Origin of the sequence: Janthinobacterium tructae (genome assembly GCF_006517255.1) — a bacterium.
Lineage (GTDB): Bacteria > Pseudomonadota > Gammaproteobacteria > Burkholderiales > Burkholderiaceae_D > Janthinobacterium > Janthinobacterium tructae.
Window position 1 is genome coordinate 1,882,082 of record NZ_CP041185.1, and the last position, 57,671, is coordinate 1,939,752.

The 57,671-nt window shown below is 63.3% G+C and carries 47 protein-coding genes (2 of these 47 running past the window's edge); 24 read left to right on the forward strand and 23 right to left on the reverse strand.

From position 1 onward, the window contains the following. From FJQ89_RS08255 to FJQ89_RS08295, 9 genes are all read right to left on the reverse strand, one after another. A protein-coding gene (locus tag FJQ89_RS08255; RefSeq protein WP_141169826.1) for a LamG domain-containing protein crosses the window boundary here: on the reverse strand, nt 1-3,446 show its 5' portion. 274 nt of this gene lie to the left of the window's left edge; the window shows 3,446 of its 3,720 coding nt (coding positions 1-3,446); it begins with the start codon at nt 3,444-3,446; the stop codon falls past the left edge of the window. A gap of 23 nt (nt 3,447-3,469) precedes the next feature. Next, complete coding sequence (locus FJQ89_RS08260) at nt 3,470-3,919, reverse strand: agglutinin biogenesis protein MshP (protein ID WP_141169827.1); 450 nt, start codon at nt 3,917-3,919, stop codon at nt 3,470-3,472. Continuing rightward, nucleotides 3,916-4,803: a prepilin-type N-terminal cleavage/methylation domain-containing protein gene (locus FJQ89_RS08265; protein ID WP_141169828.1), complete on the reverse strand. Its 888-nt coding sequence runs from the start codon at nt 4,801-4,803 to the stop codon at nt 3,916-3,918. The genes FJQ89_RS08260 and FJQ89_RS08265 overlap by 4 nt, the downstream gene beginning before the upstream one ends. Beyond that, entirely contained in the window at nt 4,800-5,429 is a 630-nt protein-coding gene (locus FJQ89_RS08270) for a prepilin-type N-terminal cleavage/methylation domain-containing protein (protein ID WP_243136472.1), read from the reverse strand. The genes FJQ89_RS08265 and FJQ89_RS08270 overlap by 4 nt, the downstream gene beginning before the upstream one ends. Then, nucleotides 5,416-5,973 carry a pilus assembly FimT family protein gene (locus FJQ89_RS08275; RefSeq protein WP_243136473.1) on the reverse strand — a complete coding sequence of 186 codons (558 nt, stop codon included), beginning with the start codon at nt 5,971-5,973 and terminating at the stop codon, nt 5,416-5,418. The genes FJQ89_RS08270 and FJQ89_RS08275 overlap by 14 nt, the downstream gene beginning before the upstream one ends. A 144-nt stretch (nt 5,974-6,117) precedes the next feature. Further along, on the reverse strand, nt 6,118-6,597 hold the full coding sequence (locus FJQ89_RS28590) for a type II secretion system protein (protein ID WP_141169830.1): 480 nt from the start codon (nt 6,595-6,597) through the stop codon (nt 6,118-6,120). 58 nt (nt 6,598-6,655) lie between these two features. Then, nucleotides 6,656-7,207 (reverse strand): type II secretion system protein, encoded by a 552-nt coding sequence (locus FJQ89_RS08285; protein WP_141169831.1) that lies wholly within the window; start codon nt 7,205-7,207, stop codon nt 6,656-6,658. Further along, complete coding sequence (locus FJQ89_RS08290) at nt 7,204-8,439, reverse strand: type II secretion system F family protein (protein ID WP_141169832.1); 1,236 nt, start codon at nt 8,437-8,439, stop codon at nt 7,204-7,206. Before FJQ89_RS08290 ends, FJQ89_RS08285 begins: the two co-directional genes overlap by 4 nt. A gap of 1 nt (nt 8,440) precedes the next feature. Continuing rightward, nucleotides 8,441-10,144 (reverse strand): GspE/PulE family protein, encoded by a 1,704-nt coding sequence (locus FJQ89_RS08295; protein ID WP_141169833.1) that lies wholly within the window; start codon nt 10,142-10,144, stop codon nt 8,441-8,443. 208 nt (nt 10,145-10,352) lie between these two features. Between FJQ89_RS08295 and FJQ89_RS08300 the strand changes: the two genes are divergently transcribed. The 17 genes from FJQ89_RS08300 to FJQ89_RS08380 all read left to right on the forward strand — a co-directional run bounded on the left by FJQ89_RS08300 (nt 10,353) and on the right by FJQ89_RS08380 (nt 31,188). Continuing rightward, nucleotides 10,353-11,081, forward strand: a complete 729-nt coding sequence (locus FJQ89_RS08300) for an ABC transporter ATP-binding protein (protein ID WP_141169834.1) — start codon at nt 10,353-10,355, stop codon at nt 11,079-11,081. Beyond that, nucleotides 11,078-12,511, forward strand: a complete 1,434-nt coding sequence (locus FJQ89_RS08305; protein WP_243136474.1) for an ExeA family protein — start codon at nt 11,078-11,080, stop codon at nt 12,509-12,511. Before FJQ89_RS08300 ends, FJQ89_RS08305 begins: the two co-directional genes overlap by 4 nt. Before the next feature lie 107 nt (nt 12,512-12,618). Next, nucleotides 12,619-14,568 (forward strand): secretin N-terminal domain-containing protein, encoded by a 1,950-nt coding sequence (locus FJQ89_RS08310; protein WP_243136475.1) that lies wholly within the window; start codon nt 12,619-12,621, stop codon nt 14,566-14,568. Next, a complete protein-coding gene (locus FJQ89_RS08315; RefSeq protein ID WP_141169835.1) occupies nt 14,565-15,950 on the forward strand; it encodes a tetratricopeptide repeat protein in 1,386 nt (461 codons plus the stop codon). The genes FJQ89_RS08310 and FJQ89_RS08315 overlap by 4 nt, the downstream gene beginning before the upstream one ends. 7 nt (nt 15,951-15,957) lie before the next feature. Further along, a complete protein-coding gene (locus FJQ89_RS08320) occupies nt 15,958-17,661 on the forward strand; it encodes a GspE/PulE family protein (RefSeq protein ID WP_141169836.1) in 1,704 nt (567 codons plus the stop codon). After that, nucleotides 17,661-18,866, forward strand: coding sequence for a type II secretion system F family protein (locus FJQ89_RS08325; protein ID WP_141169837.1), 1,206 nt, complete (start codon nt 17,661-17,663; stop codon nt 18,864-18,866). The genes FJQ89_RS08320 and FJQ89_RS08325 overlap by 1 nt, the downstream gene beginning before the upstream one ends. Nucleotides 18,867-18,873: 7 nt before the next feature. Beyond that, nucleotides 18,874-20,436 (forward strand): hypothetical protein, encoded by a 1,563-nt coding sequence (locus FJQ89_RS08330; RefSeq protein WP_141169838.1) that lies wholly within the window; start codon nt 18,874-18,876, stop codon nt 20,434-20,436. Further along, nucleotides 20,433-21,131 (forward strand): hypothetical protein, encoded by a 699-nt coding sequence (locus FJQ89_RS08335; protein WP_243136476.1) that lies wholly within the window; start codon nt 20,433-20,435, stop codon nt 21,129-21,131. Before FJQ89_RS08330 ends, FJQ89_RS08335 begins: the two co-directional genes overlap by 4 nt. After that, a complete protein-coding gene (locus tag FJQ89_RS08340) occupies nt 21,128-21,538 on the forward strand; it encodes a hypothetical protein (protein WP_141169839.1) in 411 nt (136 codons plus the stop codon). The genes FJQ89_RS08335 and FJQ89_RS08340 overlap by 4 nt, the downstream gene beginning before the upstream one ends. Continuing rightward, nucleotides 21,535-22,281, forward strand: a complete 747-nt coding sequence (locus FJQ89_RS08345) for a hypothetical protein (RefSeq protein ID WP_141169840.1) — start codon at nt 21,535-21,537, stop codon at nt 22,279-22,281. Before FJQ89_RS08340 ends, FJQ89_RS08345 begins: the two co-directional genes overlap by 4 nt. A gap of 5 nt (nt 22,282-22,286) precedes the next feature. Next, nucleotides 22,287-22,994, forward strand: a complete 708-nt coding sequence (locus tag FJQ89_RS08350) for a type II secretion system protein (protein WP_168208404.1) — start codon at nt 22,287-22,289, stop codon at nt 22,992-22,994. Beyond that, nucleotides 22,994-23,767 carry an ABC transporter permease subunit gene (locus FJQ89_RS08355; RefSeq protein ID WP_168208405.1) on the forward strand — a complete coding sequence of 258 codons (774 nt, stop codon included), beginning with the start codon at nt 22,994-22,996 and terminating at the stop codon, nt 23,765-23,767. Before FJQ89_RS08350 ends, FJQ89_RS08355 begins: the two co-directional genes overlap by 1 nt. After that, nucleotides 23,767-24,489: a hypothetical protein gene (locus FJQ89_RS08360; protein ID WP_141169843.1), complete on the forward strand. Its 723-nt coding sequence runs from the start codon at nt 23,767-23,769 to the stop codon at nt 24,487-24,489. The genes FJQ89_RS08355 and FJQ89_RS08360 overlap by 1 nt, the downstream gene beginning before the upstream one ends. A gap of 86 nt (nt 24,490-24,575) precedes the next feature. After that, entirely contained in the window at nt 24,576-25,148 is a 573-nt protein-coding gene (locus tag FJQ89_RS08365; RefSeq protein ID WP_141169844.1) for a prepilin-type N-terminal cleavage/methylation domain-containing protein, read from the forward strand. Between the two features lie 27 nt (nt 25,149-25,175). Further along, the gene (locus FJQ89_RS08370; protein WP_141169845.1) at nt 25,176-25,541 is read left to right on the forward strand and encodes a YgiW/YdeI family stress tolerance OB fold protein; all 366 of its coding nucleotides are present in this window, start codon (nt 25,176-25,178) and stop codon (nt 25,539-25,541) included. A 236-nt stretch (nt 25,542-25,777) separates the two neighbouring features. Beyond that, nucleotides 25,778-30,268: a PAS domain-containing protein gene (locus FJQ89_RS08375; RefSeq protein ID WP_141169846.1), complete on the forward strand. Its 4,491-nt coding sequence runs from the start codon at nt 25,778-25,780 to the stop codon at nt 30,266-30,268. After that, entirely contained in the window at nt 30,265-31,188 is a 924-nt protein-coding gene (locus tag FJQ89_RS08380) for a diguanylate cyclase domain-containing protein (protein ID WP_141169847.1), read from the forward strand. Before FJQ89_RS08375 ends, FJQ89_RS08380 begins: the two co-directional genes overlap by 4 nt. Before the next feature lie 115 nt (nt 31,189-31,303). Here the strand turns inward: FJQ89_RS08380 and FJQ89_RS08385 are convergent, their stop codons facing one another. The 5 genes from FJQ89_RS08385 to FJQ89_RS08405 all read right to left on the reverse strand — a co-directional run bounded on the left by FJQ89_RS08385 (nt 31,304) and on the right by FJQ89_RS08405 (nt 35,422). Next, nucleotides 31,304-31,759, reverse strand: a complete 456-nt coding sequence (locus FJQ89_RS08385) for a MaoC family dehydratase (RefSeq protein WP_141169848.1) — start codon at nt 31,757-31,759, stop codon at nt 31,304-31,306. Beyond that, nucleotides 31,752-32,240 carry a MaoC family dehydratase gene (locus FJQ89_RS08390; RefSeq protein ID WP_141169849.1) on the reverse strand — a complete coding sequence of 163 codons (489 nt, stop codon included), beginning with the start codon at nt 32,238-32,240 and terminating at the stop codon, nt 31,752-31,754. The genes FJQ89_RS08385 and FJQ89_RS08390 overlap by 8 nt, the downstream gene beginning before the upstream one ends. After that, a complete protein-coding gene (locus FJQ89_RS08395) occupies nt 32,237-33,382 on the reverse strand; it encodes an acyl-CoA dehydrogenase family protein (protein WP_141169850.1) in 1,146 nt (381 codons plus the stop codon). The genes FJQ89_RS08390 and FJQ89_RS08395 overlap by 4 nt, the downstream gene beginning before the upstream one ends. A 16-nt stretch (nt 33,383-33,398) precedes the next feature. After that, complete coding sequence (locus FJQ89_RS08400; RefSeq protein ID WP_141169851.1) at nt 33,399-34,589, reverse strand: acyl-CoA dehydrogenase family protein; 1,191 nt, start codon at nt 34,587-34,589, stop codon at nt 33,399-33,401. A gap of 215 nt (nt 34,590-34,804) precedes the next feature. Beyond that, complete coding sequence (locus FJQ89_RS08405) at nt 34,805-35,422, reverse strand: FMN-dependent NADH-azoreductase (RefSeq protein ID WP_141169852.1); 618 nt, start codon at nt 35,420-35,422, stop codon at nt 34,805-34,807. A gap of 117 nt (nt 35,423-35,539) precedes the next feature. Between FJQ89_RS08405 and FJQ89_RS08410 the strand changes: the two genes are divergently transcribed. Continuing rightward, nucleotides 35,540-36,481, forward strand: a complete 942-nt coding sequence (locus FJQ89_RS08410) for a LysR family transcriptional regulator (RefSeq protein WP_243136477.1) — start codon at nt 35,540-35,542, stop codon at nt 36,479-36,481. Between the two features lie 17 nt (nt 36,482-36,498). On the opposite strand, the gene FJQ89_RS08415 is transcribed toward FJQ89_RS08410, so the two are convergent. From FJQ89_RS08415 to alaC, 5 genes are all read right to left on the reverse strand, one after another. Next, nucleotides 36,499-38,088, reverse strand: a complete 1,590-nt coding sequence (locus FJQ89_RS08415; protein ID WP_141169853.1) for an aspartate:alanine exchanger family transporter — start codon at nt 38,086-38,088, stop codon at nt 36,499-36,501. Between the two features lie 245 nt (nt 38,089-38,333). Then, nucleotides 38,334-38,828 (reverse strand): hypothetical protein, encoded by a 495-nt coding sequence (locus tag FJQ89_RS08420; protein ID WP_141169854.1) that lies wholly within the window; start codon nt 38,826-38,828, stop codon nt 38,334-38,336. A 214-nt stretch (nt 38,829-39,042) separates the two neighbouring features. Further along, a complete protein-coding gene (gene metE, locus FJQ89_RS08425) occupies nt 39,043-41,331 on the reverse strand; it encodes a 5-methyltetrahydropteroyltriglutamate--homocysteine S-methyltransferase (protein ID WP_141169855.1) in 2,289 nt (762 codons plus the stop codon). A gap of 386 nt (nt 41,332-41,717) precedes the next feature. Further along, a complete protein-coding gene (locus FJQ89_RS08430; RefSeq protein ID WP_141169856.1) occupies nt 41,718-42,620 on the reverse strand; it encodes an HNH endonuclease in 903 nt (300 codons plus the stop codon). Between the two features lie 264 nt (nt 42,621-42,884). Further along, complete coding sequence (gene alaC / locus FJQ89_RS08435) at nt 42,885-44,102, reverse strand: alanine transaminase (protein ID WP_141169857.1); 1,218 nt, start codon at nt 44,100-44,102, stop codon at nt 42,885-42,887. Between the two features lie 309 nt (nt 44,103-44,411). Between alaC and FJQ89_RS08440 the strand changes: the two genes are divergently transcribed. After that, a complete protein-coding gene (locus FJQ89_RS08440) occupies nt 44,412-45,095 on the forward strand; it encodes a pentapeptide repeat-containing protein (RefSeq protein WP_243136478.1) in 684 nt (227 codons plus the stop codon). 178 nt (nt 45,096-45,273) lie between these two features. Here FJQ89_RS08440 and FJQ89_RS08445 read toward each other — a convergent pair whose 3' ends face one another. Then, entirely contained in the window at nt 45,274-46,488 is a 1,215-nt protein-coding gene (locus tag FJQ89_RS08445; protein ID WP_141169858.1) for an MFS transporter, read from the reverse strand. 114 nt (nt 46,489-46,602) lie between these two features. On the opposite strand from FJQ89_RS08445, the gene FJQ89_RS08450 reads away from it, so the two are divergent. Continuing rightward, on the forward strand, nt 46,603-47,529 hold the full coding sequence (locus tag FJQ89_RS08450; RefSeq protein WP_141169859.1) for a LysR family transcriptional regulator: 927 nt from the start codon (nt 46,603-46,605) through the stop codon (nt 47,527-47,529). Nucleotides 47,530-47,728: 199 nt separating this feature from the next. Here FJQ89_RS08450 and FJQ89_RS08455 read toward each other — a convergent pair whose 3' ends face one another. Continuing rightward, complete coding sequence (locus tag FJQ89_RS08455; RefSeq protein ID WP_141169860.1) at nt 47,729-49,996, reverse strand: carboxy terminal-processing peptidase; 2,268 nt, start codon at nt 49,994-49,996, stop codon at nt 47,729-47,731. Nucleotides 49,997-50,516: 520 nt separating this feature from the next. Here FJQ89_RS08455 and FJQ89_RS08460 point away from each other — a divergent pair. Further along, nucleotides 50,517-52,487, forward strand: coding sequence for a methyl-accepting chemotaxis protein (locus tag FJQ89_RS08460; protein WP_168208406.1), 1,971 nt, complete (start codon nt 50,517-50,519; stop codon nt 52,485-52,487). Nucleotides 52,488-52,538: 51 nt separating this feature from the next. After that, nucleotides 52,539-52,811, forward strand: coding sequence for a putative signal transducing protein (locus tag FJQ89_RS08465; RefSeq protein ID WP_141169861.1), 273 nt, complete (start codon nt 52,539-52,541; stop codon nt 52,809-52,811). 3 nt (nt 52,812-52,814) lie between these two features. On the opposite strand, the gene FJQ89_RS08470 is transcribed toward FJQ89_RS08465, so the two are convergent. Beyond that, nucleotides 52,815-53,333 carry a thymidine kinase gene (locus tag FJQ89_RS08470; protein WP_096238536.1) on the reverse strand — a complete coding sequence of 173 codons (519 nt, stop codon included), beginning with the start codon at nt 53,331-53,333 and terminating at the stop codon, nt 52,815-52,817. Nucleotides 53,334-53,654: 321 nt separating this feature from the next. Between FJQ89_RS08470 and FJQ89_RS08475 the strand changes: the two genes are divergently transcribed. Together FJQ89_RS08475 and FJQ89_RS08480 are read left to right on the forward strand one after the other, a co-directional pair. Continuing rightward, nucleotides 53,655-55,046 (forward strand): pyridoxal-phosphate dependent enzyme, encoded by a 1,392-nt coding sequence (locus FJQ89_RS08475; protein ID WP_423245193.1) that lies wholly within the window; start codon nt 53,655-53,657, stop codon nt 55,044-55,046. Next, on the forward strand, nt 55,043-56,224 hold the full coding sequence (locus tag FJQ89_RS08480) for a trans-sulfuration enzyme family protein (RefSeq protein ID WP_141169862.1): 1,182 nt from the start codon (nt 55,043-55,045) through the stop codon (nt 56,222-56,224). Before FJQ89_RS08475 ends, FJQ89_RS08480 begins: the two co-directional genes overlap by 4 nt. Nucleotides 56,225-56,357: 133 nt before the next feature. On the opposite strand, the gene FJQ89_RS08485 is transcribed toward FJQ89_RS08480, so the two are convergent. Next, nucleotides 56,358-57,671, reverse strand: partial view of an acylase gene (locus FJQ89_RS08485; RefSeq protein WP_141169863.1) — the 3' portion only. The gene runs 906 nt beyond the window's last position; 1,314 of the gene's 2,220 nt are visible here — the last part of the coding sequence; the start codon falls outside the window, past its right edge; its stop codon occupies nt 56,358-56,360.

A 57,671-nucleotide genomic window follows, 5' to 3' on the forward strand; every position in this document is an offset into this window, starting at 1 on the left:
TCCAGCGTATTGGCGGCATACGCGCTGCCGTTCCAGTATTGCGCGACCAGGGGCACCAGCAGCGCACGCTGTTCCGAACCATACATATTGTTGATGCGCAGGCGGCCATGACGCAGCCGTGTATCGCCGATGGCGACGCTGGCGGCGGGTGCGACCGCCAGGCCATTCACGCTGGAAATGAGCGCGCCGTCGCTATCGCTGATGCCCACCACCAGCGAGAAATCGTCGTACGGGCCATCCTGGCCGCTGGCCAGCCGGTCAAAGCTGTGCAGTACCGTAATGCCGGTAGCGCCGCTGGGAATCGCCTGCTGCAGACCAGGCGCGGCGAGCGTGATGCTACCCGCGCCGGCAGTGCCCGCCTGCACCGTGTAGATGGCGGCGTCGCCAGCAAACTTGATCAGTTCGCCCGCCGACAGGCCGCCGCTGCCGGCCACCACGACTTGCGTGCTGCCGGCGGCATACGCGCCACCATCGGTCGTGTAGGAACGCCCGCTGCGCCCCTGGTTCCAGGCAAAGGTGGGCAAGGCTGGCGCCAGGCGGCCGATGGACAGTGCCGCGCCGGCATTGCCCGCGCCCACGCTGACGCTGGCGCGTCCGGGATAGGCGCTGCCATAGCGCGACAGGATCTGGTTGCCCTTGCTCAATGCCGTCGCGCCCAGCACGACGCCCAGTTCGCGCTGCCCCAGGTAGGTGAAGTCGCCGCAGGCCGCCGTCAGCGCACCCGTGAGCGCGTAGTGGTCAGGGAAAAAGCGGCCGAAGACGGGTTCCGGACTTTGCGCCTGATTGGCGATATTGCAGCCAAACTTGCCATTCACGGCCGTATTGCTGCTGCTGCCGATCACGCAGTCGCCAGGCTGGTCGACGCTGGTGTAGGCATTGTCGAGCACCGCCTCTGGCAGCATGCGGAAGGTGCCGACATCGCCGTACGTCACGCCGCTGTTACTGGTCAGGCCGTTGGCCAGTACCGCCTGCCCCAGCGGAAACGGGCTGGCATTCGAGGTCGAGGCCAGGCGGTCGGTGTAGTCGGTGACACCGAGGAAGCCGGTGATTTTCTGGCCGGCCACGGAATTATCGACCAGCGGCGTGCCGTTGTAACCGGCGACGGCCGTCGCGCCCAAGGTGAACTGGGCGCCCGCCGCCAGGCTGGGCGTGCCGCTCAGGCCGCTATTGCTCATGTTGGAACTGAGCGTGAACTGCTGCGGCCGCACCGCGAAATTATCGGTCGAACAACCTACATTGGCCGTGCCGCACACGGCCGCGGTGCAAGTGACGCGCACGCGCACATCACGGTAGGCGCTGTACCTGGGCGCCACGGCGCTGAGGGCGCTGGCCGGGATGCTCACATTCGCGCTCGAATAGCCGCCCGTGAACGCCACCAGGCCCAGCGGAATGACCGCCGTCTGGGTGAGCGGGCAATTATTCGCCCCCAACGTGACGCCGGTGGCGGTATTGACCAGCAAATCCACCGTCGCCGCGCCAGCGAAAGTCGTTTCCAGGCTGGCATCGGTCTTCAGCTTGACCAGGTCGAGCCTGAAGGCCGTGTCGGCCAGCTTGGTATTGAGGCGCGCATAGGTCAGGCTGCTGGTGCTGGGCACGCAACGCGGCGACGTCGCCTCGCAGGCGTTGAAGCGCGCCACGGCGCAGGCCTTGATCACCAGCGACTGGTCTTCCTGCTCCGTGAACTGCCCATCCGTCACATTCACGCTGACGGTGGCTGCCGTGCCGCTGCTCAGGCCAAACACGGCCTGGTACTCGCCGTTGAACAGATAGGTCGCCACGCCGTCGTTCAGCGTGCCATTCGACAGCACGCCATAGCCCGCGATCAGGGCCCAGTCGCCGATGCCGTTCGAGGTAGTCAGCAGGATTTGCGTGGTGTTGTTCGGCATCACGATATTATTGTGATTGACGTCATGCGCCGTGACCGTGACCGTGCTTTGCTGGCACGTCAGGCCCGACCCCGTATTCGTCACCGCGTAATGGCTCAGGCAGCCGGCCTGGCTGAGATTCTGGTCGCGCTGCACCAGCGCCAGGCCGCCCTCGTAATTATAGGCACGCAATTCGTCGATGGCGCCATCGGTGGAATTGCCGCTGCCGCTCTGTCCCGTCACCGCGCTGCGGTTGTCGCCGATGAACAGGCTGCCGATGCGCGGCGACACCACCGCGGCCGTGGTAAACGCCGACTCCTTTTGCAGCACGCCATCGACGTAAATGCGCAGGCGGTCGCTATTGGACGCGGCCAGCGCATTGAAGCTCCAGCTCACGGCAATATGCTTCCAGGTGCCGGCGGGCACGCTATTGGCAGCCGTTTCCACCACGCGCACATTGCCCAGGCTGTCCGTGACGACGAAGCGCAGAGCGCCCGTGCTGCGCCGCACGAGAAAAAACCATTCGTTGTTCATCTGCGTGGCGTCGAGCAGTTGCGCATCGCGCGCGCCGCTGCCGGACCAGGCCGTGTTGGCCTTGTACCAGAACGTGATGGTGCCGGCGCCGCCCATGCTGCCGGGCACCGACAGCCCGCTGTCAACCGCGGCGATGGCGGCGGTGCTGGTATTGAGGGGGAAGCTGGCGGCGCGGCAGACGCGGCCGGCAGCGATCGTCTGCGCGCCCCCAAGCACCGTGCCGTCGCGCCCGTTGCCGCTGGTATCTGACACCTGCCCGGGTGTATTGTTCCAGCTGGGCTGCTCCATGCGGTACTCGAGCATGGGGCGGGGAATGTAAAACTTGATCGCCGAATTGGTGACCGGAAAACCGGTTTGCGGCGTGTCGTAATCGTTACTGTCCGCCTGCCAGCCGATCTGCCCCAGCTTGGCAGAAGGTCCCGCCACTGCCGTGCCGTACTGGTAGATGAATTCGCCGTTTTCCTGCAAGATCAATTGCAGGCTGTAAGAGCCAGTAGTACTCGTGCCCGTGGTCCACTCCGGCACATTATTCCAGGTCACCACGAAGCTGCGATACGGCGCCGTGCCGATGGTGGCGTAGCTGACGTAACAAGTCAGGCGGCTGGCGCACGCGGTATTGTAGGTGGGCACTTCCAGTTTCGAGGTGGGATCGAGGTCGTTGCCATAAATGCGCATGGTGTAGTTCAGGCTGCTGTCCGGATACGGCAGCGTCTGCACCGGGCTGCCGTAGCCGCAGGTGACATTGTTATTGAACTGCACCCGGCCATTCGTCATCACGCGCAAGGTGGTGAAGGCCACGCCCGAATACATGAAACTGAAACCGATGGGCAAGGCATCGCTGAGCGTGTCGTCGAGGACGGGCGGCGAGGTACCGCAGCCGGCGGAACCGTTGAATCGGTAGGGCGTGGTGTTATAGCCGAGCTTGGCATGATTGCTGGCGTCGATCCAGCTGTAGGCAAAACTGGTGTTGGCGTAGGTTGCCGCCTGGACCGGTGCATAAGCAAGCAGGGCCACAACGGCTATCCATACGGCGATGAGTGCCTGCATATTGTTCCTTGAGAGTAGCGTGTTTAAAACTCGGCCTGCACGACGCGCTGTACATAATCGGGATGGTTGGTGGCGTTGGCAGTGGCGCAAACGCCACCCACAGGCTGGTTGCAGGCGGTGGCGATCACCTGGAAACGGGGCAGCGCCCCCGCCGCCTGCGTACAGCGCACGGTGACCCTGAAACCGTTCAGGGCGCCATTCGCGGGCAAGGCAAAATCGCGGCTGGCTTCGCAACTGTTGTTGACGCGCTGCCGGTACACGCCCCACTCCATGCCGGCGCGGGCCGCCTGGTAGGCGCGCGCGCCCTGCACGTCCAGCGCCGACTCGGCATGCTGCATGGTGGAAATGGAGAGCAGCGCCACGCCCAGCGCGGACAGCACCACCAGCAGGAAGATGGCGGTGACGATGCTGAAACCGCGCGCCAGACGGCATGGGCGCCGTCCACGCGGCATGGGGAAAATCGATAGTCTCATGGCGAATTATTCACCTGTGCCTGTTGCAGCAGCGTGATCTGGCCCGCGTTGCCGCCGGGCGCGCCCAGGGTCAGGCTGACACTGACCAGGCCGCGCTGCAGGTTGGGCAGGGTATCGAAAGAAAAGTCGCAAGCGGCCACCTGATTGGCCATCAGCGCCGCGGACGGCGCGCCGGTCAGCGCCGCTGTGCTCACCGGCTGGTCCGCCTCGATCACATAACCGGCATAGCGCGTCAGCGTGCCCGTGCCATTCGCATTCGGCGCGCAATGATAGGTCACGACCGTACTGACCACCTGGAAACGATAGCTGAGGGAAGGCATGGATGGAGTTTGCTCGACAAAGCGGTTCTTGACCAGCGTGACATTGGTGCCGCTGATGGAAGCGACCTGGGCGCGGTTGCACTGCCCGCTGCAATTATAGGCGTCCACAGGAGGCTGAGCGCCCAGATTGTTGACGACGATAAAGTCGCCGGGAACGATGGTCTGCACGCCGGACGGCGCAGCGCCGACGATGGTAAATACATTCGGGTTGCCCGGAGTGAGGGGATCGAAGGCCAGCACATTGCCCGGTATCGTGTTCGGGTCGTCTTCCGACAGATAGCGCCCGCCCGTCTTGGTCAGCAACAGCTCCAGAAAACTGCCGCTGCTATTGTTCGTCACGCGCACGCTGTTGGGCAAGGCCAGGCGCACGTCGCGCGTGATGCGCCGCGATGCCAAATCGGCCGCGTCCGCCAGTTCGGCGCGGGCGCTGACATCGAGGTAACTTTGTATGGGGGCACGGATGAACACCGTCACCATGCCGGCGACGATGGCCGTGATGATGATCACCACGATCAGTTCGATCAAGGTGAAACCGCGCTGCCGGGGGCGTAAAAAAGTCATCATGGCACGGCATTGCCTGCGTAGCGCGTGCGGTAGCCGGCCAGCACGAGCTGTTGATTCGCGCCATAAGTCACCGTGACCGTGATGCGCAAGACATTCATGTTGACGGGCGTGGCGTCCGAAGGCAGCATGGCGCCGGCCGGCCCCAGTCCCGCGTCGGGGCTGATGGCCACGCTCACCACATAGCCGGCAGGAAAGCTGTTTCCAGCCGCGTCGGCAGCATAGACAACGGGAGCATTGAAGGACCGCACATAGTCGCTGACGTTGTAATACGGCCGCCCCGAGGCGGGTACCGTCGCGCTGACATTTTGCGGCGTGGTGCAGCCGGTGGGATTGGTGGCACTGTTGAACGGTGCGGCATTCAGCGCAGTATCGGCTGCCGGATCGTTAATCGGATCGCAAAACGTAAACCGTGCCCCTTCGATCTCGTCGAGCATGGCTTCCGCGATGGCCAGCGCCTGCTTGCGCAATTGCGGATCGGCGCTGCTGGCCGTGGCGCGCGTAAAAATTTGCAGCAGGCCCACCACGGCGATGCTGACCACCACGATGAAAATGACCAACTCGATCAGGGTCACGCCGCGCTGCCCCGGCCCGCGCGCCGCCATGGCGACGCCCTTAGTAATGGACATAGCCCGTTTCCCCTTCGACGATGATGTTGCGCGTCATGACGCCGTCATTGATGCCGATGCTGACGCGCGCGGGAAAGGTCGAAACAGGTTCGACGTCGGCCGCCCTGAACGGGCGGCCCAGGGCATTGAAATAAAAAGCGGCGATGTCCAACGGCGCGCTGTAGCTGATCTTGCCGGGTGCCGCCTCGCACAGCCAGGCCGTGGCATTCGCGCAAGCGGCCAGGGTGGCTTTGCGCCCGCTGTTGCCGCCCGCAGGCGGCAAGACGCGGTTGGCCGCGTCGCAGGCAGTATTGAAACACAGAGCCATGCGGGTGCCGTTGAGCTGTACGAAGACGGGACGATTTTGCGCGATCGCCAGTTTTTGCGCATAACGCAGCATGCTCACGTTTTGATCGGCAAAGCTGCGCGCGTCAAAACTGTCTTGCCGGAAGAAGCGCGGCATGGCGACGGCTGCCAGCAGCCCCCCCACCACCAGCACGGCAATCAGCTCGACCAGGGTGAAGCCGCGTTGCCGCCGCCCACGGCTGGCAGACCCGGCAAACATCAAACCTGCTGGAGACAGCATCGTGGATACCTGTGGCAATAAGCGGCATGCCGGAAGAAACATGCCAGGAAGAATAAAAAACGCCTGGCAAGCCAGGCGGATCGCCTGCGGCGCGCATGGCCGCAGCAGGCGGGGCTTACGTCATCAGCAATCTGTCTTGGCAGTGGCAGCGGTCGGCGCGGCGCCCACCACCGCGGCCGCAGTGGCCGAGGCGAGCGTATAGGTAAACGCGCATTTGAGATGGTCGGCATCGGCGGCGATCGAGACGGGGCCCGCTCCCGAGACATCGTAGTCACCCAGACCACCAGCGGCCACTACGATGCCGGCGGCGTCCGGATAGCCGTTCGTCATGGTGATGTCCTGGCCTTCCATCTTCACCTTGACGGGCGCGGTGGTGGGTGAGCCATCGACCAGCCATTGCGCGTGGGCCAGGGAAGAGGCCGCCTGCACCGAGGCGCGGGCGCCGTTGACTTTCGCCAGGCGGGCGTCGGACGACAAACTGCTAAAACGGGGAATCGCGGTGGCCGCCAGTATGCCCAGGATAACGATAACGACGACTAACTCGATCAGCGTAAAGCCCGCTTGAGCACCTTGTTGAAAACGACGAATTGACTGCAGTTTCATGCTGATCTCCAAAAAATCAAAAAAACAATGCTGGCAAAATTTGCCCGCAGAATAAAAACTATCTCAGCCCGCCCGCCTCACCCAACTGTATCAGCGCCACCTCGGGCGCATCAACCGGGCTTGAGGACTGGACTTGGGTAGCGGATGCTTGCAGCAAGCTTACCTTGAATCGAAGCAACTCGGAATGCCTGGCACCGAAACTGTTGCCTCGATTTAACATATATACCAATTCTGCATTACTTCTATCAAAAAACCAATGACCTAGGGGAAGTTTTTCCATCTCCGGCGCGCTATAGGCGCCCAAATAATTGGCCGGTTTTTCAGCCAGCCAATCGATGGGGTTTTGCCCTGCCAGCGCCGGCAACTGGTTTTGCCGGTCGGACGCATACAGCTCCAGCACTTGCATGCGCAGCCCCGCGCGCAGCGCCAGCAGCGTTTGCTGCACGGCGACCCGCTCCGCTTCCTGCTGGACCACCTCCAGCCGGCCCAGCAGCACGACCGCCAGCACGGCGATGACGGACACGGCGACGGCCAGTTCAAACAAGGTAAAGCCGCGCTGCCTGGCCTTGCCAGCCAACATGTTGTTTTTTGACGCAATGCGCGGCTTCATTTATGCAGGGCCACCTTGCCCAGGTCCCATACGGGCAGGAAGATGCCCAGCGCCAGCACCAGCACCATGGCGCCAAGAAAGGTGATCAGGATGGGTTCGATCTGCGCGGACAAGGTCTTCAATTCGTAATCGACTTCGCGCTCGTACATCTGGGCGATTTCATCCATCAGATCATCGAGCGAACCGGACTCTTCACCGACGGCGATCATTTGCAGCACCACCGGCGTGAAGACGCCCGCCGCCACCGAAGTGCGCAGGATGCTGTCGCCGCGCTCGACGCCGTCGCGCATCTGCTCGACGCGGGCGCACAGATAGGCGTTATCCACCGTCTGCGACACCACCGTCAGCGCCTGCACGATGGGCACGCCGCTGGTGCTGGACAGGGCGAAGCTGCGCGCGAAGCGCGCCATGGTGCCTTTCAGAATGATCTTGCCGGCGATGGGGAAGCGCAACTTGTAGCGATCCCATGTATAGCGGCCAGGCACGGTGCGCAGCCAGGCCCGGAAGGCGGCTATCGCGGCTATCGTCAGTACCAGCAGCAAAGGCCAATACGCCACCATGAAAGCCGACGTGCCGATCAGGATGCGCGTCATCAAGGGCAGTTCGGCATTGAAGCTGGCAAACACTTTCACGAACTGGGGAATCACGAACATATTGACGATGACCATGGCGATGATCATCGCCGCGATCACGAAGGTGGGATAGCGCGTCGCCGACTTCACGCGCGCGCGCATGTCGCGGTCGAACTCCAAGTGGTCGAACAGGCGCAGGAAGACTTCATCGAGGCGCCCCGTCATTTCGCCCACGCGCACCATCGACAGGTAAAACGGCGTAAACACGGTGGGGTGGCGCGCCATGGCGGCCGACAGTTCGCGGCCCGCGTCGAGCGATTCGCGCACATCCTTGATGATGCGCCCGAACGCGGGGCTGATGGCGGACTCCTGCAGGCCGGCCAGGCCGCGCATGATGGGCACGCCCGCCTTGAGCAGGGTGTACAGCTGGCGGCTGAACAGCTGCACGTCCATCGAACTGACTTTTTTCTCCGTCAGTTTTTGCCACCAGCCGATATCGGCGCTGGTGGTGGCGGCATTTTTTTTGGTCACCAGGATTTCCACCGGCGTCGCACCGGTGGAAAACAACTGGTCGGCCACGGCGCCGCTGTCGGCGCCTTCCATCACGCCGGTCAGCAGCTCGCCGCTGGCGTTGCGTGCCTTGTAGGAGAAAAATGGCACCTCAATCCTCGCTCTGGTTGCTGATGCGCATCGCTTCCATCACCGTCGTGCGGCCCTGTACCACCAGCTGCACGGCGTGGCGGCGCAGGGTGTCGCCCGCCATCTGCGCCGTCGCCACCTTCATGAAGTGGGACGGATCGGCATGGTTGGCGGCATCGGCCACGGCGCGCGTGATTTCCAGCAATTCGTACACGCCCGTACGGCCCCGGTAACCCATGCCATTGCAATGCGAACAGCCCTTGCCATGGAAATACTGGTTGCGCTCGACCAGCTCGCCCAGTTCCAGGCGCAGCCATTCGTACTCGTTCGGCGTGGGCACGTAGGGCGTGCTGCAGCTTTCACAGATCACGCGCACCAGGCGCTGCGCCAGCACGGCTTGCAGCGAGCTGCCCACCATGTAGCGCGGCACGCCCATGTCCATCAGGCGCAGCGGCGTGCTGATGGCGTCGTTGGTATGCAGCGTCGACAGCACCAAGTGACCCGTCATGGCGGCGCGCAGGCCGATTTGCGCCGTTTCCTGGTCGCGCATCTCGCCGACGAGCACGATATCGGGATCTTGCCGCAGGGCCGAGCGCAGCACGCGGGCAAAGCTCAGCTCGATCTTCTCGTTCACTTGCACCTGGTTGATGCCGGACAAGCGGTACTCGACCGGGTCTTCCACCGTGATGAGCTTTTTTTCCACGGAATTGAGTTCGGCCAGGGCGCAGTACAAGGTCGTCGTCTTGCCGCTACCGGTCGGCCCCGTCACCAGCACCAGGCCGTTCGGGCGGTTGACGATGGCGCGGAAGCGTTCCACCAGCTTGGGCGGCATGCCGATGGCGTCCAGGCGCAAGGTCGTGCCGCCCTGGTTCAACAGCCGCATCACCACCGATTCGCCGTATTGCGTCGGCATGGTGGAGATACGCACGTCGATGCGCTGGTTTTTCACGCGGATGGCGAAGCGGCCATCCTGCGGCAAGCGTTTTTCGGAAATATCGAGGTCCGACATCAGTTTTAGCCGCAGCGCCAGCGAACTGGCGATCTTGCTGTCCGCTTCCGTCTGCAGGTGCAGCACGCCGTCGATGCGGAAACGGATCTGCAGCCGGCCTTCCTGCGGTTCGATGTGAATGTCCGAGGCGCGCACCTGCGTGGCATCCTCGAACACCGATTGCAGCAGCTTGACGATGGGCGCCTCTTCCAGGCCCGGGTTGGCGGCCAGCGCGCCAAAGTCGACGGACACGTCGCCCAGGTCCTGCTCCAGCTCGCGCGTCAGGGTGGAAATATCTTCCGTGCGGCGGTAGATGCGGTCGATGGCGGCCAGCACTTCCGTTTCATTGACGACAGCGAGCTCGATTTGGCGCTTGACCAGGCGCGAGATTTCATCGTACGCGAACAGGTCGGTGGGATCGGACATACCGACCAGCAAGCCCTCGCGCCGGTCTTCCAGCACCAGCGCGCGAAAGCGCCGCGCCTGGGTTTCCGGCAACAGCCGCACCAGTTCGGCATTGATGTTGAAAAACTTCAGGTTGATGTAGGGAATATCGAGCTGGCGCGCCAGGGCGCCCGAAATCTGCTCTTCAGTGACAAAGCCGTGCTCGACAAAAACGCGGCCCAGCTTGCGCCCCGAGCGCTTCTGTTCCGTCAAGGCCTGGCCCAACTGTTCTTCTGTCAGCAATTTCTGCTGCACCAAAATTTCACCGAGCCGGACTTTCTCTGGCCTTGCCATGCTTGCTCCTCGACAGATGCTTCAGACGATGCACACCAGCGGCGTGCGGGGGTATTTTATTCCAGAACCTGTTGTTTCTTAAAGAAAATATATTCCGTGGCTTGATTTTCGCGCATTTCAACACTCTGTAAGGAAACACTTGCCGCCCGCCTGTGGTCATGGCAATAATGGCGGTCGTACACTACCTTGCCGGTCAACCATTGCCCCTATGAACGCCTGCGCCATCGAGTTCCACAACGTGCACCTGCAACTGGCGGGTAGCGCCGTGCTGCGCGGGGTCGACCTGCAGGTGCGCGCAGGGGAACTGTTCGGCCTGGTCGGCGTGAATGGCGCGGGGAAAACTTCCCTGCTGAAATGCCTGCTGGACTTTTGCTCGCCCGAGCGGGGCGATATCGCCATTTTCGGCGCGCCGCACCGGCATGGCGCGGCGCGCCAGCCCCTGTCCTTTCTGCCGGAACGCTTCCAGGCGCCGTACTACCTGACGGGCGGCGACTTCCTGCGCTACCTGTCACGCCTGCACAATGTGCGCCCCGATGCGCAAACCGTGCAGAAAGCCCTGGATGCGCTGGACCTTGCGCCGGAGGCCTTGCTGCGCCCTGCGCGCAATTACTCGAAAGGCATGATGCAGAAACTGGGGCTGGCCGCCTGCTTGCTGTCGGGCAAGCAGCAACTGGTGCTGGACGAACCAATGAGCGGCCTCGACCCGAAGGCGCGCGCGCAGTTCAAGCAGGTGCTGCGGCAAGCGCGCGCGCAGGGACGCGGCGCCCTGCTCACCTCGCATGCGCTGGCTGACGTGGAAGAATTGTGCGACCGCATGGCCATCCTGCATGGGGGCCGCATCATGTTTACAGGTACGCCCGCCGAATGCCGCGCGCTCCATGGCGGTGCTGCGGGCGCCAGCCTGGAACAGGCTTTCCTCAATTGCATCGCGGCATGAACACCGACAGGCACGCTCAGCCCCAGGCGCCGCCCGGACGGCCTTACGCACCGTCCCCGCACGGCATGTATCTACGCCATTTCGGCTTGCGCACGGCGCCCTTCGGCATCACGCCGGACCCTGCTTTCTTTTACCCTGGCAATACGCGCGGCGAATTGCTCGCGGCGCTGCTATATGCCGTCACGCAAGGCGAAGGCATCATCAAGCTGACGGGCGAAGTGGGCAGCGGCAAGACCATGCTGTGCCGCATGCTGGCAGAACGCCTGCCGCCCCAGGTCGACGTGGTGTACCTGCTCAATCCCCGCCTGGAACCGGATGAAGTCCTGCACGCCATCGCCGCAGAACTGGGCCTGGCACTGGACGGCTGCCTCACCGATGCCGTGCTGCGCGCCCTGCATGGCGAGCTGATCTCCCGACATGCGGCCGGGCGCCAGGTGGTGCTTCTGGCAGAAGAGGCGCAAGCCATGCCGGGCGCCACCCTGGAAGCGCTGCGCCTGCTGACGAACCTGGAGACAGCCAGCCACAAGCTGCTGCAAATCGTGCTGTTTGGCCAGCCGGAATTGCAACAGACCCTGGACTTGCCCGAGTTCCGCCAGTTAAAGGAACGCATCACCCACAGTTTTACCGTGCCATGCCTGCCACACGCATTGCTGAACGACTATCTGGCGTGCCGCCTGGCCGCCGCCGGCCGCATCGCCCCGCTCATTTTCACCCCAGCCGCACTGCGCCGGCTGGCGCGTGCCGCGCAGGGTATCGTGCGCAGGATCAATATCCTGGCCGACAAAGCCTTGCTGGCCGCGTATGCGGACGATGCGCAGCAAGTGAGCGCGCGCCATGTGCGCCTGGCCATTGCCGACAGCCCCTTCCACCGTCCACCCTGGCACGCGGGCAAGCTGCTGGCAGGCGCCTTGAGCGCGCTGATGCTGGTGCTGGCCCTTGCGCTGCTGTGGCAATGGCGGACCAGCGACCAGGGTCAGATGCGCCGCACTCCGCCCGCCGACGCAGCCCCAGGCGCGTTCCAGGCCGCCGCCGCGCACGTGCCGCTGCGAGCGCCGACAACACTGCTCGACAGCAAGCTGGCCGAATCGCGCGACTGGCTGACAAGGCAAGGGCCGCAGCAACTGGTGCTGCAAATCGCCAGCCTGCCCGCCACCGAGACGGTCGCTGCGGAAACTTTCCTGGAGCAGGCGCAACAAGCCATCGGCCTGCGCAACATCCACGTGTTTCGCCTGCCAGACGCAGCGCCGGCGAGCGCCACCGCGCGCCTGGACATCGTCTATGGCAGCTTTGCCGACCGAGCCAGCGCCGAAGCCGTCTGGTCCAGGATCGCGCCGACAGCGCCACAGAAAATATTGCTGAACGACATAGAAAGTATCCGCATGGAAATAAAATCCGCAGCGCAGGTGCAAACGGCGCGTGGCGCCCCCTGACTTTATTTCGGCACATTGCCTTCCTGGCCCGCACAGCCGATTGCTTTTAGGCGATCATGCTTGGTAAAATTGCAAAAGCACAACACGACTCCAAGGGCGAACTTTTCATGAATCAACACCCTATTCCTGTGCTGACCACTTGGGTCGCCCTCGCCTGCGGCGCCATGCTGTCTGGCTGCGCCACGCATCAAACACCGCTGTCGCCTGTCCACCTCAATGCCGCGCCCCTGCCCACAGGCGTCATTCCCGAGCCGGTGCAGCAAAGCAGCGCGCTGGCCGCGCCTCTGCCGGCGCCCAAAGTGGAAACCTACAGCGTCACCGTACACAAGGTGCCCGTACAATCGCTGCTGTTTGCGCTGGCGCGCGACGCGGGCATGAATATCGATATCCACCCGCAGATCGAAGGCAGCGTCACCCTGAATGCGCTGAACCAGACCCTGCCGCAACTGCTGGCGCGTATCGGCAAGCAAGTCGATATGCGCTACGAAATCGATGGCAAGAACCTGACGGTGCTGCCCGACGCACCCGTATGGCGCAATTACAAGGTCGATTACGTCAACATGGCGCGCAGCACCAACAGCAGCGTGAATATCGCCACGCAAATTTCCACGGCCGGCAGCGGGTCGAACAATGCCAGCAACCCCGTTGGCGGCACGCAAGGCAGCAATGGCAACAACAATTCGACCACCCTGGTGGTGAATCGTTCGGAAAATAATTTCTGGTACAGCCTGGAAAAGAATATCCGCGACCTGCTGCGCGAGACCACGCTCAACGATGTGCAGGTGGACCCACTGGCGCAGCTGAACCAACAGCTGACGAGCGTGTCCGGTCAGCAGGGGCAACAAGGACAGCAGCAGAACCAGGCCGGCAATCTCGCCGCGACGGGCCAGTACGGCGCCCAGCCGCCTATGCAGGGTGGCAGCCAGAATGGCGGACTATATGCACCTGCGCCGGGCCAGCAGGTGGCCGGCCAGAACGCATCCCCTGCCCAGCCGCTGGACGCGAACGGCATGCCGCTGTTAAAACTGGCCAACAAGGGCAGCCCGTCGTCTGTGGTCGTCAACGTGGAGGGCGGGCTGATCGCCGTGCGGGCCACGGGGCGCCAGCACGAAAAGATCGCCGAATTCCTCGATGTGGTAGTACACAGCGCCAAGCGGCAAGTGTTGATCGAGGCGACCATCATCGAAGTGCGCCTGAGCAATGAATACCAGCAAGGCATCAACTGGTCGCGCCTGACGGGCAGCCTGCAGCTGCGGCAGGGCCAAGTGGGCACGACGGTCCTGTCCAGCGGCGTCACGCCCAATATCACGCCGGGCATCTTCCTGCTCAATTATGCGAAAGACAGTTTTGCCACCACCATCCAGCTGCTCGAATCGTTCGGCAAGGTGAAAGTACTGTCCAGCCCGAAGATCAGCGTGCTCAACAATCAGACGGCCATGCTGAAGGTGGTGGACAACAATGTCTTCTTTACCATCAAGGTGACGCCCGCCGTGATCAGCTCGACGGGCACCATCACCACGCCGGCCACCTATGAATCGAAACTGGAAACGGTACCCGTGGGCTTCGTCATGAGCGTCACGCCGCAGATTTCCGACAGCGATGAAGTGACCTTGAACGTGCGCCCCACCATCACGCGCATCGTTGGCTACGTGCAAGACCCGAATCCGGCCCTGGCCACGGCGAATGTGCAAAGCCGCGTACCCGTGATCCAGGCGCGCGAGCTGGAATCGATCATGAAAGTGAGCAATGGCCAGATCGCCGTAATGGGCGGCCTGATGCAAGATTCCATCGACAATGCCAGGGATGGCGTGCCGGGCCTGTCCAGCCTTCCCTTGGTGGGCAACCTGTTTACCTATCGCAAGGAAGCGAGCAGCAAGACGGAGCTGGTGATCTTCATGCGCCCCGTGGTGGTCAAGGACGCCAGCATCGACGGCGATTACCGCGACTACCGCTACCTGCTGCCCGGCCAGGCGCCACTCAACACCCAGCCGTACACGGATGGCCCGCCGGCGCCCGCCGTCCTGCCGCAGGCACGCCTGCAGGGAGACTTTCCATGAGCTTGCTGATGCAGGCGCTCAAGAAGGCCGAGCGCGCCAAGCAGAACAGCCTTTCCGACGAGGAGCTGGAAAAGCCGTCCGAAGCCTACGACCAGGTGCTGGAACTGGCGCCGGCCGACGCCCTGCCGCCCCGTCCCGCGCCTGCTGCGCCGGCGTCCGTGCAGCCGGCAAGCACCTTGCGCCTGGAACCGCTGGCGGACGTGCCCGCGCCGCAGCCAGCGCAGAATGCGGCACAGCCAGATCCACAGCCCAAGCCGCAACCGGGTCCACGTCCAGAACCGCCGCCCATCCGGCCACGCGCCAGTCGCAGCACTCCTCCGCCGAAAGGCCCCATGGGGCCCATCAGCGTCGACCCGGCCACCGTGCGCCTGGCCATCCTGCTGGCGATATTGCTGCTGGTGGCCGGTTCCATGGCGTACTGGTACTGGCGCGCCAGCAACAGCCCAGGCGCCGGCGCCAACCTGCCCGGCGTGCCCATGCCGCTAACGGACGCTCCGGGCACGGCCGGCGTTGCAGGTCCCGTGCTGGTGCTGCCGGCAACGGGGGCCGCGCAGGCGGACGCCATGACGCCCGAAGCACTGCCGCCGGACTATCCGCGCGACGCGCGTCAGCAAGCGGGTGCGGCGGATCAGCAGGCGATGATACAGGCGGCAGCCCAGGCCGCCGTGGCGGCACAGCTGGCGAACATGGCGCCGCCCGCGCCGCCCAGCTTGCCGCCGGTGGCCGCGCCCGAGAATAGCCAGATCCAGGTGCAGCGCAGCGTGGCCGCGCCGCAAATCAACCCCGGCGTGCAGCAAGCCTATCAAGCCTTCAACGGGGGCCAGCTGGGTCTTGCTCGTCAACAATATGAAATGGTGCTGCGGCAGGATGCCACCAACCGCGACGCGCTGCTGGGCCTGGCGGCCGTGGCCCTGCGCGAGCAGCAGGGCGCGCAGGCGGCGGCCTTGTACGTGCGTTTGCTGGAAATCAACCCCGACGATGGCGAGGCGCTGGCCGGCCTGATCGGGCTGCGCCAGGGCGACGTGGCGCAGAGCGAGGCAAAATTGAAGGCTATCCTGGCGCGCAGTCCCGACAGCGCCCCAGTGCTATTTGCACTGGGCAATGTGTACGCCAAGCAGCGCCGCTGGACCGAAGCGCAGCAGCAATTTTTCCGCGCCTGCGGCGCCGCGCCCGGCAATCCCGACTATGCCTTCAACCTGGCCGTAGGCCTGGACCGGCTGAACCAGCCGAAACTGGCCGCCACGTATTACCAGCGCGCATTGACCCTGGCGCAAACCACGCCCGCCGCGTTCGACCAGGCCGTCGTGCAGACGCGCTTGCGCGAACTGGCTGCCGCCACTCCCCCGGCCGATCCGGCCAACATTACACCCCGTCAGGATTAAGCTTTACATGGCAGAACAGGCAAAACTTCCGCTGGGCAAAGTGCTGATCCAGAAAGGCGTGATCAGCGAAGACCAGTTGCGCATCGCCCTGATCGAACAGCGGCGCAGCAGCGAACCGCTGGGCAAGCTGCTGATCACCCTGGGCTTCGTCACGGAAGCGACCGTGCGCGAGGCGCTCAGCGAAAACCTGAAACAGGTCAGCGCGGACTTGTCGAGCCTGGTGGTCGACGCCATCGCCTTGAAACTGATCCCGAAGGACGTGGCCAAACGCTACCGCGTCTTTCCCATCGTGTATGAGCGGCAAGCCGATAATTTGATCCTGGCCATGGCCGACACCAGCAATATCGTGGCGCTCGACCAGATCAGCGCCATGCTGGTCAAGGGCATCACGATTTCCACCGTGCTGGTCAACGAATCGGACATTTCCCGCGCCATCGACCAGTACTATGGCTTTGAATTGTCGATCGACGGCATCCTGCACGAAATCGAAACGGGCGAAGTCAGCTACCAGAGCATGGCATCGCCGTCGGACGAGTACAGCCAGCCCATGGTGCGCCTGATCGACGCGCTGCTGGCGGACGCCGTGCAGAACGGCGCCTCGGACATCCATTTCGAGCCGGAACAGTCATTCCTGCGCATCCGCTACCGCATCGACGGCATCCTGCGGCAGATCCGCAGCCTGCACAAATCGTACTGGCCGGCCATGGCCGTGCGCCTGAAGGTGATGTCGAACATGAATATCGCCGAGGCGCGCGCGCCGCAGGATGGACGCATCAGCATCAAGTTTTCCGGGCGGCAAATCGATTTCCGCGCGTCGGCGCAGCCCACCACGCACGGCGAAAATGTCGTGCTGCGCGTGCTGGACCGCCAGAAAGGCATCGTCCCGCTGGATGCACTGGGCCTGGCCGAAGCGGAACTGAACTTGTTGAAACTCATGATCGCGCGCCCCGACGGCGTGATCCTCGTGACGGGGCCGACGGGCAGCGGCAAGACCACCACCCTGTATTCGATACTCAACCATATCAATACGGAAAGCGTCAACATCATGACGCTGGAAGACCCGGTCGAGTATCCGATGAACATGATACGCCAGACTTCCGTCAACGAATCGGTCAAGCTGGGCTTTGCCGACGGCATCCGCTCGATGATGCGGCAAGACCCGGACATCATCCTGGTGGGCGAGATCCGCGACCGCGAAACGGCGGAAATGGCGTTTGCCGCCGCCATGACGGGCCACCAGGTGTATTCAACCCTGCATACGAACTCGTCCATCGGCTCCATCTCGCGCCTGCTCGACATCGGCATCCTGCCCGACATCATGGCCGGCAACATCATCGGCATCGTGGCGCAGCGCCTGATACGCCGTTTATGCCCGCATTGCAAGGAAACGGTGATCGCCGACGACGTCGAGCGCCGGCTGCTGGGCCTGGCGATAGACGATGCGCCCGTCTCCATCTGCCGCGCCGCCGGCTGCGAGCGCTGCGCGTACCAGGGCTACAAGGGGCGCTTGGCCATCATGGAAATCCTCAAGATGACGGCCGAACTCGATGAATTGACGGCGCGCCGCGCCAGTTCGCGCGAATTGAAGAACGCGGCGCGCGCGGCCGGTTTCAAGGGCATCATCGACGACGGCATGCGCCGCGTGCTGGAAGGCGTGACAACCCTGGAAGAAGTGGGCCGCGTCGTCGACCTGACGGAAAGGCTGGCCTGATGGCGCAATATGTCTACCGTGCCATGGATGCCGCCGGTGCATTGATTCCCGGCAGCATGGAGGCGGCCAACGTGCCGGACCTCGAAGCGCGCCTGCACCGCATGCAGCTCGACCTGATCGACTGCAAGATCACGGGCCGGTATCTGGTGCTGCTGGGCAAGCGGGTCATTCACCGCCGCGACCTGATCAATTTCTGTTTCCACATGGAACAGTTGACGGGTGCCGGCGTACCCATCCTGGAAGGATTGAACGACTTGCGCGAAAGCACGGATCACCCGCGCCTGCGCGAAGTCGTCACGGATTTAATCGAAAGCATCGAAGGCGGCTTGCCCCTGTCGGGCGCGCTAGCCCAGCATGGCGACATCTTCGACGCCACTTTTACCAGCCTGATACTGGCGGGCGAACAAAGTGGCAGGATCGCCGAGGTATTCAAGAACCTGTCGGAAAGTTTAAAATGGCAGGACGAGTTGGCGTCGCACACGCGCAAGATCGTCATGTACCCCATCATCGTGGCCGTCGTCGTGGCGGCCGTGACGTTTTTCCTGATGATTTATCTGGTGCCTCAGCTGACGGCCTTCATTCGCAACATGGGTGGCGAACTGCCGCTGCACACGCGCGTTTTGATAGCCGTGTCGAATGTCTTCATCGATTACTGGTATCTGCTTCTGGCCTTGCCAGTGCTGCTGTTCTTCGGCTTGCGCGCGCTCATCCGCCGCAGCGAAGGCGCCCGTTATGCCTGGGATGGCCTGAAGCTGCGGCTGTGGCTGGTCGGACCCGTGCTGCACAAGATCATCCTGGCCCGCTTCGCCACGTTTTTTGCCTTGATGTATGCTTCGGGCATCACGATACTCGAATGCATACGCCTGTCCGAAGGCATCGCCGGCAACCAGGTGGTGGCGGCCGGCTTGCGCCGCGCCGCCCAGCTGATCAGCGAAGGCTACGGGGTCACCGCAGCCTTCCAGCACACGGGCATCTTCCCGCCGCTGGTGATCCGCATGCTGAAGGTGGGCGAGGCAACGGGTTCGCTGGACACGGCCTTGCGCAATGTCAGTTACTTTTACAACCGCGAAGTGAAGGAATTGATTGAAAAAGTGCAAGCCATGATCGAGCCGGCCATGACGGTCATCCTGGGCCTGCTGCTGGGCTGGATCATGCTGTCGGTGCTGGGGCCGATTTACGACACCATCAGTACAATCAAGACCTGAGGCCGCCGTGTTCCGTAAACAATTACTTTACATCACCAGCGACGCCCTGTGCGCCTATGACTGGGACCACGGCGTGCTGGGCGAGGGCCAGGCCTTCCCCGCCAGCGCCGCCGGGCTGGACGGTTTCGCCGCGTGGCTGGAAGATCCGCAGGCGCACCGTCTCGACGTGCCCGCCTACCTGCTGACGGACTTGATCGAGGAAGATTTCCAGCGCCAGTTGCTGCCCCACGTGCGCGGCAAGGCGGGCCGTGCCTTGCTTGAGCGGCGCAAGCAGCAATTGCACCGCGACACGCCCTACCGGGGCAGCACCCTGCTGGGCCGCGACAGCACGGGCCGCCACGATGACCAGGTGCTGTTTTTCGCCCTGACCAACCCCAGCTTGCTGCAGCCGTGGACGGAGGCGCTCGAGCACTTGCGCGTGCCCGTGGCCGGCATCTATTCGACCAGCCTGCTGAGTATCGCCCTGGTCAAAAAGCTGTCGATCGCGCACGAACACCTGCTGCTGGTGACGCAGCAATCGGGTGGCTTGCGGCAAAGCTATTATGAAAAGGGCCAACTGCGCTTTTCGCGCCAGACCCTGGCCATCGCACTCGACGGCGTGGCCGTGAATATTGCGCTGGAAACGGAAAAGACACGACAATTTCTCACCAGCACGCGCATGCTGGCGCGCGGCGACGTACTCAATACCGTCATCCTGGCGCCGGCGGCGCAGATCGCCAAGCTCGAACTGCTGTGTGACAACGGTGTGGAAGTAGCTTACCACTTCATCGACCTGCAACTGGCAGGCGAACGGGTGGGCTTGCGCCAGACGCCGGTGCTGGCCGACGAATTGCTGCTGACCTTGCTGGGCAAGCATCCGCCGCCCAGTCACTATCCGCCCGGTGCGCTGGCCCGCTATTACCACTTCCAGCGCACGCGCAAAGCGCTGTATGGCGCCAGCACGCTGATCGGTGGGTCGGCCGCGCTATGGTGCGCGATTAACTTGCTCGGCGGCATAGCCGACGACAACAGCACCCAGCGCCTGGCGCAGGAAACGGCGTCCTACCAGGAACGCTACCGCAGCGTCATGTCGACGCAGCCGCCGGCGCCGGCCAAGACGCAGAACATGAAAGTGGCCGTGACCTTGGGCCGGATGATCGCCAGCCAGGCGCCGGAGCCGGGCCGGCTGCTGGGCATGCTGAGCGCCGCGCTGGATCAAGCGCCGCAGGTAGCGCTCAGCCAGCTGCACTGGCATGCAGGCCCGGCGCCCGCGCGCACGGCCGACAGCCAGCCAGCACAGCAGCCGGGCGCCAGCTTGCAGGGCGGCAGCGCCCAGGCCGGCATTCCCACCGCGCCGCCGCAAACGCTGCGCCTGGAAGCGGACGTGGCCATGCCGAACAATGACTACCGCGCCGCCCTTGCCGCCCTTACGGCCTTCGCGCAAACCCTGGCGCGCCAGCAGGGCATGCAAGTGACGATAGCGGAAACGCCGCTGGACTTGCGCCCCAGCGCGGCCCTGTCCGGCAAGAGCGCCGCACCGGCGCCGGACAGCCAGGCCCGCTTTACCCTCTTGCTGGAGTGGCAGCCATGAGCGGCCCCGTCAAGCAGCCGCCCCTGCCCGGCATGCAGCGCGCCGCCACGCCCGCGCGCACCCTGCCCGCCTGGCTGGGCGAACTGCACCTGCTGCGCAGCGCCCTGCTGTGCTTTGCCCTGACCCTGCTGGCCAGCGTGGTGCTGCTCAGCCTGAGCGCCGCCTACCGCATGCGCGAAGCACAACGGCTGTACCTGGCCGAGCACACGCGCGCCGCGGCGGCCACCCTGTTCAACCACGCGGAAACGGAAAAGCAGGAAATCCGCGCCTACGAACCGCAATTCCTGGCCTTGCGCCAGCGCGGCCTGATCGGCGAGGAAAACCGCCTGGCCTGGATCGACGCCATCCGCCGCAGCCAGGAACAGCGCAAATTGCTGCCGATCAGCTATGACATCAGCCCGCAGCAAGGACTGCAAGTGCCGTTGCCCATGGTGATGGGGCAATATCAGCTGCGCGGCAGCCGCATGCGCATGCAGATGGATTTGCTGCACGAGATGGACTTGCTGAACCTGTTGGACGATTTGCGCCAGGCCGGCTATTTCGCCGTGCAGGATTGCACGCTCAAGCGCCATGGAGCAGCCGGGAGCGGCAGCGGCAACGCGATCGCCACGGGCGCCATGGCGCCCGCCCTGGGCGCCGAATGTGAGCTGCTGTGGCTGACCGTCAACAGCGTGCCCGTGCCGGGGCGGCCATGAGGTACACCCTCATCCTGTCCGCGCTGCTGGCCGGCGCCGCGCTGACGGCCCGCGCCCAGCCACCGCAGCTGGGGCGATTATTCCTGTCGCCCGAGCAACGCGCCCAGCTCGACACGCAGCGCTACGGGGCGCCACCGCCCGATCCCGCCCTGGCGGCGCCGCCTCCGCCACCGCCGCCGCCCGCCCCGCCCGTGGAATTGAATGGCGTGGTGCAGCGCAGCAGCGGACGCTCCACCGTCTGGCTGAACCAGGAAGCGCAGAACGAGCCGCACAACCGCCTTGCCAGTGGCAAGCCCGGCACATTGACCCTGCGCCTGTCGAACGGCCAAGTGGTGCGGCTCAAACCCGGCCAGCGCTACGACCCGGTCAGCGGCACGGTCAGCGAAATGCAGGAGACGCCGCCATGACGCCACGGCAAGCACATCGGCAAACACATCGCCAACCGCGCCGCCAGCACGGTGCCGCCCTGTTGCTGTTGCTGGCCGTGCTGGGCCTGGGCGCGGCCAGCCTCCTGATCAGCGCCTTCGGCCGCAACACGGGCGAGGCCGAACGCCAGCAGCGTACGCTGGCCACCCTGGCGCAGGCGCGCGAAGCCTTGCTGGGCTTTGCCGCGACGCAAGGCCGCCTGCCCCGTCCGGCCGCCTCCGCCCTCGACGGGCGCGAGCGGGCCGCCGACTGCGCCGACGACGCCGAGTGCAGCGGCTTTTTGCCGTGGGTCGCGCTGGGCGTGGCGGGCAGCGATGCCTGGGGCAAGCTGCTGCGCTACAGCGTCACGCCGGCAATGGCGCGCGCGCCCATCGTCTCGTTTTCCGCCGTCGCCAACAGAGTCGTGCTCACGCGCGGCGGACGCGGCGAACTCGCCTACGTGGCGGGACAGGACCAGTGCGACGTCAGCGCCCAATGCCTGCCCGCCGTGCTGTTCTCGCAAGGCAAGGATCACTATGGCACGGCTGCCAGCGGCGTGCCGCAGATCAATACCGCGCGCGGCAATATCGATGAAGCGGCCAACGACAGCGCCAGCCGTAGTTTCATCGCCCGCCCCGCCACCGAGCTTGCCGTGCGGCCCGGGGGCGCCTTTGACGACATGTTGACCTGGATCACCTTGCCCACCCTGTATCAACGCATGCGCGCCGCGCGCAACCTGCCATGAGTAACATGTATCGTTCCCCGCGCCGCCAGGGCGGTTTTTCCCTGATCGAGATCGCCATCGTGCTCGTCATCGTGGGCCTGATGATAGGCGGCCTGGTCACGCCCTTGACGGTACAACTGGAACAGCGCAAGGTGGCAGATACGCAACAGGCGCTCAATGAAGCGAAGGAAGCGCTGACGGGCTACGCGCTGCGCTACGGCTATTTGCCCTGTCCCGCCGTCTCCGCCGCCAGTGGCCTGGAAGACAGGCGCGGCGCCCGCTGCAGCGGGGAGCGGCGCGCCGGCTTCCTGCCTTGGGCCACCCTGGGACTGCGCCAGAGCGATAGCTGGAACAATCTGTTCCGCTACAGCGTCACCCCGGCCTTCAGCGACAGCGAGCGGCAGTTCACCCTCGGCACGCCGCGCGACATCAGCATCGTCACGCGCAACGGCGGCGCGCTGCTGCAGGCGACGGCGCTGAACGATATCCCCGCCATGATCATGTCGCACGGCAAGAACGGTTTTGGCGCCACGGGCGTGCAGGGCCAGCGCCAGGCTGTGCCTTTCAGCAACAATGTCGACGAGCGCAACAATGCCTCGAACGCCACCACCTTCATCAGCCGCGCCGCCAGCGGCCCGCAGCAGCCGGGCGGCGAGTTCGACGACCTCGTCGTCTGGCTGTCGCCGAACATCCTGTTCAACCGCATGGTGGTGGCACAAAGACTGCCCCGCTGATGCCGATGCTATTTCCCGCCTTCACCATCGCCCGCTACACGCTGCTCGAAGCGCTGCGCAGCCGCCTGCTGTGGCTCTTCGTGCTGGCCGCCTGCGGCGCCGCCGCCCTGGCCGGCTTCCTGCAGCAACTGGCGCTGACGGAAAGCGGCGCCGTGCAGGCGGCGCTGCTGGCGGCCACCTTGCGCCTGGCCGCTGTCTTCCTGCTGGGCACCTTCATCATCACCAGCATGGCGCGCGAAGCGGCCGACCGGGGACTGGAATTGCTGCTGGCACTGCCCATGCCGCGCGCGGCCTACTTGCTGGGGAAACTGCTGGGCTACGGGGCCCTGGCGGCCGTGCCCGCCGTGCTGTTCGGCCTGTTGATGGCGCTGTTCGCCGCTCCCGCGCACAGCGCGCTGTGGGCCCTGTCCCTGCTGGGGGAACTGTGGATCGTCGCCTCCTTCAGCCTGCTGTGCGCGGCCAGCCTGCAACAGGCCCTGCCCGCACTGGCCGCCACGGGCGGCTTCTATGTGCTGGCGCGCATGCTGGGCAGCCTGCAACTGCTGGCGCACGGCCCGCAAGCGGGCGACTCGCTGCTGCAGCGGGCCACAGCCGGCGCCATCGACGTACTGGCCCTGCTCCTGCCCCGCCTGGACGCCTTTACGCGCACGGACTGGCTGCTGTACGCCACCGGCGACTGGCAGGCGCTGGTCAATGTGGTGGCGCAAACCATCATCTATGTCGGCTTGCTGGCCAGTTGCGCGCTGTGCGACTTTTACCGCAGGAATATCTGATGGCCGCCATCCAGCGCCCCTGGACGAGCGTGCCGCGCCCCCTGTGCTGGCTGCTGGCCGCCTGCCTGCTGTTGCAGCTGGGCTGGCGAGTGGCGCAGCAGCACGCTCCGGCCCAGGTGCGGCCCCTGCCTGCGCCGCCGCCGCCGGCCGTGGCGCGCCTGGCCAGCCTGGGCGAGCCGCTGGCCATGGCTAAGGCCATGCTGCTGTACCTGCAATCGTTCGAGGACCAGCCCGGCGTCAGCCTGGCGTGGCGCCAGCTCGACTATGACCGCCTGGCTGGCTGGCTGGAGACGGCGCAAACGCTCGATCCGCGCAGCCAGTATGCGCTGGTGGCTGCCAGTGTAGTGTACGCGGGCGTGTCCGATCCGCAGCGCGCGCGGCGCATGCTCACTTTTGTCGCCGCCAGCTTCGCCGCCGACCCGCAGCGCCGCTGGCCCGCCATGGCGCAAGCGGTGCTGGTGGCAAAACACCAGCTGCACGATTTGCCGCTGGCACTGGCGTATGCGCGCCAGTTGCGCCAGTTGGCGACGGGGCCGCAAGTGCCAGCCTGGGTGCGCGAGATGGAAGCGTTTATCCTGGAAGACATGGACCAGCTCGACAGCGCCCGCCTGGTAATCGGCGGGCTGATCGCCAGCGGACACATCAGCGACCCGCACGAACTGGCTTTCCTGGCGCGCCGGCTCGACGAACTTGCCAGGAAGAAAGTAAGGGCGACGCCATGAGCCGCCGTCAGAAAGGCCATACGCATCCAGCATCAATTGCAGTAAACTGCCATCTCAAGTTATCGCACTTTTTTCAAGGAAAACCCATGCCCCCACGCCGCCAGCACGGCTTTACGCTCGTAGAAATCGCCATCGTCCTGGTCATCATCGGTTTGCTGCTCGGTGGCGTACTCAAAGGACAAGGCTTGATCGACAGCGCCAAGGTGAAAAACATCATCCAGCAGTCGAATGCGCTGACGGCCGCCGTCAACGCCTACCAGGACAAGTTCCGCGCCCTGCCTGGCGACGATATTCAGGGCACCACCCACGTGCCCCATTCGGCTGGCAACGGCAATGGCGACGGCCAGATCGGCGACGGCCAGCCGCGCGAATTCACGCTGGCGCCGCAACACCTGGCGCTGGGCGGCTTCATTACCGGCTCGTTCAACGGCACCTCGCAATTCATGACCAGCGCCCAGGGTGGCGCCGTCTACCTGTACAACGACGAAGTGGGCGGCCGTGCCGGCAACGGCATCCGTTTCGACAACCTGCCCGAGAGTTACGCGGAGCAGATCGACAGCAAACTCGACGATGGCGTGGCCGCCACGGGCAGCGTGCGGGCGAACGTACCCTATGGCAATACCGGTGCTATCATTCCCCGCACCGCCGTGTTTTTCTGACAAGGCAGTCACTCTCAAAGGAATACCATGTCATTTCACCGCAAACTCATCGTCTCCCTGGCCGCCGCCAGCGCCTTGCTGGCCGGCAGCGCGCAAGCCCAATACGTGGGGCCGACGGCCGGCCCCACAGCGCCCAGCAGCGTGGCCGCCATCCTGAAAAATCCCGTCGATGACCAGGCAGTCGTGCTGCGCGGCCATTTGTTGCGCAAAGTGAGCAAGGAAAAATACACCTTCTCCGATGGCACGGCGGAAATCCGCGTGGACATCGACGACAAGGTCTTCATGAACCGCAAGATCGACGCCAAAACCCAGGTGGAAATCCGTGGCGAAGTGGAAAAAGACTTCATGGAAAGCCCGGAAATCGATGTCGATGTGCTGACCGTCGTCCCGTAAGCCGCATTGCCATCCCGCCGCCACGGCGGGATGGGTGTCCCCCCCTCTCTTCTGTATACCTTGCACAAGCTTTTTTCCATCACGGAAACTAGGCTTGTCAGAACAATCAATTTCGTCTAGCATCTTTTCATTCAAGGTCAGCCAGCGCCAGCGTGAGCCTGCCTGTCGACTCATCCATTCTGGGAGCTTTCCGGGTGCAAGATTTGCCTTCGATACGCTCAAGAATTTCATGGCTGGTGCTCGCCTGGGTCATGCCGACGGCGCTCGTGTTTCTGCTGCTCGTGGCGCAAAGCTACACGCGCGAGCGCGAGCATGTCGTCAGCGAAACGGCGCAGGCGGCACGGGCAGTCGCCGCCGCCGTCGAACGCGACCTGAACGGCGCCCAGATGGCCGCGCGCATCCTCGCCGCCTCGCCCGCCCTGCAGACGGACGACATCGGCGCCCTGCGCACCCTGGCCGACAGCCTGTTGCAGCCAGGCCTGGCCGTCAGCGCCTTCATCATCTCCGACGCCAGGGGACGCCAGCTGATCAATACGACCCTGCCCGCCAGCCAGGCACCGCCCACCTTGCCGCAAAAATGGGCCGCCAGCATGGAACGCACGCGCGAGTACGGCAAGCCGCGGCTGACCAGCCTGCTCATGGCGCAGGACGAGGTGCCGCGGCTGGCGCTGAACCTGCCCTTGCCGCGTGCCCAGGGGGCTGCCCATGTGCTGACGGCGCTGTACCCGCCCGACTACCTGCCCGTGCTGCTGCGCGAACTGCACCTGCCTGCCTACCTGGGGGCGGCCATCATCAATGCCGACGGCATCAACGTGGCGCGCACCCTGGCGCCGCAGCGCTACGTGGGCCAGCGCAGCGTGGCGCCCCTGCTGGAACAGATACGCCTGGCGCCCGAGGGCGTGCTGCGCCATGCCACCCTGGAAGACCTGGACGTCTACACGGGCTTTCGCCGCGCTCCCGACGACAGCTGGACGGTGGCTGTCACCATGCGCACCAGCACGGTGGCCGAAGCGCTGCTGGGCTCGGTAGTCACGGGTTCCGTCATCCTGGCCCTGCTGCTGGGTGCCGGCTTTGCCCTGGCCTGGCGCGTGGGCAGCCGCCTGGCCCGCACCCTGCAGGAACTGACTTTGCAGATCCAGGCGCTGGCGCAGGGCAAACCCTTGCTCTCGAACAAGCACGCGGACCGCGAATCGGCCGACATGGCCCGCGCCCTGGGCGCGCTGGAACGCGACCTGCGGCGCCACCGCACGCAGCTTGAAAGCCTGGTGGCCGAACGCACGCTGGCTCTGGAAAAATCCACGCGCCTGCTGGAAACCGTGTACGCGACGGCCCCCATCGGCATGCTGTTCGTGGGCCTGGACTTGCGCGTCGTCATGATCAACCACTACCTGGCCGCCATCCACGGCGCCAGCGTGACGCAGCATCTGGGCCGTCCCGTGGGCGCCATGCTGTGCGACGACGCCGTGCGCGCGGACGTGGAGCGCTGCGTGCGCCAGGTGCTGGCGACGGGCATGCCCATCGTCGACATGGAATTGAACGGCTACAGCGGCCGGCAACGCGAACAGCTGAGTCACTGGATCGTCTCGTATCACCCGATTTTCGGCCCGGAACAGCAGTTGCTGGGCGTGTCGGGCCTGTGGCTGGACGTCAGCGAGCGCAAGCGCAGCGAAGCGGAATTTCGCCACTCGAAACATCTGTTCGGCACCATCATCGAAAACATCCCGGCCATGGTCTTCGTCAAGCGCGCCGACAAGCTGAGCTTTGAAATGGTCAACCGCCATGCGGAAATGACCCTGGGACGCTCGCGCGAGCAATTGCTGGGCAAGACCGACCATGACTTCTTCCCGCCGCAGCAGGCGGCCGCCTTCGTCAGCGCCGACCGCAAGCTGCTGGCCACGGGGCAGATGGTGGAAATCGAACAGGAAGCGATCAATACGGCCGACGGCACCACGCGCCACTTCACCACGCGCAAGGTGGTCTTGCGCGACGATGCGGGGCGCGCCAGCCACGTGCTGGGGGTGTCGATCGATATCACGGAACGCAGGCGCGCCACCGAGGTGCTGCACGCCACCACCTGGCGCCTGGAACAGAACGAGCGCTTCATCCGCACCGTCACCGACAACCTGCCCGGCATGGTGTCGTACTGGGGCGCCGATCTGCGTTGCCGCTTCGCAAATAAATTCTATAACGAATGGTTTGGCCGCAGCAGCGCCGAACTGGCCGGCATCCACATGCGCGAATTGCTGGGGCAGGAACTGTTCGACGTGTATGCCCACCATGTCGACGGCGTGCTGGCGGGCCGGCCGCAAAGCTTCGAGCGCGACCTGCTCGATCCCACGGGCCAGGTGTGCCACACGTGGACCAATTACATCCCCGATGTCGACGACGGCGGCGGCGTGCGCGGCTTCTTCGTGCTGGCCTCGGACGTCTCCGAACTCAAGCGCACGGAATTGCGCCTGCATGAACTCAACGAGCAAATGGTGCGCGCGCGCGACAAGGCCGAGGCGGCCAGTATCGCGAAGAGCGAATTCGTCGCCAACATGAGCCATGAAATCCGCACGCCGATGAACGCCATCATCGGCCTGGCGCGCCTGCTGGAAGAGTCGCCGCTGGAACGGCGCGAACGCAGTTATGTCGGCAAGATCCAGATGGCCACGCAGTCGCTGCTCCATATCGTCAACGACGTGCTCGATTTCTCCAAGATCGAGGCGGGACAGATGCTGCTGGAACAGCGCCGTTTCCAGCTCGAACGCATGCTGGACAGCGTCAGCGTGCTGCTGGCCAACAGCGCCTGGGCGCGCGGCGTGGAGCCCGTCTTCGTGCTCGACCCCGGCGTGCCGGACGAACTGATCGGCGACGCCCTGCGCGTGGAACAGATCCTCATCAACCTGGTGGGCAACGCTGTCAAATTCACCGCGCATGGCGAAGTGGTGTTGTCCATCGGCATGGCGGCCGAGGATGCGGCCAGCGCCACGCTGGAGTTTTCCGTGCGCGACACCGGTATCGGCATAGCCGCGGCCGAACAGGAACGCATCTTCGACGCGTTTTCCCAGGGCGACAGCGGCACCAGCCGCAAATACGGCGGCACGGGCCTGGGGCAGGCCATCTGCCGGCGCATGGTGGAATTGATGGGGGGGAAACTCAGCGTGACAAGCGCGCTGGGCGAAGGTTCCGACTTCCGCTTCAGCTGCCGCTTCGAGAAGGTGGCGCCACCGCCCGAGCCGACCGGCAAGAGTACGTCCAAGGCCCTGTCGCTGCTGATCATCGACGACAACGCCAGCGTGCGCGCCATGCTGGCAGACTGGTGCGCGGCGCAGGGCTGGCACAGCCGCAGCGCCGACAGCGGCACGGCCGGCCTGGCGCTGCTGCGCGCCAGCGCCAGCGGCCTGGACGGCTTGCCGCCGGCAGATCTTGTGCTGCTCGACGCGGCCATGCCCGGCATGGATGGCATTTCCATGCTCACCGAGGCGCGCGCCGACGAACACCTGGCGCTGCCGCCCGTGATCATGCTGGTAGCCGACCAGGACAGCGAAAACCTCGAACGCCTGGCCGACAGTCTGATGCTGGCCGGCATCGTTTCGAAACCGGCTACCCCGGCGCGCCTGCTGGCGGCCGTGACGGCAGTGCGGGATGGACGCAATGGCCGTAGCGCCCCGTCCGCGCTGCCCGTGTCCACACCCCTGTCGGGCTTGCTGGAAGGCATGCGCGTGCTGCTGGTGGAAGACAATGAAATCAACCAGGAAGTAGCGCAGTACATCTTGCTGCACTCGGGTGCGCGCGTGGCCGTGGCCGCCAACGGCCAGCTGGCCGTCGACTTGCTCGCCAACACGCCGCACGCCTGGGACGTGGTGCTGATGGATTTGCAGATGCCCGTCATGAATGGCTATGACGCCACGCTGGCCATCCGCGCGCTGGGCTTGCCGGACTTGCCCATCATCGCCATGACGGCCAATGCCATGGACGAGGACCGCCTGCGCGCCATCGCCAGCGGCATGAATGCGCACGTGGCCAAGCCCATCGATGTCGACGAAATGATCGAGACCCTGACGCGGCTGGTGCCGGCGCCCCTGGGTGGCGGCGACAACGCCGTGCAGGCAGGCAACGCCGTCGCGGACACGCCGGAGCTGCCGGACACGGTGCCCGGCATCGACCTGGCGGCGGCCCTGCTGCGCTTCGGCGGCGACTACGGCGCCTTCCTGGCCCTGCTCAAGCGCTTTGAGAATTCGCAAGGCGACGCCGTCGAGGAAACGCGGCGCCTGCTGGCCGCTGGCCAGACGCAGCAGGCGGCGCAGTTGCTGCACCGCGTCTGCGGCGTGGCGGCCAACCTGGGCGCCACGCACGTCGCCAGCCTCGCCGCCGAGTCGGAAAAGGCGCTGAAAACGGGGCCATCGCACGCCACGGCAGCCTTGCTGGGTCAGCTGGAACTGGCGATGGCAGAAGTCATCAAAGCGACGCGTGCCCTGCCCTCGCCCCTGCGGCGCGGGCAGCCGGCACCCAACGCGTCCGCCAGCGCGCCGCTCGACGTGCACGCCGGCCTGACCGAACTGCTCGTCCTGATCCGCAACAACAACCTGAAGGCGCTGGCGCACTTTCACGCCCTGCACCCCGCCCTGCAACAGTCAGACCGGGAAGCTGCCCTGGCGATGGCAAACGCGATCGAGACCCTGAATTTTTCCGAAGCGGAAAAACTCGTGCTCGATCAGCTGAAACGAGAGGAAAACAAGTGAGCTGGACCAACCTTGCCATGAACGGGCGCATCCTCATCGTCGATGACGCCATGGAAAACATCCAGATCCTGCACCAGTTGCTGCGCGAGGAACACGAGGTGCTGTTTGCCCTGAGCGGCGAGAAGGCGCTGGAAATCGCGCAGAATCAATTGCCGGACCTGATCCTGCTCGACGCCGTCATGCCCGGCATGGATGGCTATGCCGTGTGCAGTGCCTTACGCGAATCGGCCCTCCTCTGCGCCATTCCCGTCATCTTCGTCACGGCTCTGAACCAGCCCGAAGACGAGACGCGGGCGCTGGAAGCGGGCGCCGTCGATTTCATCACGAAACCGTTCAACGCTGCCGTCGTGCGCGCGCGCGTGCGCAGCCAGCTGACCATCAAGCGCCAGGCCGACGCCATGCGCGAACTGTCGCTGACGGACTCGCTGACGGGCGTGGCCAACCGGCGCAGCTTCAACGAGACCATGGACAGCGAATGGCGGCGCTGCGCGCGCGATGGCGTGCCGATGGCCCTCATCATGGCCGATATCGACCACTTCAAGGATTACAACGACACGTATGGCCACCAGGCCGGCGACCTGTGCCTGCAGCAGGTGAGCGCCGCCCTGCGCCGCTGCGCCGTGCGCCCGCCCGACCTGCTGGCGCGCTACGGCGGCGAGGAATTCATCATCCTGCTGCCACAGGAAACGCGCGACGGCGCCGAAGTGGTGGCCCAGCGCATCCTCGACGAAGTGCGTGCGCTGGAAATTGCCCACGCCAGGTCCAGCGTCGGCCCCCACGTCACCGTCAGCCTGGGCGTGGCCAGCGTCATGCCCACGGAAGGCATGGACCCCAGCGCCCTGATCCGCGCCGCCGACGCCCTGCTGTACCGCGCCAAGCATACGGGACGGGACAGGTATTGCGGGTCGGAGGGGGAGTGAGCAGGAGGCGCGCGCACCTGCGTCGGCTTACGCCCTGCGGGCTAAGCCGACCTACGCCGACCTACGCCAACCTACGCCGAACTACCCCGACCTGCGCGGCGAGCCAGGCTTATCCTCAGGGATAGCAGCGCATCAGGAACTCCGCCACGCATACGGGTTTCGTGTCGCCTTCCCTCTCCATGGTGACGGCCCAGTTCACTTGCGCGCCTTCCGGCAAGTCGTCGACGCAGAGGATGTCGAGCCGCGCGCGCAAGCGGCTGCCGACGGGCACGGGTGCGGGAAAGCGCACCTTGTTCAAGCCGTAGTTGATGGCCATGCGGATGCCGGCCATGTGCAAAGCGCCCTGCAGCATGGCGGGCAGCAAGGACAGTGTGAGAAAGCCGTGCGCCACGGTGCAGCCGTACGGCGACTCGCGCGCGCAGCGCTCGGCGTCCACATGAATCCACTGATGGTCGTCGGTGGCGTCGGCAAAGGTGTCGATGCGCTGCTGGGTGATGGTGAGCCAGTCGGAGACGGCCACGTGCTGCCCCGCCAATGCCTGGAAACCGGCAATGCCGGCGATATCACGCATGGTGCTCTCCGGCAGGACGTCGACCGAACATGCCCATGCCTTCAACGGTGGTCACCACCTCGCCATGCTGGTTGCGCACGCTCCACACGGAAATGACGATGCCACGGTCCGGCTTCGACGTGGATGGCCGCACTTCCTTGACCTGGTACGTCAGGTGCAAGGTGTCGCCGGCGCGCACGGGTTTGAGCCAGCGGATGCTGTCCAGGCCGGGCGAGCCCATGCTGGACGAATGCTTGAGCAGGTTATCGACCACCAGGCGCATCATCATGCCGCAGGTGTGCCAGCCGCTGGCGATGACGCCCTTGAAAATGGTTTTTTCGGCGGCCGCATGGTCGATGTGAAACGGTTGCGGATCGAAATCCGTGGCGAAGGCGATGATTTCCGCCTCCGTCACGTGGCGCTGGCCCAGGTCGATTTCCAGGCCTTGCATAAAGTCCTCGAAATACCAATGCTTGGGTTTGATTTCCGTCAATGCGGTCATGCGGTCTCCGTCGGCAAGAAGCCCGGCTGGGCGATAAAGCGCTCGATATGGTGCTCCACGTCGCCCAGGGTCAGGGCGATCATGGAGAGGCGCTTGAAATGGTGGGCGGCGGGCAATTCGTCCGTCACGCCCATGCCGCCATGCAATTGCACGGCTTGCTGGCCGACAAAGGTGGCGGCCAGCCCGACTCTCGCCTTGGCCGCCGACACCGTGCGGCGGCGCTCCGCCACGTCGGTGCTATCGACCTTGGCGGCGGCCAGCATGGCCATCGAACGGGCCTGCTCCAGGTGGATGAACATGTCGGCCATGCGGTGCTGCAAGGCCTGGAACTTGCCGATCGGCCCGCCGAACTGCTGGCGCGTCTTCAGGTATTCCAGAGTGGCGGCAAAGATCGCATCCATGGCACCCACGGCTTCCGCGCACAGCAAGGCGGCACCATAGTCGAGCGCCGCATCGAGCACGGGCCAGCCCTGCCCCTTTTGTCCGACCAGGGCATCATGCCCCAGCACCACTTGCACCAGGGTCACGGTGGCGGCGCGCTGGCCGTCGATGGTGCGGTAGTCGCGCACGGAAACGCCGGGAGCGTCGACGGGCACGAGGAACAGCGAAATGCCATCCGTGTCAGCCTGGCTGCCGCCGCTGCGCGCCGAGACGATCAGAAAGCCCGCCTGCGCGCCGTGGATGACGACGGTTTTCTCGCCATCGAGCACGAAACCGTCGCCGCTGGCGATGGCCGTGGTGGCGATAGCGTGCATGTCGTGGCGCGACTGGCGCTCACCGAGCGCGCACGCGAGCTTCAGGCTGCCGCTGGCGACCTGTTCCAGCACGCCATCATGGCCGCCCGCCAACGTGAGGAAACGCGCGCCCAGCACGGTGGCGAAATACGGTTCGACCACCAGGCCGCGACCCAGTTCCTGCATCACCAGCAGCATATCGACGGCCGTGCCGTCGAAGCCGCCCGCGCCGGCCGGCAGCGGCAAGGCCGTCATGCCCAGTTCGGCCAGGGTGGCCCAGGCCGCACTTGAGACGCCCGTGGCCGAGTGGACGATCTGCTTGCGCGTTTCAAATGGGTAATCCTTGTCGACCCAGCGCCGGAGCGCGTCGGCAAATTGCTGCTGTTCCTGATTAAAATGGAAGTCCATGTCATCTCCTTCTGGCTTACAGGCCCAGGATCATCTGCGTGATGATGTTTTTCTGGATTTCATTCGAGCCGCCATAGATCGATGTCTTGCGGTAATTGAAGTAATACGCGGCCAGCGGCGCGGCCAGGTCGTCGCCGCCTCCGCTGTGCGGCGCGCTGCCGTCAAGAAATGCCGGGTCGAACGGCAAGGCTTGCGGGCCGATGGCTTCCACCATCAGTTCCGTCAGCTGCTGCTGCAGTTCCGAGCCGCGCACCTTCAGCATCGAGGCCTGCGGTCCCGGTCCCTTGCTTTCGTCGCTGATGACGCGCAAGACCGTCATTTCCAGCGCCATCAATTCGATTTCCAGGGTAGCGACCTTGGCGGCAAAGGCGGGATCGTGCAGCAGCGGCGCGCCGCGCTTGACTTGCTGCATGGCCAGCTGCTTGAGGAACGTCAGCTCGCGCTTTGAGCGTCCCACGGCGGCGATGCCCGTGCGCTCATGCCCCAGCAGGTATTTTGCGTAAGTCCAGCCCTTGTTTTCCTGGCCGACCAGGTTGCTGACGGGCACGCGCACGTTGTCAAAGAAGACTTCATTCACTTCATGTTCTTCATCGAGCATGATGATGGGGCGCACGGTGATACCCGGCGTTTTCATGTCGATCAACAGGAAACTGATGCCTTCCTGCTTGCGCACCGTGCTGTCCGTGCGCACCAGGCAAAAGATCATGTCCGCGTGCTGGCCCAGGGTGGTCCAGGTTTTCTGGCCGTTCACGACGTAATGGTCGCCGTCGCGCTCGGCCGTGGTTTTCAGCGAAGCGAGGTCGGAACCGGCGCCCGGCTCGGAGTAGCCCTGGCACCACCAGTCATCGCAATTGAGGATGCGCGGCAGATAATAGGCTTTTTGTTCGGCGGTGGCGAAAGCCATGATGACGGGCGCCACCATGTTGACGCCGAAAGGCAGGATGGGCGGCGTGGCGGCGCGCGCGCACTCGTCTTCCCAGATATGGCGCTGCACGGCCGTCCAGCCCGTGCCGCCATGTTCGACGGGCCAGGCCGGCGCGGCCCAGCCTTGCTGCGCGACAATCTTGTGCCAGCGCACGTAATCATCCTTGGCCAGGCGCAAATGCTGGCGCACCTTGCGCTGCAAGTCCGCCGGCAGATGGGTGTCGAGGAAGGCGCGCAGCGTGTCGCGGAAAGCCGTCTCCTCGGCCGTGTAATGCAGGTCCATGTCTGTCTCCTTGTTCTTATCGGTTGCCGTGATGACTGCACGCAAGGAAGCTCAGCGCACAAAAAAGCACGACCGTTCTCAAGGATTGTACAACAGAATGGGAGACACGCCAGGGGTTTTACACAGGCTGGCGCTCAGGAGCGGAACAGCTGACGGGCGCGTCTGCCGACAAGGACAGTTGCCCTAGCCTTGCCTGCTTGCCGCGACGATCATCATCAAACGCTCGCAGCGCGGCCGAGATCCGCGCCGAGCTTGTCCACAAAGCGTTCCATGGTTTCCTCGCCCAGATCGACCGCCTTGGCCCCGCCACCGGCAACGAAAGTCACGTCGCTGATGCCGATCACGCCAAGTACCAGGCGCAGATACTGGGTGGCGATGTCGCGATGCTGGATGGGCGAACCCTCGGTATACACGCCACCCGATGCAATCAATACGCTTGCCTTCTTGCCAGTCAGCAGGCCGCGTCCATCGAAGCCCAGCGTCAGTCCCTTGCGCACGACATGGTCGATCCATGCCTTGAGCACGGCCGGAACATTATAGTTATACACGGGCGTTGCAATGACAATGTGGTCGGCGGCCAGCAATTCCGCAACGAGTTCGTCAGAGAGCCGTAACTCGTCCGCCATCGCGGGAGACTGCTGTTCCGCCGGGGTGAAGTAGGCTTGCAACCAGGCAGCGTTGACAAACTGAAGTCCGGCATCCATGAGGTCGCGTTCGATCACTGTGCCATCCGGGTGCGCGGCACGCCAGTCCTGCACGAAACGACGCGTCATGTTGCGCGATACGGAGTGTTTGCCACGCGGGCTGGTCTCGATTACCAATAGCTTGGTCATACCATCATCCTTAGAAAGTGTATTGCGGGAAAGGCCTGAAGCAAGCTTGTCGATCAGGCTGCTTATGTGCCTCCACTATATCGCCGCGAATATATTTCTAATAGAGATTAAAATCTGATGATATCCATCGACAATTATGATGGAGTTCACCATGGAGTGGCTATTTTGATTGGAAGTCTGACGCTGGATCAGTTGCGTGTTCTGGTAACGATCGCCGATACGGGCAGTTTTTCTGCCGCCGGTCGACAACTTGGTCGCGTGCAATCGGCCATCAGCCAGGCCATTGCGACGCTGGAAGATGTGCAAGGCGTGCTGCTGTTTGACCGCAGTGGCCATCGCCCGCGCCTGACCGAGACTGGCAGGGTTCTCGTTGAGCAGGCGCGCCTGGTGTTAGCAAGCGCTGCCCGCTTCGAGGGAGTGGCAATGGGTACGCGCTCGGGCCTGGAACCAGAGCTTGTCATTGCAATCGATCCTCTGGTGCCGACGGCACCCTTGATCGAAAGCCTGTCGGCGCTAAGTCGGACGTTTCCCAATCTGCCCGTCAGCTTTTCGACGGAAGGCCTGGGCGGTTCGCTGCGGCGCCTGCGAAATGACCCGGCCGCCATCGGCATTTGCTTGCTGCTGCCTTCCATTCCAGACGACATTGCCGCCTATCCGCTGCTGCGCGTCGGCATGCAGGCTGTGGTGGCGCCAGGGCATCCACTTGCTGCGCTAGGGCGTCCGGCGACGCAGACCGATCTGGAGCCGCATGTGCAACTGGTGCTGTCAGACCCGGTCAATCCCGGCGGTGAAAACTTTGGGCTGGCAAGTGGGAAACTTTGGCGCTTCGTCGACCTTGGCCGGCGCCTGGACTTCCTGCTCGGCGGTTTCGGCTGGTGCCGCATGCCAGACCATCTGGTGTTGCCACTCATTGCAGCCGGGAACTTGGTTGCGCTGCAAATCGAGCACGACCCGACGCCCCGCGAGGGGCTGACCATTTATGCTGCGCATCAGCGTGGCCGCACGCTCGGGCCTGCCGGGCGATGGTTGCTGGACGACCTCACCCGGCGCCTGTCTTGAACCTATCCTGACCACAATCAGCCATACAAATGCAGCAACACTTGCACGGCGACGATCTTGACGATGGTCATGCTGGGGAAAATCATGGCGTAGCCGAGGTTCGGGCGGTCCGACTTGGCCAGGCGGTTGGCGAACACCAGCACGGCCGGGTTGCCCGTGGCGCCGGCCGCAATGCCGAGCAATTCAGGAAACGGCAGGCGCAGGTAAATCTTGCCCAAAATCACCACGAGGGCCACCACCACCAGCACCGTCACGGCACCGAGCACCAGCATGGGCAAGCCATCGGCACCCACCTGCTGCACGAACGGCAAACCGGAGGCCATGCCGACGGAGGCGAGGAAAATCGTCAAGCCATAGTTGCGCATGACCAGATTGGCCGACAGTGGCAAGCGCCAGCTGATCTTGCCGACGCGTCCCAAACGGCCCAAAATCAGCGCCATCACCAGCGGGCCGCCAGCCAGGCCCAGGCTGAACGAGCCTATCCACGGCAACGGTATCGGCACCAGGCCCAGCAACACACCGAGCACCATGCCCATGCCCAGCGAGACATAGCTGAATTCGGCCGTAGCCGTGATGGAATTGCCGAACATCTTGCGCACATCGGCCGCATGTTTCGCTGGCGCAATAGCCATCACCCTGTCGCCGAATTCCAGCGTCAGGAACGGATGGGGCAAAATCATGGCGTCGCCACGGCGTATGAACGCGATCTGCAGCGGGAAGTCTTTTGCCAGGTTCAGCTCGCCCAAGGGCACGCCGACGATTTCCGCGTCCGACACGAATACTTCCGTGCCATCGAACGCACTGCGGTCTTTCATCAAGCGGCCCGGATCCAGGTGGCCCAGCGCCGTGCGCGCCGCTTCCACGCCTGCCACCGTGCCCGACACCATCAAGGCGTCGCCCACGCCGAGCACCAGGCCCGGATCCGGCAAGCGGTTCTGGTGGCCCTGGCGCACGCCGATCACTTGCACGCCCGCCAGCGGGCCATCGGCCAGTTCGGACAGGGCCGCGCCCGCCAATTTCGCTTCATCGATGGTAATTTCCGACACGACGATGGGCGCCGGCGGCGGCGTCAGCACGGGTTTCAATATGCGCCCGGCCAGGTACAGGCCCAGCATGGGGCCGACGACGCCGAACGGATACGCGACGGCATAGCCGACGGCCGCATCGCCATTGCCGTGCGACGCTTCCAGCGCCGCCTGCAGCGCCGCCGTGCTGGTCATGGCGCCGGCAAACACGCCGCTGGCCATGCGCAGCGAGATATCGATCCACTGCCCGCCCCAGACGGAAACGGCGAGGCCGCCCATGACGGCGGCAAAGGCGATCAGATTGTGTTTCTGGCCCGCGCCGCGCAAACCGGCGAAAAACTGCACGCCATACTGCACGCCTATGCCATACAGAAACAACAGCAAGCCGATGGAGCCGACCATCGGCGGCGGTACGGCCCCAGGAGCAAAGGCGCCCAGCGCCAGCCCGGCGAACAGCACGCCACCCACGCCCAGCGAAAAACCGAACACGCTGATGCGCCCCAGCGCATAACCGGCGCCGATGACGAGAAACAGGGCGAGGATCGGCGTGGACTCCAGCGTGTGGCGAAATAATTGAAGCATCAAACAACCTTGATCTTGATAAAGCCCAGTTTAGCATGCACAAAAGCAACATGATGGCGATGATGACAAGCAAGCGTGCGCACGTTGATGCGGTCAAAAATGGGCAAAAAAAAAGCCCGCTACGGAAGCGGGCTGAATCTAATTCCTGTGAGGAAGTAGAGGAGACAGGTGCAATGATGCCGCGTTGCAGCACAACAATCCAATTGCATGTTGTGATGATAGAAATATGTTTTATCAATATCTCGTCAGACCGTTCCGAAAATAATGAGTTTTCGCCGCGATCCTGGTTCACGCGTCACCAGCACGCGGGCTTGCTCTACGGTTACACAAGCCTGCGGCACAAACCCCGGTGGCACTGTCTGCGCATCGCGCGCGATGCGTTGCGTATCATTGATCACGTCATAATCTGCACGCTTGAAAAACAGTTGCTCGATACCGGCGTCTCCCTGCGGCAGCGGCTTGACGACGATGAGCGACCAATGGCCTTCCTCACCCAGGAATTGCTTTTGCTTCAGGAACAAGTTAACGCGATCTGCATGAGGCGCCGAGTCGCTCAGCTCGCTCTGATAACGACCGATCGGACACAGCAGCGTGCCGGCTGGCCACCCCATATCGGGCAGCGCTGTGAGCGTATTCGGCCGCAATTGGGCCAGATGGCGGTCGAACGGGTGTTTTTCCGCCCAACAGGCACCGAGCGCCATCAGCGCAAGCATGCCCATGGCGCGCAACAAAGAAATCATCAACTTGCGTCCTTTTATGTGCATGGTCAAGCAAGGGGATCTTAAGCGATGAAGCAAAAAAAAGCCCGCTGCGGGAGCGGGCTGAATCTATTTCCTTGGAGGAAGTAGAGGAGACAGGTGAATGATGCCGCATCGCAGCATCATTATCCAATTGCATGTTGTGATGATAGAAATAGCTATTCCTTATATCTGCCCTCTCCCCCCCCTGCCAACCTCAGGCCGCGTTATCGCCGCGCAAGGTTTTTGCCGCCGCCACCATGTTCGCCAGCGCGGGAATGACTTCTTTCCAGCCGCGCGTTTTGAGGCCGCAATCGGGGTTGACCCACAGGCGCTGCGCGGGGATACGTTCAGCGGCCTTGCGCATCAGTTTCACCATCTGTTCCTGACTCGGAATGTTGGGCGAGTGGATGTCGTAGACGCCGGGGCCGATAGCGTTCGGATAGTTAAAATCATCGAAGGCGTCGAGCAACTCCATGTCGGAACGCGAGGTTTCGATCGTGATGACGTCCGCATCCATGTCGGCGATCTGCGCGATGATGTCGTTGAATTCCGAATAGCACATGTGCGTGTGGATTTGCGTCTCGTCAGCCACGCCATTGGCCGTGATGCGGAACGATTCCACGGCCCAGCGCAGGTATTCGGCCCATTGCGACTTGCGTAGTGGCAAGCCTTCGCGCAGCGCCGCCTCGTCGATCTGGATCACGCGGATGCTGGCCTGCTCCAGGTCCAGCACTTCGGCGCGCATGGCCAGCGCCAGCTGGTAGCACGATACGGAGCGGGGCTGGTCGTCGCGCACGAAGGACCAGTTCAGGATGGTGACGGGGCCAGTCAGCATGCCTTTCATCGGCTTGTCCGTCAGCGACTGGGCGTAGGTGCTCCACTCGACCGTCATGGCGCGCGGGCGGCTGATGTCGCCGAACAAAATGGGCGGCTTGACGCAGCGCGAACCGTACGATTGCACCCAGCCGAACTGGCTGAAGGCGTAGCCATCGAGCTGTTCGCCGAAATATTCCACCATGTCATTGCGTTCCGCTTCGCCGTGCACGAAGACGTCCAGGCCCAGGGTTTCCTGTTCCTTGACGCAATGGGCGATTTCCGCCTGCATCAGCTTTTTATAACTGGCTTCGTCCAGCTGGCCACTGCGCAACTGGCTGCGCGCCTGGCGGATTTCCGCTGTCTGCGGGAAGGAGCCGATGGTTGTCGTCGGATACAGTGGCAGTTGCAGCAGTGCAGCTTGCTCGGCGGCACGTTCGGCATAGCCGCTGGCGCGCTGGCCCAGCGTCGCATCAATGCGCGCCACGGCCGCTTTCACATCCGGATTGTGCACGCGGCTCGACTGGCGGCGCGCTTCAACGGCGACATGGTTGGCATCGAGCGCCGCCTGCACGGAGGCGCGGCCATGGTTCAGGGCGCCGGCAATGGTGTGCACTTCATCGAGCTTTTGACGCGCAAAGGCCAGCCAGGACTGGATATCGGCATCGAGCTTTTGTTCACTGGCCAGGTCGACGGGTACGTGCAGCAGCGAGCACGACGGGGCGATCCACAGGCGCGACTGCAGGCTGGCATGCACGGGTTCCAGCCATGCCAGCACGTCATTCAAGTCCGTCTTCCAGATATTGCGGCCATTCACCACACCCAGGGACAAGACGCTGGTGGCGGGCAATTGCGCGATGACTTGCCCCACTTCATCGCGGGCATGCACGGCGTCGATGTGCAAGCCTTGCACCGGCAGCTTGCACGCCAGTTCCAGGTTATCTTGCAGCTTGCCGAAATACGTGGCCAGCAGCAGTTTGAGGTGATGGACCTTGCTCAAGGCCGCGTAGGCCGTGAGCAGCGCCTGCCGCCACTCACTGCCCAGTTCCGTGACGAGGATCGGTTCGTCGATCTGCACCCATTCCACGCCTTGCGCGGCCAGTTCCTGCAGCAATTGCACGTAGACGGGCAGCAAGCCTTGCAGCAGCGCCAGCTTGTCGGAATCATCCTTGGCCTTGCCCAGCCACAAATAGGTAACGGGGCCGATCAGTACGGGCTTGGCTTTTACACCGAGCTGGCGCGCTTGCGCCAGTTGCTGCAACAGGCGGCTGCTGTCGAGCTTGAATTGCGTGTCGGCCGCAAATTCCGGCACGATGTAGTGATAATTGGTGTCGAACCATTTCGTCATTTCGCCGGCGTGGACGCAGCTGCAATCGCTGTCGCTGGCCGAGCGGCCACGCGCCACACGAAAATAGTTGTCAAGCGCCGCGCCTTCCAGGCCGCGCACGCGCTGCGGCAAATTGCCCAGAGTAAAACTCAGGTCCAGCACCTGGTCGTAGAAGGAAAAGTCGCCCACGGGCGCGAAGTCCAGCGCGTTTTGCTCTTGCCAATGGCGCTGGCGCAATTGCGCGCCCTGGCCTTCCAGCGCATCCAGGCTGCTTTGGCCCTTCCAGTAATCTTCCAGGGCGAATTTCAGTTCGCGTTTCGCGCCGATGCGCGGGTAGCCCAGATTGTGTGTCGTGACGGTCATGACGGTGCTCCTTATGAAGTATGCACACATCATAAAAGGTTCCATCCATTAAAAATAATGATAATATTTTATATATCCATGAATACCACTCATGTGAAATCATGCTCGAACGCATCTGGCCGTCTTGCGCGGGTCACGCCCGCGCCGCTGAAACGGACGACCGCATAGCCTACCGGCACTGTGTGACGGCGACGGGCAAAAAAAAAGCCCGCTGCGGGAGCGGGCTGAATCTATTTTCTTGGAGGAAGATAGAGGAGACAGATGCATGATGCCGCATTGCAGCATATCAATCCAATTACATGTTGTGATAGCGGAGATATGAATTATCCATATCTCGTACAAGTTGCGAAACAGGCAGCGACATCAACGGCAGTTGCGGCCACTATTCAATCCTGGGGCGGCGAACAAAAGGCAAAGCGTTGCCGATGCATGCGCAGATAATATTTTTGTTCTTCCCTCAAAACGATGCGCAACGGAGCAGGCAAACCGATGAGTTCACGATGCCGCCCCAGCAGCGAGGGGGAGCACAACATGGCGCCATCATCAGCAAAGCTGATCAGGCCCCGATCGAACAAGGCATCCAGGGTCGCGATCAGCGGCAAACCATTATGGGGATCAAGGCGCTGCTGATCAGTGGCTCCTTGCCAGGACAGCGCATGCGAAGCACGCAGAACCGGCTCAAGATCGCACCCCGTTACCGCACATTTTCTATCCCACAATGCGGGCAATTCGTCCCGATACCTGCCTTGGCCACGCCGGGCCTGGCACAGTATTTCTATCTCCGTTGATCGCCCCTTCCCCCTCGAAAGCAAATCATGGATATCATTTTGCTCCACCCTGCTGGCGATCAATGCGAGGATGGCTTCCTTCCCTTTGTTCAAGGCCCCGAAAGCTTGTCGGGGATTGGTGCCGTGAAAAACGACGACTTCGGCCGAGGAGACAGGCGTACTGCGCAGATCAGCATACCAGCGCACCATGCGGTGATACTCTTCCGATTCATTCGGACTGACCACTCCCCCGCCGCGATACACGATGACTGGCGCGTCATCGAGCACCGTGCCAGCAGCAACGATGCCGATCTTGTTTACCCATAACAGCAGGGTGTCACCGCGCCTGGGCCGCTTGATCTTTTCCAGGAACTCGGGGCCGCCACTTGTCACCGCAACGCCCCTGACTAACCATTCGTTATGAAAACTGAACTCATTATTGGACGTTGCATCGCTATTGATGAAAAACGTGTCCGCCTCAGGAACTTTTTGCTGTCCTTTGCTCAGATTTTCATGTGCCATGTCGGACTTTCATAGGAGGATAGCCGCGCATTGAAACATGCATTGCCACCAACGTCCACAGAATACTCTTCAGACAACAAATATGAATTTCCAGGCAAAAAAAAGCCCGCTGCGGGAGCGGGCTGAATCTATTTCCTTGGAGGAAGATAGAGGAGACAGATGAATGATGCGGCGTCGCAGCATATAAAACTACTTTATATTCGTGATGTCAGAAATTCGCAGTAGTGATATTAGGGGCAACAGATCATTCCGTGCGACAACTTTTTACGTTGCCGCATGCGCTTTCCCGTCGCCAGAACGCAACATATTCTTGATGCCCCGCAAGGCCTGCCGTACGCGGGCCTCATTTTCGATCAGGGCGAAGCGCACGTATTCGTCGCCGTACTCGCCGAAGCCGATGCCGGGCGAGACGCTGACCCTGGCTTTTTGCAGCAGCAGCTTGGCAAACTCCAGCGAACCCAGGTGGCGGTAAGCCTCGGGGATATGCGCCCAGATGTACATCGACGCCTTCGGCTTTTCCACCATCCAGCCCGCTTCATGCAAGCCTTTCACCAGCACGTCGCGGCGGCGCTGGTACTGGGCGCAGATTTCCGTCACGCAGCTTTGGTCGCCTTCCAGCGCGGCAATGGCCGCCACTTGCACGGGCGTAAAACTGCCATAGTCGTGATAGCTCTTGATACGCGCCAGGGCCGACACCAGTTCCGCGTTGCCGACCATGAAACCGATGCGCCAGCCCGCCATGTTGTAGCTTTTCGACATGGTAAAAAACTCCACGGCCACATCGCGCGCACCGGGCACCTGCATGATCGACGGCGCCTTCCAGCCATCGAAGGTGATGTCGGCGTAGGCCAGATCATGCACCACCAAAATATTGTGCTGTTTTGCCAGCGCCACGACACGCTCGAAAAACTCCAGTTCCACACATTGCGCCGTCGGGTTGGACGGAAAACCCAGCACCATCATCTTCGGCTTCGGGTAGCTTTCGCGGATGGCCCGTTCCAGTTCGGCAAAGAAATCCACGCCCGGCCCCATGCGCACGGAACGGATGTCGGCGCCGGCGATCACGGCGCCCCAGATGTGAATCGGGTAGCTGGGGTTCGGCACCAGCACCGTGTCGCCACGGTCGAGTGTCGCCAGCATCAAATGCGCCAGGCCCTCTTTCGAGCCGATGGTGACGATGGCTTCGCTGTCCGGGTCTATGTCGACCTCGTAGCGCTTCTTGTACCAGTGCGCAATCGCGCGGCGCAGCCGCGGAATACCTTTTGACGCGGAATAGCCGTGCGTGTCGGGACGTTTCACCGTTTCGATCAGCTTGTCGACGATGTGGGCCGGGGTGGCGCCATCGGGATTGCCCATCGACATGTCGATGATGTCCTCGCCACGGCGGCGAGCGGCCATCTTGAGCTCGGCGGTGATATTGAAAACGTAGGGGGGAAGGCGATTGATGCGCGAAAAGCTGCGCGGAGCTTGGCTGTCGGTCATGATATCTCTTTACGTAAGCGCCCGGATCCGTCCGAGCGACGTTGGCACAGTGGCTGTGCCTGCAACGATATTAACCCGGTTTATCCAGCACTGGCAAGGGTGCTGCAGAGCCGTTACAATGAAGGCTGATCGAAAATGAGCGCACCGGTTGGTAACCCGGTAAGTGCCCGGCACCGTCCGGCATGCTCCCGCCCAAGCGGACCCACGGCGCTGACCCTTGGCTGTTACACCAGCCGGGGAGGTGTTCTGGTTCGTGCATTTCCCGCCGCGCCATCCCTCCCCTGCTTTTTTACTTTAGGAATGAGACGGATGGCAACACACGACACCGCAGCAAGCAGCATGACCCTGGACCGCGCCGGCATCGAGCAGCAACTGGCGCAATCAGTGCACCACTTCATCGAGTGCACCTTCGACGGCGAAGACTTGTCGCGCCTCGATTTGCAAGGTTGCACGTTTGAACGCTGCACCTTTGCCGAAACCAGCTTGTTCGCCAGCAAGCTGGCGCGCAGCACCTGGCGCCGCTGCCGCGCCGGCAGCGCCGATTTCGAATCCGTCGACGCCGTCGACGCCACGTTCGAAGGCTGCGACCTGAACAACACGAAATGGCGCCGCGCCAAACTCGCCTCGGTCACGTTCCGCGGCTGCAAGCTGACGGGCGCCTCGTTCGAGGAAGTGGCCCACCTGGGCCTCACCTTCGAAGACAGCCTGCTGGTGGGCGCCGACCTGCGCGGCTTCTCGTTCCGCAAGGCCATCTTGAAACAGCTGGATTTTTCCGACGCCTACCTGGCCGGCTGCGACTTCCGCGACGCCGTCTTCGAAGGGGGCAGCTTGCGCAACGCCACCATCAAACTGGCGAAGTTCCAGGGCGCGGACTTGCGCGGCGTCGATATCGACGGTTTCAAATTGAGCGAAGCGGCGCTGCTGAAAGGCGCCGTCATCACGCATGCGCAGGCAGCGAACTTCATGCGCGCGCTCGATCTGGTAGTAATCTAATTGGTATTGATTTAATTTCAACAGGCAAAAAAAAGCCCGCTGCGGGAGCGGGCTGAATCTATTTCCTTGGAGGAGATAGAGGAGACAAATGCATCTTGCGGCATCGCGGCATATCACGCCACTTTATATTCATGATGATAGAAATTACTGCCAGTGATAATGAGCAGACATCAGGGTTTCAAGCCGGGCGGCGCGTGGCCAGCGGTAAAAATTCTGCCAGCCACACCAGCAGGGCCAGGCCCGGAAACGCCATGCCGGTCAGCAAGGTCGCTGGCCAGCCGTAGCTGGCGTACACCCAGGCACCGATGGCCGAGCCAGCCGCACCGCCGGCGAAGAACAGCGCGAAATACAGGCCGTTCAGGCGGCCCCGCACTTCCGCGCCCAGGCTGAAGATGGCGCGCTGGCCCAGCACCAGATTCGCCGCCACGCCCATATCGAGCACGATGGAAGCGAGCACCAGCAAGCCCAGTGCCACGTGTTTTGACGTTGGCGCAAACATCGGCAAGGCAAACGCGACGATGCCCAGCGCCAGCGCGGCAGCCGTGGCAGGCAAGGTGTGGCCCGCATCGGCCAGGCGGCCGGCAATCGGCGAGGCGACGGCGCCGGCCATGCCGACCAGGGCAAAGATGGCGATGCCCGTTTGCGACAGGCCGAACGCGGGGCTGGCCAGCACCAGCGGCGTGACGGTCCAGAACAGGCTGAAGGCGCCAAACAGGCCCGCATGGTAAGCGGCGCGGCGGCGCAGCACGGGCGTGCCCAGCAGCAGATGCCACAGCGAGGCCATCAGGGCCGGATATTTCATATTCGACACGGGCTGGCGTACGGGCAAGGCGCGGCGCAGGACTGCTGCCAGCGCCAGCATCAGTACGGCGGCGCCGCCAAACACCACGTGCCAGCTGGCGTGCGCGGCCACCAATGACGCCACGGGACGGGCCAGCATGATGCCCAGCAACAAGCCGCTGACCACCTTGCCGACCGTCTGGCCCCGCGTCGCTTCCTGCGACAGGTGGGCGGCAAACGGCACGATCACTTGCGCCGCCACGGAACCGAGGCCGATGGCCAGCGCAGCGGCCAGGAACACGATGGCGCCCGTGCTCATCGCCGCGACCACCAGGGCGGTGGCCGTCACCAGCAAGGCCGTGATGATCAGGCGGCGGTTTTCCAGCAAATCACCGAGCGGCACGACAAACAGCAGGCCCAGGGTATAGCCGACTTGCGTCAGCGTGACGATCAGCCCGGCCGCCTTGGCCGACAGGCCCGTCGACGCGCTGATGGGCCCGACGAGGGTTTGCGCATAATACAGATTGGCCACGATCAGGCCGGAAGCGACGGCCAGCAGCAGCACCATGGCGGGTGCAATGTCGTGGGGAGCAGAAGATGAGGCCTTGTTCATGTTGTTTCCTCGGTTCGATAGGGATGTTGCCATTCTAGGCAAAACCGGGCCTAAGATAATTAGCGCATAATCTACCTACACTTTTCACATAAAATGAACAATGGAAGCTATCCTATGGACAAGATCAAGGCCATGCAGACCTTCGTGCGCATCGTCGAAGCCAACAGCTTTTCCAAAGCGGCCGAGACCTTGAATTTGCCGCGCGCCGCGCTGACGGCCACCCTGCAAAAGCTGGAAGCCTATCTGGGCACGCAATTGCTGCAGCGAACCACGCGCCGCCTGTCCCTGACGCCGGAAGGGGCCGAGTACTTTCGCCACTGCATCGATATCCTGAAGGCCGTCGACACGGCGGAACTGGCGTTCCGTGGGCCCGACGCGACAAAACCGCGCGGCTTGTTGCGCATCAACTTGCCCAATACGGTAGGCCGCAGGCTGGTCGTGCCGCATATCGCGCGCTTCCACGCCGCCTGGCCGGACGTGCAATTGCAGCTGAGCCTGACGGACCGCCTGGTCGACCTGACGCAGGAAGGCATCGATTGCGCCTTGCGCGTGGGCACTTTGCAAGATTCCGCCTTCATCGGCAAACAGGTCGGCCTGATGCGCTTTGTCACCTGCGCGTCCCCTGCCTACCTGGCGCGCCACGGCACGCCGCACACCCTGGCGGACCTGGCCACGCACAGCGGCATCATGCATTATTCGGGCCGCACGGGACGCGCTTTCGACTGGGATTTCCTGCAAGGCAAGGAGGTCGTGCGCGTGCAGATGGCCGGCCCCATCGCCGTCAACGATGCCGACGCCAGCGTCGCCTGCGCGCTACAAGGGCTGGGCCTGGCGCAAGCGGCCTTGTACCAGGTGCGCGAGCACCTCGACAGCGGCGCGCTGGTGGCCGTGCTGGCCGACCACCCGCCGACGCCGATGCCCATGTCGCTGTTGACGCCGCAAGGGCGGCTGGCCACGCCCAAGCTGCAGGCGTTTGCCGGCTGGCTCACGGCCCTGCTGGCCGCCCAGCCCGACGTGCAACTCCCAACGCACAAAATCTGAGGCAAAAAAAAGCCCGCTGCGAGAGCGGGCTGAATCTATTTTCTTGGAGGAGAATAGAGGAGACAAGTGCATTATGCTGCATCGCGGCATATCAATCCAATTGATTGTTGGAATGATAGAAATACGCCAAACAGATAACTGATCGGGACGAAAAAAAACCGGCTCCTTCAGGAGCCGGTTTTCCACCTCACAACAAGCCTTACTTCGCTGCCGTCACCGGCGTCGCCTTGGTATCGGCGCCATACGGCAAGACCTTGGACGCCATGCGGGTATCGGCCTTGATCAGCGCCACTTCATCGGCCAGGATGCGCGCCGCTTCGTTCAGCAGCACGTCCTTGGCGCTCTTGGCGGCCGTTTCGGCATCGAGCTCGGCGCTGAGGGCCCGCTCGTCGCCCTGCAAGCCGTCGTCGGTGCGCAAGGCGCCCTTCACGGCGGCGATCTGCTTGGCCGTCTTGCTGGCCGCTTTCGCGCCCTTCAGCACGTCTTTTGGATCAGGAATCACCACCAGGTCGTCGGCAGGATTCGAAATTTGTGCGATCAGGCGCTTTTCACGTGCCTTGGCGCGCGCTTCCTGGGCATCGCGCTCCTTGCGGCGCACGGTTTCATTGAGCGAAATCTGGTTTTCCTTGCGCTGCTTGACGACCAGGGCTATGTCATCGAGCAAGTACTGGAAATCCTTGTCCTTGGCCACGCGCGCTTCATGCTTCTTGTCCAGCAGCGGCACGATATCTTTCAGGTCGCCCGTCGGCATGTATTGCGCCGGCTTGATGGCCACCCATGGCAGGGCATTGTCATAGCTCGATTCGCCAAAGTTTTCCGTGTCCGACATGGCTGGCAGCTTGATGTCGGGGGTGACGCCGCGCAACTGCGTGGTGCCGCCATTGATGCGGAAGAATTGCGCGATGGTCATTTTCAGCTCGCCGAAGCGGGCTTTCTCGCTGCCGCCGAAACGGTCGAGGTTGAACAAGGTTTGTACGGTACCCTTGCCGAAGCTGCCTTCGCCGATGATGACGCCACGGCCGTAGTCCTGCACGGCGGCGGCGAAAATTTCGGAGGCCGATGCGGAGCCGCGGTTGATCAGCACGCCCATCGGGCCATCCCATGCCAGGCCGGCATTCGTATCACTTTCCACGTCGACCTTGCCTTCGGCATTGCGCTGCATCACGACCGGGCCCTTGTCGATGAACAGGCCCGTCAGTTCGACGGCTTCGTTCAGCGAACCGCCGCCGTTGTTGCGCAAGTCGATCAGGACGTTGTCGACCTTATCCTTCTTCAACTCGGTCAGCAAACGGCTGACGTCGCGCGTGGCGCTCTTGAAATCTTTGTCGCCACGGCGGCGCGCCTCGAAATCCTGGTAGAACGTCGGCAGGGAAATGACGCCGATGCGGCGCTTGACGCCGTTTTCACGCACTTCGATGACCGATTTCTTCGCCGCCTGCTCTTCCATGCTGATTTTCTTGCGCACCAGCGGCAAGACCACGTGCTTGGCGTCCGGGCCGGCGTCGGCCGGCAGGATATCGAGGCGCACCACGGAATCCTTGGCGCCGCGGATCAGCTGCACCACGTCGTCGATGCGCATGCCCAGTACTTCGGTGATGGGGCCGCTTTCGCCCTGCCCCACGCCGACGATGCGGTCGCCCACTTTCAGCTTGCCCGACAAGCCGGCCGGGCTGCCCGGCACGACTTCGCGCACCACCGTATATTCATCGCGCGTCTGCAGCACGGCGCCGATGCCTTCAAGCGACAGGCGCATGGCGATGTCGAAGTTGTCCGAGGCGCGCGGGCCCAGGTAATTGGTATGCGGTTCGATCGACATGGCGTAAGCGTTCATGAAGATCTGGAACACATCTTCGCTGTTGAGCTTGCGCGAACGGGTGGTGTAGCTTTCATAGCGCTTGTCCAGCGTTTCGCGGATGGCCTTGTCTTCCTTGCCCGCCAGTTTCAGGCGCAGCCAGTCGTTCTTGACACGCTTGCGCCACAGGTCGCGCACTTCTTCGTCGTTCTTCGGCCAGGCCGCCTTTTCGCGGTCGATCTGGTAGCTCTCGTCGGCGGCAAAGTCGAACTTGGTTTTGAGTAATTCACGCGCATACGCCATGCGCTCGTCGAAACGCTGCTGGTACAGGTTGTAAATGGCAAACGGCGCCGTCAAGTCTTCATTGATGATGGCATCGTCCAGCCGGGTGCGCAGCGGGGCGAAACGGTCGATGTCGGCCTGCACGAAAAACAGTTTTTCCGCGTCCAGCGACTTGAAATAGCGGTCGAAGATTTTCTCCGACATGGCGTCATCGAGCGGCGTGGCCTTGTAATGGACGCGCGTCAAGACGCGCGATGCCCACAAGGCGGCCTGCGTTTGCTGGGCCAGCGGCTTCATGGTGAGCGGAGGAGCGGCGCTCTTGTCCGTCTGGGCTGCGCCAGCGTGGGCTGACAGGGCGAGCACCAGGGTGACCAGCATCATTTGCTTCTTCATCGGCTTCTCCGAAAATTAGTTGAATCAATTCCAGGCGGCGCAGCTATGCATGCGCCAGCCAGCAAGACAGTAAGGGGAATACACGACTGGTCTGCATATTATTCTACAGGATACGGCCTGGCAGTCTCCCATGGAAGATCAGTTTCTTCCTGGAAGCTTAAACGCGGATTAAAGGCCGCGTCTCATTCATTACAAACTGAAACATTCGTGACAAAAATCGCATCGCCCGCCAGCGATGAAGATCAACTTGCGCCATTGAAATCAGAAAAGTCAATGGGGCATTTTCGCAACGCTTGATGCAGACGATGTTTTTGTGCAAAAAAATGATTCTTGCGGGAAACACTTAGTAACAAAAGGCAAGCAACATGCTATCATCGCGGCCTGAAATTTTGCTTGCACGCGTGCAGCTCTCAAGCGGGCACGCCTCCGCTTCAAGCGCATCCCCCACCAGATCTCCTCCCCATGTGTCATGTCATGACCAGGAATGGCCGAGCTGATTACCCTTTGCCAGACTCACACTATGCCTACAAAATCGTTCTCCCCCCGCCATTGGAGTGTCGGCGGCAAGATTACCGTCTTCACGTTTGCCCTCGTCAGCCTGATCCTCGCCAGCCTGACGACCTTGATCAGCATCCGCATCTCGACCGTACTGGAACAGCGCGCCGAAGCGGCCGTCACCAGCGAGCTCAATAGCGTCATGACGACCACGCAAGTATTCCACACGGCCATGGTCAACGAGGCGGCCAGCTTCGCCCGCCTGTTCGCGGCCGAATTTCCCGGCCCGTTCACGGTCGACGCGGGCGCCATGGTGGCCGTGGCCGGCAAGGCCACGCCCGCCCTGGCCAACGGCGGCAAGGTGCTCAACCTCGACACGGCCGTGGTCGACCGCTACACGGCGCAGACGGGCGTGATCGCCACCATCTTTGCCGCCAACGGCGATGAATTCGTGCGCATCAGCACCTCGCTGAAAAAGCAGGATGGCGAACGCGCCATCGGTACCCAGCTCGACCACAATCACCCCAGCTATGCGCCGCTGCACGCAGGCCAGCGCTTCGTTGGCATGGCCACCTTGTTTGGCAAGCAATACATCACCCAGTACGATCCCGTGCGCGATGCTGGCGGCAAGGTGGTGGGCGTGCTGTTCATCGGTCTCGATATCAGCAAGAATCTGGCCATGCTGAAAGAGAAGATTCGCCAGGTCAAGATCGGCCAGACGGGCTACATCTATATCGTCGACACGGCCCCCGGTGCCAATTACGGCCACCTGGTGCTGCACCCGAACAGCGAAGGCAAGAGCGCGCTCGATTTCAAGGCCAGCGATGGCCGCCTGTTCATCCAGGAAATGCTGGCGCAGAAAGACGGTGCCATGCGCTATACGTGGACGGCGCCGGGCGAAACGAGTGCCAGCGCGCGCGAAAAGCAGCTGTATTACCGTCAATTCAAGGAATGGCAATGGATCATCGCGGGCGGCACGTTCACGGACGAGATCACCCTGGAGGCGCGCCAGCTGCGCAAGCAGCTGGCCATTTCCGGCTTCATCGCCCTGCTCGTCTTCGCCCTGCTGCTGTACTGGCTGGTGCGCGCGCTCGTCTCGCGCCCGCTGGCCGCCGCCGAAACGGCCGCCGCGCAGATTGCCGCCGGCGACCTGACGGTACACCTCGATACGACCAGCATGGACGAAATCGGCCGCCTGCTGCGCGCCATGAACCGCATCAGCGACAACCTCTCGCAAGTGGTCGGCAATGTGCGCGGCAGCGCCGGGCAAATCGCCACGGCGTCCGGTGAAATCGCCAGCGGCAATCTGGATTTGTCGAGCCGCACGGAACAGCAAGCCAGTTCGCTGGAAGAAACGGCCGCCTCGATGGAAGAACTGAGTTCCACCGTGCGCCAGAACGTCGATCACGCACAGCAGGCAAGCCGGCTGGCGCGCGACTCGTCGAGCCTGGCAGCCGAAGGCGGCGCGGCCGTAGCGCAAGTGGCCAGCACCATGGACGCCATCCGCAGCTCGTCAAGCAAGATCGCCGACATCATCGGCGTGATCGACGGCATCGCCTTCCAGACGAATATCCTGGCCTTGAACGCGGCCGTGGAAGCGGCGCGGGCCGGCGAGCAGGGACGCGGCTTTGCCGTCGTCGCCACCGAGGTGCGCACCCTGGCGCAGCGCTCGACGGCCGCCGCGAAAGACATCAAGGATCTGATCCAGGCATCCGCCGGCACGGTGGACCTGGGCCACGCCCAAGTGAGCCAGGCCAGCGCCACCATGGATACCGTGGTGGCCAGCGTGCAGCAAGTGAGCGCCATCATGGCCGAGATCGCGCAGGCCAGCGACGAGCAGCGCAGCGGCATCGAGCAAGTCAACCAGGCCATCGCCCAGATGGACCAGGTGACCCAGCAGAACGCGGCCCTGGTGGAAGAAGCGGCCGCGGCGGCCGACGCCTTGCAGGAACAGGCGCAGGAGCTGAACCAGGTGGTGGGCGTGTTCAAGCTGTAAGGTCATGCCTGGTGCTAAGATGGGGAAAAATCCACCTTGCCAGGAGACACGATGCACGACGACTACGTTTTAATAGCCCGGCTGATGATCCCCACGGATGCGCACGTCATCCGCGGCTGCCTCGCAGCGGCCGGCATCGACGTGCTGCTGACGGACGACCAGCACATGCAGGCCGACATGCTGCTGGCAGCCGCCATCGGCGGCGCCCGCGTCATGGTGCGCGAGCACGATGTGGCGCGCGCGAATGACATCCTGGCCGCCTTCGAGCGGGGCGACCTGGCGCTGGCGGACGATGCCGACGTGGGAGTGCCCGTCGCCGAGTAAAGTTTAGGAGTAGAAACAGCGTCCACATGCCTGGCGGTAACTCTCGTTGCCGCCAATACTGATCTGCTCGCCTTCCTTGATGCGGTGGCCCTGTTCATCCACGCGGATGTTCATCGTGGCCTTCTTGCCGCAAGTACAAATATTCTTCAATTCCTCGATATCGTCGGCCAGCGCCAGCAGATAGGCCGAGCCGGGAAACGGTTCGCCCTTGAAATCCGTGCGCAAGCCATAGCAGATGACGGGCACGCCCTTCACTTGCGCCAGCTGGTGCAGTTGCTGCACCTGGGCCGTGCTGAGAAATTGCGCCTCATCGACCAGCAAACAGGCGACCTGGGGTATATCGTCGAGGAAATTCGTGTCGGCATGGAAGATATCGACCTGGCGCTGCGGGCCCAGGCGCGAGGTGACGCGGCCTACGCCGTAGCGGCTGTCGATGGCTGCCGTGTACAGGCGCACCTGCTGGCCCTGCTCTTCATAGTTGTGCGCGACTTGCAACAAGGCCGTCGACTTGCCCGCGTTCATCGCGGAATACCGGAAATAAAGTTTTGCCACCGCCGCCTGCCCTGTCTGGTTGATTTTCAATACTATTTAGTATCTTTTCGAGGCGTGATTATAAATCGCAATGGAGGACTTGCGGCAGCTTAATAGTCCTGCCTTTGGCGCGGCAAACGGACAAAAAACGGCGCATACTCGCATCGCGCACCTTGCCGCCGATATGCGCAGGGCGCATATGCAAGCATATAAACATTCGTTCGCCGCACTCGTCCACCCGCCTACACTGCGCGGCACGGAAGGCTGCTCGGGACACAATCCGGAGCGGCTGTTTCTCTGACAGGAGCCACCATGAATGATCGAATGCCATCCCCATCCCAGCCGCCAGCGCTATACAAGCTGATCGGCAATACCCCACTGGTCGAAGTCACCAGGCTAGCCACAGGCCCGTGCCAGCTGTTCCTGAAACTGGAATCGCAAAATCCCGGCGGTTCCATCAAGGACCGCATCGGCCTGTCCATCATCGAAGCGGCCGAAGCCGACGGCCGCTTGCAGCCCGGCGGCACCATCGTCGAGGCCACCGCCGGCAACACCGGCATCGGCCTGGCCCTGGTGGGCCGCATCAAGGGCTACCGCGTGATTCTCGTCGTGCCCGACAAGATGTCGACGGAAAAAGTGCTGCACCTGAAAGCCCTGGGCGCGGAAGTGCACACCACGCGCTCGGACGTGGGCAAGGGCCATCCCGAGTACTACCAGGATTACGCGGCGCGCCTGGCGCGCGAGCTGCCGGGCGCCTTCTTCGCCGACCAGTTCAACAATCCGGCCAATCCGCTGGCCCACGAAACGACCACGGCGCCCGAAATCTGGGAGCAAAGCGGGCATGACGTGGACGCCATCGTCGTCGGCGTCGGTTCCTCAGGCACCCTGACGGGCCTGACGCGCTACTTCCGCAAGGTACAGCCGAAGCTGGAATTCGTGCTGGCAGACCCGCAGGGCTCCATCCTCACGGAATACATCGAGTCCGGCAAAGTCAGCGACACGAGCGGCTCGTGGGCCGTGGAAGGCATCGGCGAAGATTTTATTCCGTCTATCGCCGACATGGACAGCGTCACGCAGGCCTACACCATCACGGACCAGGAAAGCTTTGATTCCGCGCGCGCCCTGCTGCTTGCCGAAGGCATCTTGGGTGGCTCGTCGACCGGTACCCTGCTGGCCGCTGCCCTCAAATACTGCCGCGAACAGACGACGCCAAAGCGCGTCGTCACGTTCGTGTGCGACACGGGGACGCGTTATTTATCCAAAGTCTACAACGACGGCTGGATGCGCGACCAGGGCCTGTTGCAGCGGGCGCCCTCGGGCGACTTGCGCGACCTGATCGGACGCCGCTACGACGAGGGCGACGTCGTCAGCGTGGCGCCGGGCGACACCCTGCTCACCGCCTTCAATCGCATGCGCTCGGCCGACCTGGCGCAGCTGCCCGTCATCGACAGCGGCCAGCTGGTCGGCATCCTCGACGAATCTGACTTGCTGCTGCACGTCTCCGGCGACGCCGCGCATTTCGCCGGTCTGGTGGGCGCCACCATGACGACGCAGATCGAAACCCTGGCGCCCTCAAGCGGCTTGCCCGCCCTGCGCGCCACCCTGGACCGTGGCTTGACGGCCGTCGTCGCCGACGCTGACGCCTTTTATGGCCTGATCACCCGCTTCGACCTTCTCAACCACTTACGCCGGACACTATCTTGAGCCACGAAACCACACGCAAGAGCCACCTCGCCACGCGCGTCATCCACGCCGGCCAGTCGCCCGACCCATCGACGGGCGCCATCATGCCGCCCATTTACGCCACTTCCACCTTCGTGCAAGAGAGTCCCGGCGTGCACAAGGGCCTCGATTACGGCCGCTCGCACAATCCCACGCGCTGGGCGCTCGAGCGCTGCGTGGCCGACCTGGAAGGCGGCAGCGCGGCCTTCGCGTTCGCCTCCGGCCTGGCCGCTATCTCGTCCGTGCTGGAATTGCTCGACGCTGGCAGCCATATCGTCGCCGGCGACGATATGTACGGCGGCACCTACCGTTTATTTGAGCGCGTGCGCCGCCGCTCGGCCGGCCACGCATTCACGTATGTGGATTTGACCAATCCGGAAAACCTGCTGGCCGCGCTGCGCCCGGAAACGAAGATGGTATGGGTGGAAACGCCCACCAACCCCATGCTGAAACTGGCCGACCTGCGGGCGATTGCCGACATCTGCCGCGCGCGCGGCATCATCGCCGTGGCCGACAACACCTTCGCCAGCCCGCTGGTGCAGCGCCCCCTGGAACACGGTTTTGATATCGTCGTCCACTCGACCACCAAGTATCTGAACGGCCACTCGGACATCATCGGCGGCATCGCCATCGTCGGCGCGGAAGAACGCCAGGCCGAATGGCGCGAGCAGCTGGCCTTCCTGCAAAACTCGGTGGGCGCGATTGCCGGCCCGTTCGACAGCTTTTTGGCCCTGCGCGGCGTGAAAACCCTGGCCATCCGCATGCAGCGCCATTGCGAAAGCGCGCTGGCCCTGGCGCAATGGCTGGAACAGCAAAAGGAAGTGAAAAGCGTGTTTTATCCGGGCCTGGCCTCGCACCCGCAGCACCAACTGGCGCAGCGCCAGATGGATGGCTTCGGCGGCATCATCTCGATCGACCTCGATACGGACCGGGCCGGCGCGCGCCGCTTCCTGGAACGCTGCGAGGTGTTCGCCCTGGCCGAAAGCCTGGGCGGCGTGGAAAGCCTGATCGAACACCCTGCCCTGATGACGCATGCCAGCATCCCGCCCGAACAGCGGGCCAAGCTGGGCATCGGCGACGGCCTGATCCGCCTGTCCGTGGGCATCGAGGACATCGAAGACCTGCGGCATGACTTGCGCACGGCGCTCGACGCGATTTGAGGGGACAGTGTCGGATTACGCTGCGCCTCGGCGGCCCCGCTAATCCGACCTACATGCTACGGTACGCCGTAGGTCGGATTAGCACGGCAACGCCGTGCGTAATCCGACACCTCGTTGGCATAAGCAACACCGCTCACTCCCCCGGCCGATACCTGCGCTCCAGGTGCTGTTCCATCTGCTCGGGATAAAACAGCACCTCCTTGAATTGACCGCGCGCATACATGACCGCCTGGTCCTGGAAGTGCGGCGACTGCGGGTCGCCGCTCTGGCCACCGGCGAGGATGCTTTTCGCCCTGATGCGCGGGCCGAATTCCACGGCCGCCACAAAACTGTTGCCACGCTCGCCATAGATGCGTTTCGTGGTGCTCTTGCTGCTCTGGCCATACGCAGCCAGCGCGCCCCAGTTGCCCGACGCGTAAGGCACGGGCAAGCTGGGTTGCGCATCGTCGAACGGTTGCACGATATCTCCCGTCAGGCGCTGGTAGCGGTTGATCTCGCCCCACGGCGTTTGCCAGTGGCCGAAATCGCGCTGCAGTTTATCGGCGGCGCTGGCCAAGGCCGCCAGGCGCTGCGCCGCAGTGACCCTCTCCGTCGCCATGAAGTCAACCACGGGCACTCCCTGCTCGCGCGCCTGCTTGCCTGTCAGCTCGGCCAGTTCCTGGCCCCAGAACACGGCCAGCGAAGTGGCCGTGGACGTCAGAGAATAGCGCCAGTCCCAGGCCCGCAGCAGCGCGACCTTGTCGGCCAGCGCCAGCTTTTGCGCAGAGTTCTCCGACAGCGCATCGAAGGCGGCGAACAGCGGCGGCAGCAGCGACTCGAACGCCGTCAGTTCGCTGTCGTAGGACGCGGCGATCAGGCTGTCCAGGGTAAAACCCGTCCTGTTCTGGAACACCTTGACGGCATGCAGGCCGCGCGCATTTTCGCCATACACGGACATGTAGGCGGGATAGTCCTGCTGGCGCGGACTGTTGGCGCCGGCCGCCGAATACGGCCAGTTGTTGGTGTTCTGTATCCAGCCGTTCTTCGGATTGAACAGGGTGATGGTTTGCGCCACCGTGTGCAGCCCTTGCCATTGCGTGGCCGGGTCGCTGCCGTCAACAGGCTGCTTCCAGTTGAAGCGCGGATCGCGCACGGGGATGAAATTACCGTGGAAATAGGCGATATTGCCGTCCGCATCCGCATATACCGTATTGTTCGACGAATTCGTGCGCAGTTCCATCGTCTTGTAAAACGCCGCGTAATCGCGCGCCTTGGTGCGCGTGTACGACTGCGTCAAAGCCTTCAACGGTTCATTCATCAGCCGTACTGCCACCCATTTACCATCCTGCACGCGCACGATGGGACCGTGGTGGCTGTAGTAGACCGTGATGGTTTTCGCCCCCATGCCGCCATCGGCCAGTTTATATGGCAAGGTAATCGGCACGGCTTTCAAGGGGCGCAGCGCGCC

Bases quoted from the DNA above. Each gene is read 5' to 3' on its own strand.
- FJQ89_RS08320 (WP_141169836.1), top strand. From the start codon at position 15,958: ATGGCAGAACAGGCAAAACTTCCGCTGGGCAAAGTGCTGATCCAGAAA.
- FJQ89_RS08470 (WP_096238536.1), bottom strand. From the start codon at position 53,333: ATGAACGCGGGCAAGTCGACGGCCTTGTTGCAAGTCGCGCACAACTAT.
- FJQ89_RS28590 (WP_141169830.1), bottom strand. From the start codon at position 6,597: ATGAAACTGCAGTCAATTCGTCGTTTTCAACAAGGTGCTCAAGCGGGC.
- FJQ89_RS08340 (WP_141169839.1), top strand. From the start codon at position 21,128: ATGAGGTACACCCTCATCCTGTCCGCGCTGCTGGCCGGCGCCGCGCTG.
- FJQ89_RS08390 (WP_141169849.1), bottom strand. From the start codon at position 32,240: ATGACCGCATTGACGGAAATCAAACCCAAGCATTGGTATTTCGAGGAC.
- FJQ89_RS08460 (WP_168208406.1), top strand. From the start codon at position 50,517: ATGCCTACAAAATCGTTCTCCCCCCGCCATTGGAGTGTCGGCGGCAAG.
- FJQ89_RS08400 (WP_141169851.1), bottom strand. From the start codon at position 34,589: ATGGACCTGCATTACACGGCCGAGGAGACGGCTTTCCGCGACACGCTG.
- FJQ89_RS08260 (WP_141169827.1), bottom strand. From the start codon at position 3,919: ATGAGACTATCGATTTTCCCCATGCCGCGTGGACGGCGCCCATGCCGT.
- alaC (WP_141169857.1), bottom strand. From the start codon at position 44,102: ATGACCGACAGCCAAGCTCCGCGCAGCTTTTCGCGCATCAATCGCCTT.
- FJQ89_RS08455 (WP_141169860.1), bottom strand. From the start codon at position 49,996: ATGAAGAAGCAAATGATGCTGGTCACCCTGGTGCTCGCCCTGTCAGCC.
- FJQ89_RS08310 (WP_243136475.1), top strand. From the start codon at position 12,619: ATGAATCAACACCCTATTCCTGTGCTGACCACTTGGGTCGCCCTCGCC.
- FJQ89_RS08325 (WP_141169837.1), top strand. From the start codon at position 17,661: ATGGCGCAATATGTCTACCGTGCCATGGATGCCGCCGGTGCATTGATT.
- FJQ89_RS08295 (WP_141169833.1), bottom strand. From the start codon at position 10,144: ATGGCAAGGCCAGAGAAAGTCCGGCTCGGTGAAATTTTGGTGCAGCAG.
- FJQ89_RS08360 (WP_141169843.1), top strand. From the start codon at position 23,767: ATGGCCGCCATCCAGCGCCCCTGGACGAGCGTGCCGCGCCCCCTGTGC.
- FJQ89_RS08420 (WP_141169854.1), bottom strand. From the start codon at position 38,828: ATGATTTCTTTGTTGCGCGCCATGGGCATGCTTGCGCTGATGGCGCTC.
- FJQ89_RS08440 (WP_243136478.1), top strand. From the start codon at position 44,412: ATGGCAACACACGACACCGCAGCAAGCAGCATGACCCTGGACCGCGCC.
- FJQ89_RS08300 (WP_141169834.1), top strand. From the start codon at position 10,353: ATGAACGCCTGCGCCATCGAGTTCCACAACGTGCACCTGCAACTGGCG.
- FJQ89_RS08370 (WP_141169845.1), top strand. From the start codon at position 25,176: ATGTCATTTCACCGCAAACTCATCGTCTCCCTGGCCGCCGCCAGCGCC.
- FJQ89_RS08465 (WP_141169861.1), top strand. From the start codon at position 52,539: ATGCACGACGACTACGTTTTAATAGCCCGGCTGATGATCCCCACGGAT.
- FJQ89_RS08350 (WP_168208404.1), top strand. From the start codon at position 22,287: ATGTATCGTTCCCCGCGCCGCCAGGGCGGTTTTTCCCTGATCGAGATC.
- FJQ89_RS08395 (WP_141169850.1), bottom strand. From the start codon at position 33,382: ATGGACTTCCATTTTAATCAGGAACAGCAGCAATTTGCCGACGCGCTC.
- FJQ89_RS08305 (WP_243136474.1), top strand. From the start codon at position 11,078: ATGAACACCGACAGGCACGCTCAGCCCCAGGCGCCGCCCGGACGGCCT.
- FJQ89_RS08265 (WP_141169828.1), bottom strand. From the start codon at position 4,803: ATGATGACTTTTTTACGCCCCCGGCAGCGCGGTTTCACCTTGATCGAA.
- FJQ89_RS08430 (WP_141169856.1), bottom strand. From the start codon at position 42,620: ATGGCACATGAAAATCTGAGCAAAGGACAGCAAAAAGTTCCTGAGGCG.
- FJQ89_RS08345 (WP_141169840.1), top strand. From the start codon at position 21,535: ATGACGCCACGGCAAGCACATCGGCAAACACATCGCCAACCGCGCCGC.
- FJQ89_RS08365 (WP_141169844.1), top strand. From the start codon at position 24,576: ATGCCCCCACGCCGCCAGCACGGCTTTACGCTCGTAGAAATCGCCATC.
- FJQ89_RS08475 (WP_423245193.1), top strand. From the start codon at position 53,655: ATGAATGATCGAATGCCATCCCCATCCCAGCCGCCAGCGCTATACAAG.
- FJQ89_RS08450 (WP_141169859.1), top strand. From the start codon at position 46,603: ATGGACAAGATCAAGGCCATGCAGACCTTCGTGCGCATCGTCGAAGCC.
- FJQ89_RS08270 (WP_243136472.1), bottom strand. From the start codon at position 5,429: ATGTCCATTACTAAGGGCGTCGCCATGGCGGCGCGCGGGCCGGGGCAG.
- FJQ89_RS08285 (WP_141169831.1), bottom strand. From the start codon at position 7,207: ATGAAGCCGCGCATTGCGTCAAAAAACAACATGTTGGCTGGCAAGGCC.
- FJQ89_RS08315 (WP_141169835.1), top strand. From the start codon at position 14,565: ATGAGCTTGCTGATGCAGGCGCTCAAGAAGGCCGAGCGCGCCAAGCAG.
- FJQ89_RS08385 (WP_141169848.1), bottom strand. From the start codon at position 31,759: ATGCGTGATATCGCCGGCATTGCCGGTTTCCAGGCATTGGCGGGGCAG.
- metE (WP_141169855.1), bottom strand. From the start codon at position 41,331: ATGACCGTCACGACACACAATCTGGGCTACCCGCGCATCGGCGCGAAA.
- FJQ89_RS08410 (WP_243136477.1), top strand. From the start codon at position 35,540: ATGATATCCATCGACAATTATGATGGAGTTCACCATGGAGTGGCTATT.
- FJQ89_RS08275 (WP_243136473.1), bottom strand. From the start codon at position 5,973: ATGTTTGCCGGGTCTGCCAGCCGTGGGCGGCGGCAACGCGGCTTCACC.
- FJQ89_RS08445 (WP_141169858.1), bottom strand. From the start codon at position 46,488: ATGAACAAGGCCTCATCTTCTGCTCCCCACGACATTGCACCCGCCATG.
- FJQ89_RS08355 (WP_168208405.1), top strand. From the start codon at position 22,994: ATGCCGATGCTATTTCCCGCCTTCACCATCGCCCGCTACACGCTGCTC.
- FJQ89_RS08405 (WP_141169852.1), bottom strand. From the start codon at position 35,422: ATGACCAAGCTATTGGTAATCGAGACCAGCCCGCGTGGCAAACACTCC.
- FJQ89_RS08415 (WP_141169853.1), bottom strand. From the start codon at position 38,088: ATGCTTCAATTATTTCGCCACACGCTGGAGTCCACGCCGATCCTCGCC.
- FJQ89_RS08335 (WP_243136476.1), top strand. From the start codon at position 20,433: ATGAGCGGCCCCGTCAAGCAGCCGCCCCTGCCCGGCATGCAGCGCGCC.